Annotated in this window: 58 protein-coding genes and 1 pseudogene (2 of these 59 only partly in view); 38 read left to right on the forward strand and 21 right to left on the reverse strand. The window is 65.1% G+C overall.

The features are described from left to right. The 5 genes from GGD62_RS17530 to GGD62_RS17550 all read right to left on the reverse strand — a co-directional run. On the reverse strand, positions 1-1,059 hold the 5' portion of the coding sequence (locus GGD62_RS17530; RefSeq protein WP_018316235.1) for a TRAP transporter substrate-binding protein. It extends 30 nt beyond the left edge of the window; only the first 1,059 of its 1,089 coding nucleotides appear in the window; it begins with the start codon at positions 1,057-1,059; its stop codon lies off the left edge, out of view. A gap of 181 nt (positions 1,060-1,240) precedes the next feature. Further along, the gene (locus tag GGD62_RS17535; protein ID WP_183709173.1) at positions 1,241-2,554 is read right to left on the reverse strand and encodes an NAD(P)H-dependent oxidoreductase; all 1,314 of its coding nucleotides are present in this window, start codon (positions 2,552-2,554) and stop codon (positions 1,241-1,243) included. Positions 2,555-2,717: 163 nt separating this feature from the next. Continuing rightward, entirely contained in the window at positions 2,718-3,518 is an 801-nt protein-coding gene (locus tag GGD62_RS17540; protein ID WP_018316233.1) for a phytanoyl-CoA dioxygenase family protein, read from the reverse strand. Between the two features lie 128 nt (positions 3,519-3,646). Next, on the reverse strand, positions 3,647-4,324 hold the full coding sequence (locus GGD62_RS17545) for a GntR family transcriptional regulator (protein WP_183709175.1): 678 nt from the start codon (positions 4,322-4,324) through the stop codon (positions 3,647-3,649). Positions 4,325-4,501: 177 nt separating this feature from the next. Beyond that, positions 4,502-5,371, reverse strand: coding sequence for a sigma-70 family RNA polymerase sigma factor (locus GGD62_RS17550; protein WP_092255632.1), 870 nt, complete (start codon positions 5,369-5,371; stop codon positions 4,502-4,504). 99 nt (positions 5,372-5,470) lie between these two features. Here GGD62_RS17550 and GGD62_RS17555 point away from each other — a divergent pair, with 99 nt between their 5' ends. Then, entirely contained in the window at positions 5,471-5,926 is a 456-nt protein-coding gene (locus tag GGD62_RS17555; RefSeq protein ID WP_183709177.1) for a carboxymuconolactone decarboxylase family protein, read from the forward strand. A 51-nt stretch (positions 5,927-5,977) separates the two neighbouring features. Here the strand turns inward: GGD62_RS17555 and GGD62_RS17560 are convergent, their stop codons facing one another. After that, entirely contained in the window at positions 5,978-6,790 is an 813-nt protein-coding gene (locus tag GGD62_RS17560) for an alpha/beta fold hydrolase (RefSeq protein ID WP_183709179.1), read from the reverse strand. A gap of 2 nt (positions 6,791-6,792) precedes the next feature. Then, positions 6,793-7,611: an alpha/beta fold hydrolase gene (locus GGD62_RS17565; protein WP_183709181.1), complete on the reverse strand. Its 819-nt coding sequence runs from the start codon at positions 7,609-7,611 to the stop codon at positions 6,793-6,795. A gap of 137 nt (positions 7,612-7,748) precedes the next feature. On the opposite strand from GGD62_RS17565, the gene GGD62_RS17570 reads away from it, so the two are divergent. Beyond that, positions 7,749-8,291 carry a methylated-DNA--[protein]-cysteine S-methyltransferase gene (locus GGD62_RS17570; RefSeq protein WP_179731842.1) on the forward strand — a complete coding sequence of 181 codons (543 nt, stop codon included), beginning with the start codon at positions 7,749-7,751 and terminating at the stop codon, positions 8,289-8,291. Positions 8,292-8,409: 118 nt separating this feature from the next. On the opposite strand, the gene GGD62_RS17575 is transcribed toward GGD62_RS17570, so the two are convergent. Beyond that, the gene (locus GGD62_RS17575; RefSeq protein ID WP_183709183.1) at positions 8,410-9,954 is read right to left on the reverse strand and encodes an acyl-CoA synthetase; all 1,545 of its coding nucleotides are present in this window, start codon (positions 9,952-9,954) and stop codon (positions 8,410-8,412) included. A 117-nt stretch (positions 9,955-10,071) separates the two neighbouring features. Next, positions 10,072-11,244, reverse strand: coding sequence for an acetyl-CoA C-acetyltransferase (locus GGD62_RS17580; protein ID WP_183709185.1), 1,173 nt, complete (start codon positions 11,242-11,244; stop codon positions 10,072-10,074). A 150-nt stretch (positions 11,245-11,394) separates the two neighbouring features. Here GGD62_RS17580 and GGD62_RS17585 point away from each other — a divergent pair, with 150 nt between their 5' ends. The 8 genes from GGD62_RS17585 (at position 11,395) to GGD62_RS17620 (ending at position 20,539) form a co-directional block, all read left to right on the forward strand. Further along, the gene (locus GGD62_RS17585; protein WP_177237074.1) at positions 11,395-12,054 is read left to right on the forward strand and encodes a TetR family transcriptional regulator; all 660 of its coding nucleotides are present in this window, start codon (positions 11,395-11,397) and stop codon (positions 12,052-12,054) included. 55 nt (positions 12,055-12,109) lie between these two features. Beyond that, positions 12,110-12,868, forward strand: a complete 759-nt coding sequence (locus tag GGD62_RS17590; protein ID WP_018316223.1) for an SDR family NAD(P)-dependent oxidoreductase — start codon at positions 12,110-12,112, stop codon at positions 12,866-12,868. A gap of 196 nt (positions 12,869-13,064) precedes the next feature. After that, complete coding sequence (locus tag GGD62_RS17595) at positions 13,065-13,871, forward strand: enoyl-CoA hydratase/isomerase family protein (protein ID WP_018316222.1); 807 nt, start codon at positions 13,065-13,067, stop codon at positions 13,869-13,871. A 43-nt stretch (positions 13,872-13,914) separates the two neighbouring features. After that, a complete protein-coding gene (locus GGD62_RS17600) occupies positions 13,915-15,786 on the forward strand; it encodes an AMP-binding protein (protein ID WP_183236654.1) in 1,872 nt (623 codons plus the stop codon). A gap of 27 nt (positions 15,787-15,813) precedes the next feature. After that, the gene (locus tag GGD62_RS17605) at positions 15,814-16,941 is read left to right on the forward strand and encodes an acyl-CoA dehydrogenase family protein (RefSeq protein ID WP_183709187.1); all 1,128 of its coding nucleotides are present in this window, start codon (positions 15,814-15,816) and stop codon (positions 16,939-16,941) included. A 141-nt stretch (positions 16,942-17,082) separates the two neighbouring features. Continuing rightward, on the forward strand, positions 17,083-18,327 hold the full coding sequence (locus GGD62_RS17610) for an acyl-CoA dehydrogenase (RefSeq protein ID WP_183709189.1): 1,245 nt from the start codon (positions 17,083-17,085) through the stop codon (positions 18,325-18,327). Between the two features lie 119 nt (positions 18,328-18,446). Next, positions 18,447-19,691, forward strand: a complete 1,245-nt coding sequence (locus GGD62_RS17615) for an acyl-CoA dehydrogenase (protein ID WP_092255604.1) — start codon at positions 18,447-18,449, stop codon at positions 19,689-19,691. Positions 19,692-19,828: 137 nt separating this feature from the next. Beyond that, positions 19,829-20,539 carry a nitroreductase gene (locus GGD62_RS17620; protein WP_183709191.1) on the forward strand — a complete coding sequence of 237 codons (711 nt, stop codon included), beginning with the start codon at positions 19,829-19,831 and terminating at the stop codon, positions 20,537-20,539. An 87-nt stretch (positions 20,540-20,626) separates the two neighbouring features. On the opposite strand, the gene GGD62_RS17625 is transcribed toward GGD62_RS17620, so the two are convergent. Next, positions 20,627-21,175 carry a sigma-70 family RNA polymerase sigma factor gene (locus GGD62_RS17625; RefSeq protein ID WP_018316216.1) on the reverse strand — a complete coding sequence of 183 codons (549 nt, stop codon included), beginning with the start codon at positions 21,173-21,175 and terminating at the stop codon, positions 20,627-20,629. Beyond that, positions 21,175-21,405 carry a NepR family anti-sigma factor gene (locus GGD62_RS17630; protein WP_026201628.1) on the reverse strand — a complete coding sequence of 77 codons (231 nt, stop codon included), beginning with the start codon at positions 21,403-21,405 and terminating at the stop codon, positions 21,175-21,177. The genes GGD62_RS17625 and GGD62_RS17630 overlap by 1 nt, the downstream gene beginning before the upstream one ends. A gap of 220 nt (positions 21,406-21,625) precedes the next feature. Between GGD62_RS17630 and GGD62_RS17635 the strand changes: the two genes are divergently transcribed. The 11 genes from GGD62_RS17635 (at position 21,626) to GGD62_RS40805 (ending at position 31,391) form a co-directional block, all read left to right on the forward strand. Then, a complete protein-coding gene (locus tag GGD62_RS17635; protein ID WP_026201627.1) occupies positions 21,626-22,432 on the forward strand; it encodes a response regulator in 807 nt (268 codons plus the stop codon). 138 nt (positions 22,433-22,570) lie between these two features. After that, positions 22,571-23,164 (forward strand): nuclear transport factor 2 family protein, encoded by a 594-nt coding sequence (locus tag GGD62_RS17640; protein ID WP_183236649.1) that lies wholly within the window; start codon positions 22,571-22,573, stop codon positions 23,162-23,164. A 250-nt stretch (positions 23,165-23,414) separates the two neighbouring features. Further along, a complete protein-coding gene (locus tag GGD62_RS17645) occupies positions 23,415-23,822 on the forward strand; it encodes a hypothetical protein (RefSeq protein ID WP_183709193.1) in 408 nt (135 codons plus the stop codon). A gap of 123 nt (positions 23,823-23,945) precedes the next feature. After that, complete coding sequence (htpG, locus tag GGD62_RS17650) at positions 23,946-25,823, forward strand: molecular chaperone HtpG (protein ID WP_183709195.1); 1,878 nt, start codon at positions 23,946-23,948, stop codon at positions 25,821-25,823. A 128-nt stretch (positions 25,824-25,951) separates the two neighbouring features. Continuing rightward, positions 25,952-26,230, forward strand: coding sequence for a DUF3551 domain-containing protein (locus GGD62_RS17655; protein WP_026201626.1), 279 nt, complete (start codon positions 25,952-25,954; stop codon positions 26,228-26,230). Positions 26,231-26,264: 34 nt separating this feature from the next. After that, a complete protein-coding gene (locus GGD62_RS17660) occupies positions 26,265-26,534 on the forward strand; it encodes a DUF3551 domain-containing protein (RefSeq protein ID WP_092255584.1) in 270 nt (89 codons plus the stop codon). Positions 26,535-26,769: 235 nt separating this feature from the next. Then, positions 26,770-28,584 (forward strand): long-chain-acyl-CoA synthetase, encoded by a 1,815-nt coding sequence (locus GGD62_RS17665; RefSeq protein ID WP_183709351.1) that lies wholly within the window; start codon positions 26,770-26,772, stop codon positions 28,582-28,584. Between the two features lie 141 nt (positions 28,585-28,725). Then, positions 28,726-28,971: an acyl carrier protein gene (locus GGD62_RS17670; RefSeq protein WP_008543699.1), complete on the forward strand. Its 246-nt coding sequence runs from the start codon at positions 28,726-28,728 to the stop codon at positions 28,969-28,971. Beyond that, positions 28,958-30,340, forward strand: a complete 1,383-nt coding sequence (locus GGD62_RS17675; protein WP_183709197.1) for a class I adenylate-forming enzyme family protein — start codon at positions 28,958-28,960, stop codon at positions 30,338-30,340. Before GGD62_RS17670 ends, GGD62_RS17675 begins: the two co-directional genes overlap by 14 nt. Next, entirely contained in the window at positions 30,333-31,055 is a 723-nt protein-coding gene (locus GGD62_RS17680) for an SDR family NAD(P)-dependent oxidoreductase (RefSeq protein WP_018316206.1), read from the forward strand. The genes GGD62_RS17675 and GGD62_RS17680 overlap by 8 nt, the downstream gene beginning before the upstream one ends. A gap of 126 nt (positions 31,056-31,181) precedes the next feature. Beyond that, on the forward strand, positions 31,182-31,391 hold the full coding sequence (locus tag GGD62_RS40805) for a hypothetical protein (RefSeq protein ID WP_092255578.1): 210 nt from the start codon (positions 31,182-31,184) through the stop codon (positions 31,389-31,391). Positions 31,392-31,395: 4 nt separating this feature from the next. Here the strand turns inward: GGD62_RS40805 and GGD62_RS17690 are convergent, their stop codons facing one another. Continuing rightward, positions 31,396-31,794, reverse strand: coding sequence for a hypothetical protein (locus tag GGD62_RS17690; RefSeq protein ID WP_183709354.1), 399 nt, complete (start codon positions 31,792-31,794; stop codon positions 31,396-31,398). 224 nt (positions 31,795-32,018) lie between these two features. Here GGD62_RS17690 and GGD62_RS17695 point away from each other — a divergent pair, with 224 nt between their 5' ends. Next, positions 32,019-33,164, forward strand: a complete 1,146-nt coding sequence (locus GGD62_RS17695; protein ID WP_183709199.1) for a DUF3095 domain-containing protein — start codon at positions 32,019-32,021, stop codon at positions 33,162-33,164. Between the two features lie 4 nt (positions 33,165-33,168). Here GGD62_RS17695 and GGD62_RS17700 read toward each other — a convergent pair whose 3' ends face one another. The 3 genes from GGD62_RS17700 to GGD62_RS17710 form a co-directional block, all read right to left on the reverse strand. Continuing rightward, a complete protein-coding gene (locus tag GGD62_RS17700; protein ID WP_092255570.1) occupies positions 33,169-33,603 on the reverse strand; it encodes a DUF2147 domain-containing protein in 435 nt (144 codons plus the stop codon). 107 nt (positions 33,604-33,710) lie between these two features. Continuing rightward, complete coding sequence (locus GGD62_RS17705) at positions 33,711-35,096, reverse strand: MATE family efflux transporter (protein ID WP_183709201.1); 1,386 nt, start codon at positions 35,094-35,096, stop codon at positions 33,711-33,713. A gap of 83 nt (positions 35,097-35,179) precedes the next feature. Next, positions 35,180-35,707 (reverse strand): GNAT family N-acetyltransferase, encoded by a 528-nt coding sequence (locus tag GGD62_RS17710; RefSeq protein ID WP_018316200.1) that lies wholly within the window; start codon positions 35,705-35,707, stop codon positions 35,180-35,182. A 243-nt stretch (positions 35,708-35,950) separates the two neighbouring features. Between GGD62_RS17710 and GGD62_RS17715 the strand changes: the two genes are divergently transcribed. The 11 genes from GGD62_RS17715 to GGD62_RS17760 all read left to right on the forward strand — a co-directional run bounded on the left by GGD62_RS17715 (position 35,951) and on the right by GGD62_RS17760 (position 44,096). Continuing rightward, positions 35,951-36,547, forward strand: a complete 597-nt coding sequence (locus tag GGD62_RS17715; protein ID WP_018316199.1) for a superoxide dismutase — start codon at positions 35,951-35,953, stop codon at positions 36,545-36,547. Positions 36,548-36,817: 270 nt separating this feature from the next. Then, complete coding sequence (locus tag GGD62_RS17720) at positions 36,818-37,429, forward strand: permease (RefSeq protein WP_026201624.1); 612 nt, start codon at positions 36,818-36,820, stop codon at positions 37,427-37,429. Beyond that, entirely contained in the window at positions 37,426-37,926 is a 501-nt protein-coding gene (locus tag GGD62_RS17725) for a hypothetical protein (protein ID WP_018316197.1), read from the forward strand. The genes GGD62_RS17720 and GGD62_RS17725 overlap by 4 nt, the downstream gene beginning before the upstream one ends. 43 nt (positions 37,927-37,969) lie before the next feature. Beyond that, positions 37,970-38,206, forward strand: coding sequence for a hypothetical protein (locus GGD62_RS40810; protein WP_183236642.1), 237 nt, complete (start codon positions 37,970-37,972; stop codon positions 38,204-38,206). Positions 38,207-38,208: 2 nt separating this feature from the next. After that, a complete protein-coding gene (locus tag GGD62_RS17730) occupies positions 38,209-38,964 on the forward strand; it encodes a metal ABC transporter ATP-binding protein (protein WP_183709203.1) in 756 nt (251 codons plus the stop codon). A 6-nt stretch (positions 38,965-38,970) separates the two neighbouring features. After that, entirely contained in the window at positions 38,971-39,840 is an 870-nt protein-coding gene (locus GGD62_RS17735) for a metal ABC transporter permease (protein WP_183709205.1), read from the forward strand. 6 nt (positions 39,841-39,846) lie between these two features. Further along, on the forward strand, positions 39,847-40,710 hold the full coding sequence (locus GGD62_RS17740; protein WP_183709207.1) for a metal ABC transporter substrate-binding protein: 864 nt from the start codon (positions 39,847-39,849) through the stop codon (positions 40,708-40,710). Between the two features lie 54 nt (positions 40,711-40,764). Further along, entirely contained in the window at positions 40,765-41,811 is a 1,047-nt protein-coding gene (locus GGD62_RS17745) for a GTP-binding protein (RefSeq protein ID WP_018316192.1), read from the forward strand. Further along, complete coding sequence (locus GGD62_RS17750; protein WP_183709208.1) at positions 41,811-42,830, forward strand: WD40 repeat domain-containing protein; 1,020 nt, start codon at positions 41,811-41,813, stop codon at positions 42,828-42,830. The genes GGD62_RS17745 and GGD62_RS17750 overlap by 1 nt, the downstream gene beginning before the upstream one ends. 121 nt (positions 42,831-42,951) lie before the next feature. Further along, positions 42,952-43,668, forward strand: coding sequence for an MgtC/SapB family protein (locus GGD62_RS17755; RefSeq protein WP_183709210.1), 717 nt, complete (start codon positions 42,952-42,954; stop codon positions 43,666-43,668). Between the two features lie 98 nt (positions 43,669-43,766). Then, positions 43,767-44,096: a hypothetical protein gene (locus tag GGD62_RS17760; RefSeq protein ID WP_026201622.1), complete on the forward strand. Its 330-nt coding sequence runs from the start codon at positions 43,767-43,769 to the stop codon at positions 44,094-44,096. Between the two features lie 150 nt (positions 44,097-44,246). Here the strand turns inward: GGD62_RS17760 and GGD62_RS17765 are convergent, their stop codons facing one another. From GGD62_RS17765 to GGD62_RS17785, 5 genes are all read right to left on the reverse strand, one after another. Continuing rightward, entirely contained in the window at positions 44,247-45,689 is a 1,443-nt protein-coding gene (locus GGD62_RS17765; protein WP_018316188.1) for a homospermidine synthase, read from the reverse strand. 68 nt (positions 45,690-45,757) lie between these two features. Beyond that, entirely contained in the window at positions 45,758-46,147 is a 390-nt protein-coding gene (locus tag GGD62_RS17770) for a RidA family protein (RefSeq protein WP_027562893.1), read from the reverse strand. Between the two features lie 147 nt (positions 46,148-46,294). After that, complete coding sequence (locus tag GGD62_RS17775; protein WP_018316186.1) at positions 46,295-46,882, reverse strand: GNAT family N-acetyltransferase; 588 nt, start codon at positions 46,880-46,882, stop codon at positions 46,295-46,297. 129 nt (positions 46,883-47,011) lie between these two features. After that, positions 47,012-48,154, reverse strand: coding sequence for a type III PLP-dependent enzyme (locus GGD62_RS17780; RefSeq protein WP_018316185.1), 1,143 nt, complete (start codon positions 48,152-48,154; stop codon positions 47,012-47,014). 688 nt (positions 48,155-48,842) lie between these two features. Then, complete coding sequence (locus GGD62_RS17785) at positions 48,843-49,097, reverse strand: hypothetical protein (protein ID WP_018316184.1); 255 nt, start codon at positions 49,095-49,097, stop codon at positions 48,843-48,845. Between the two features lie 137 nt (positions 49,098-49,234). On the opposite strand from GGD62_RS17785, the gene GGD62_RS17790 reads away from it, so the two are divergent. From GGD62_RS17790 to GGD62_RS17800, 3 genes are all read left to right on the forward strand, one after another. Next, a complete protein-coding gene (locus GGD62_RS17790; protein ID WP_018316183.1) occupies positions 49,235-51,316 on the forward strand; it encodes a M3 family metallopeptidase in 2,082 nt (693 codons plus the stop codon). After that, positions 51,316-51,954 (forward strand): DUF1007 family protein, encoded by a 639-nt coding sequence (locus GGD62_RS17795; RefSeq protein WP_183709212.1) that lies wholly within the window; start codon positions 51,316-51,318, stop codon positions 51,952-51,954. The genes GGD62_RS17790 and GGD62_RS17795 overlap by 1 nt, the downstream gene beginning before the upstream one ends. Positions 51,955-52,016: 62 nt before the next feature. Continuing rightward, the gene (locus tag GGD62_RS17800) at positions 52,017-53,027 is read left to right on the forward strand and encodes a nickel/cobalt transporter (protein WP_409333951.1); all 1,011 of its coding nucleotides are present in this window, start codon (positions 52,017-52,019) and stop codon (positions 53,025-53,027) included. Positions 53,028-53,132: 105 nt separating this feature from the next. Here the strand turns inward: GGD62_RS17800 and GGD62_RS17805 are convergent, their stop codons facing one another. Beyond that, positions 53,133-53,531 carry an MAPEG family protein gene (locus tag GGD62_RS17805; protein ID WP_018316180.1) on the reverse strand — a complete coding sequence of 133 codons (399 nt, stop codon included), beginning with the start codon at positions 53,529-53,531 and terminating at the stop codon, positions 53,133-53,135. Between the two features lie 83 nt (positions 53,532-53,614). On the opposite strand from GGD62_RS17805, the gene hemH reads away from it, so the two are divergent. Together hemH and GGD62_RS17815 are read left to right on the forward strand one after the other, a co-directional pair. After that, a complete protein-coding gene (hemH, locus tag GGD62_RS17810; protein WP_183236635.1) occupies positions 53,615-54,652 on the forward strand; it encodes a ferrochelatase in 1,038 nt (345 codons plus the stop codon). A 148-nt stretch (positions 54,653-54,800) separates the two neighbouring features. Beyond that, positions 54,801-54,978 (forward strand): annotated as a pseudogene (locus tag GGD62_RS17815) (ABC transporter substrate-binding protein) (it continues 655 nt past the right edge of the window).

Consider the following 54,978-nt stretch of genomic DNA (forward strand, 5'->3'; position numbering starts at 1 on the left):
GCTGTCGAAGCTGAGTTCTGCCACCTGCATCCAGGCAAGCGAATCGGCTCGATAAGCGGTGAGACTCGAGTACATCTTGCCGAAATGGGGATTGGTCTTGGCGAGATCAGCATAGATCTCGTTGGCCGCACCGTAACAGGCTTCGAGCACCTCCTGCGGGAACGGCTTGAGGATCGCGCCGGCGGCGAGCAGCCGCTTGAGCGCAGGCGGATTTACCGAATCGTACTTGCCGGTCACCCAGGTGAAGGTGTCGAGCGAGGCCGTCGAGATCGCCGCCTGATAATGTTTCGGCAACGCGTTCCACTTCTCGAGGTTCATGAGGTTATGGCCCTGGCCGGTGCCTTCCCACCAGCCCGGATAGTAATAATACTTCGCCACCTTCACGAAGCCGAGCTTCTCGTCGTCATACGGCCCGACCCACTCCGCCGCGTCGATCGTGCCCTTCTCCAGGGCGGGATAGATATCGCCGGCCGCGATCTGCTGCGGCACACCGCCGAGCTTCGCGATGATGGTGCCGGCGAAACCGCCGACGCGGAATTTCAAGCCCTTGAGATCATCGACGGTCTTGATCTCCTTGCGGAACCAGCCGCCCATCTGGGCGCCGGTCGAACCCGTGGGGACACCGATGGCATTGTGCTCCTTCAGGAGATCGTTGAGCATCTCCTGACCGCCGTTCCAGATCAGCCAGGAGATGTGCTGGCGCGTGTTGAGACCGAACGGCAGCGACGTGCCGAAGGTAAATGCAGGGTTCTTGCCCCAATAATAATAGAGCGCGGTGTTGCCCATCTCGACGGTACCGTTGGACACGGCGTCGAGCACTTGCAGGCCCGGCACGATTTCGCCGGCGGCAAAGGGCTGGATCTGGAAACGATTGTCGGTGATCTCGGCAACGCGCTTGCAGAAATATTCGCAGCCGCCATAGAGCGTATCGAGTGATTTCGGCCAGCTCGCAGCTAACCGCCATTTCACCTCGGGCATCGACTGCGCAACGGCCGGCGCGGCAACGGCACTCGCGGCCAGGCCCAGCCCGCCCGCCGTCAGGAATTTACGACGTTCCATGTAGTCCCTCCCTGTCCTGTCGAGTCCTCGACGAGGGATCGCGATCTTGTCGTCGCTTTGTCTTCGCCGGTGGCCGACGTTTTATTGCGTCCGAAATTCTATGTTCCCGGATCGAGGTGCAGGATGACCAAAGGGGGATCGCAAATCAAGCGCACTTTGGTTGAGCTTGCGGTGGCGCCGCTCAATGCTGCGCTGCGAACGCGGCCTCCATCGCCTTGCGCGTCTTCACCGTCTCGTTGCCGGCGTCGAACTCGACGTCGCTCCAGCGCACCACCGCGCCGTGCGCGACGTCGTGCTTCAGCTTCAGGCGGTGGGCGAGGCCAATCGGCAGCGCGCCGGCCTTGAGGCTCGCGGCCGCCGGTACCAGCTTGCCCCACACCGTATAGCCGCCTTCGCCGTCGAGCATCTCGCCCGCGCGCAGATTGCGCTTGGCCACTGCCGCAACGTCGCCGCGGAAGCCGCTGGCCTGGCCGGTCGGCTCGCCCCGCAGCGCCGCCGACAGCACCGAGATGTTCAGCTCGAGCCCGATCAGATGATACGGCTTGTACATCGCAGCATAGCGTCCGCTGCCGTCGGTCTTGAGGCCGTATTGCCGGAAGCAGTCAGCGGCATAGTCGTTCGGCGCCTCCAGCACGACATAGACGCCCCAGCGCAGGTCGCGAAAAACCGGCCTTCCGTCGCGTTCGAGCGAGGAGACGACCTCGACCACGCCCGGCCGCTCCAGCACGCCGCCATGCGAGCGCGGCCGCATGATGTGCGGCAGATCGTCGACGCCGCAGGGCGGAAACAGCAGGCCGTCCGTGGGCACGTCGAGGGCGCAGGCGTTGGCGATCGCGGCCATCTCGATCGCCGATTTGGTGCCGTCGAGGAAGGAGTTGAACATCTGCGGATTCATGCCGGCCGACTGCGCTTCGCCTGCGGTCAGGCCGTAATGCTGCCAGACGCCGTCAGGCGTCACGTCGTGATAGGCCGGCAGATATTTTGTGCCTTTACCGGCGGCGACGACGCGGAAGCCGGTGGCGCGGGCCCAGTCGACCATCTCGGCGGTCAGCGCCGGCTGGTCGCCATAGGCGAGCGAATAGACCACGCCCGCTTTGCGCGCTTCCTCGGCGAGCGGCGGACCTGCCAGCACGTCGGCCTCGACATTCACCATCACGATATGCTTGCCCGCCGCGATCGCGGCGCGCGCATGCCTGATCCCGACGGCGGGATTTCCGGTCGCCTCCACAACCACGTCCATGGCGCCGCCGGCGATGGCGCGCGCGCCGTCATCGGTGAAGACGGTTGCGGCGATCCGCTCGGCGCTCCAGCCGACGGTGCCGCAGGCCTCGCGCGCGCGGTCGCGGTCGATGTCGACGATGATGGGCACCTCCAGCCCCGGCGTATGCGGCACCTGCGCCAGAAACATCGAGCCGAACTTGCCCGCGCCGATCAATGCGACCCGGACCGGCTTGCCGGCGGACGCGCGGGCCTGGAGGAGGCGGAAGAGGTTCATGGGGGATTGTCCTGGTAATGGTCGTGTCCCGGACGCGGTGCAGCACGTAGTGCTGCTGCGCAGAGCCGGGATCCAGAAAGGAAACTATCAGCGCGGCATGGGCCCCGGCTCAGCAGCGCATCGCTGAAGGAGCGCTGCGCTGCGTCCGGGGCGCGAGACCTACTTACTCCGCCGCCTGCCGCGGCGCACGGGCAAGCCGCAGCAGCGCGTCGTCGTCCACCGTCTTGATCGGGGCGAAGTCGCGATGTGCGATGTAGTCCGGCCGCGTCGGGCTGCGGATGTAGTTCGAGACCGCGTTCAGCGTCAGGTACACGATCTTGCGCGGGAAGGGCGTGATGTTGCCGGCCGAGCCGTGCACGAGATTGCCGTGGAACATCAGCATGCCGCCTGGCTTGCCGGTCGGCGCCACGATGCCGCCCTGCGCGACGAGGCGCGTCACCGTCGCCTCGTCCAGCGTCCACAGCGGATAGGAGGTGGTGGCGAGGTCGTGCGAGGCTTCGAGATCGCCGGCGTTCTGGCTGCGCGGCACCAACATCAGGGGCCCGTTGATCGGCATCACCTCGTCGAGGAAGATCGCGATGTTCATGGCGCGCGGCTCCGGCATGCCGTCGTCACGCTTCCAGGTGCCGTAATCCTGGTGCCATTGCCAGACATCGCCGGTGAAGGCCGATTTCGCGTTGATCTTGAACTGGTGCATGTAGACGGGCTCGCCGAACAGCTGCTCGACCGGGTCGATCATGCGTGGATGCGCGCCGAGGAGGCCGAACGCCTCGTTGTAAAGATGCGCGGCAAACGCCGTGCGGGGCGCGCCGCTCTTCTCGCGCCAGACTTCAGGACGGTTGGCGTCGTAGATGCCGACCGCCTCGCGCGCCAGCAGATCGACCTCCTCCTGATTGAACAGCTCGGGCAGGAACAGCCAGCCCTCGCGGTGGAAGAACTCCAATTGCTCCTGAGACAGTTTCATGGGTCGTTTCCTCCTGTTTTGTCTATTTTGTCGTTTCGTCGTCCCGGGGCGGTCCGCAGGACCGAGCTCCGGTGCGCACTTGCGCACCGTAGTCGCGCGTCGCGCGTCCGGAATGACAGCGCAAATCGCTACGCCGCCGCTTCCTCCGTCGCCCTCAATCTCTCCTCGGTCATCCGTCCCGCCGTCTGCGCATGCGCCAGCGCGGCGGCTTCGGCGGCCTTCGCGTCGCCCGCGAGAATGTGTCCGGCGATATCGGCGTGCTCGGCCCAGGCGCTGCCGCGATAGTCGAGCTCCGACAGCACTGTCGCCATCGAACGCCGCATATGCGGCCATTGCGGCGCGATCGTCTCCTCGATCACGGGATTGCCGGCGAGCTGATAGATCGCGCGGTGAAAATCCACGTCGAGCACGATCAGTTCAGTGAGTGTCGTGTTGCGGTCGATGCCGCGCCCCGCGGCGAACGCAGCCTCCAGCCGTGCGCGTCCTGCCGCGTCGCTGGCGGCGCGCTTCGCCGCAAGCCGCGCGGCCAGCGCGTCGAGCGCGCCGCGCACCTCGTAGAGCTGGCGGATGCGCGCGGGATCGAGCTGGGTGACCTCGAAGCCGCGCTTGCCGCTCTCGGCGACGAGGCCCTGGCGGTGCAGCAGGTGCAGCGCATGCGAGACAGGCTGGCGCGACACGCCAAGCTTGTCGGCGAGCTCGTTCTGCCGGATGCGCTGGCCGGGCTCAAGCGTGCGGTCGGAGATCGCCTCCAGGATGCGGGCATAGACCTGGTCGATCAGGTTCGGGAGCGGGTCGAGAGGAATCACGCCGGCAACTCCTGCGAGGGAATACGGAATTCCGTATTCGAAGGTATCGCGGGAGGGGGATGGCGTCAAGACGGGCTGCGCGCCCGCGCCCAAGGCGCCGCCCGGCTTCACTAAGTCATTGATATCGCTATATCCGTCTACTGTGCATGGGGTTGCTTTCGCGGAAAAACCTTCGCCTCAACCCTCCAGCACTTCCACCTCCAGCGCGGCGATCCCCTCCGCATCGGCCAGCGCCTCGATTCCGGCAATGCGTTCGCCTTTGAACGTCACGCGCAGCGCGATGCGCAGCTGGCCACCGAGGATGACGGCAACGCCGATCTCGCCGTCGACCAGTGCCGTCCGCGCGGCCTGGGCGCGGCCCTTGTAAAGCTGTGCGACCGCATCCGCGCCCCGGATCTCCGGTAGCGTGCCGAGCCGCACCGCGGCCTGATCGGCGCGGAAGACGACGTCGGGATCGAGCACCGCGAGCAGCCCTTCGAAATTGCCTTCGCGCGACGCCTTGAGAAAGGCATCGACGATTCCGCGCTGGCGCGACAGGTCGGTCTCGGGCACCGGCGCCCCCTGCACGCGCCGCCGCGCCCGGCTCGCGAGCTGCCGCGATGCGTCGACCGAGCGGCCGACGATCGGCGCGATCTCCTCGAAGGGCACTGCGAACATGTCGTGCAGCACGAAGGCGAGCCGCTCCGCCGGCTGCAAGGTCTCGAGCACGACGAGCAGCGCCGCGCCGACGGAATCGGCCATCTCCGCCTCGCGCTCCCGCGTCTCGTCGAGCGGCTCGGGCACATGCGGGCCCATCGGCTCTTCCTTGCGCGACTTCCGTGCGCGCAGCATGTCGAGGCAGATGCGCGCGACCACGGTCGTCAACCAGCCGCGCAAATTCGCAACATCGGACATGTCGTAGCGGCTGACCCGCAGCCAGGCCTCCTGCACGGCATCGTCGACCTCGGCGCCAGAGCCCAGCATGCGGTAGGCGACCGCGCGCAAATGGTCCCGGCTGGCTTCGAACTGGTGGCTGAGAAAATCGTCTTCGAAGTTTTTTTCGGTCATCGGTCACATTCCCTCGTCGCGATCCGTCATGCCCATGACGAAGCCAATCCGGCCGATGTGACCGGAACCTTCGACATTCGAGCGATGGAGACGAAAAAGATGCACGCCCGCATGAATCACCCTGTCATGGTCCTCCCCGAGGCCATGAATGTCCTGCAATCCCTCGGCAATCTGACCAAGCAGGGGCTGCCGGAAAAGCTCCTGGAACTGGTGCACCTCCGCGCCAGCCAGATCAACGGTTGCAGTGTCTGCGTCGACATGCACCCCAAGGTCGCCCGCAAGCTCGGTGAGACCGACGAGCGCCTGTTTGCCGTGTCCGCCTGGCGCGATGCGCCCTATTTCACCGACGCCGAGCGCGCCGCGCTGGCGCTGACCGAGGCCGTCACGCGCCTCGCCGACCGCGAGGATCCGGTGCCCGACGCGATCTGGAACGAGGCCGCCAAGCACTTTGACGAACGCGAGCTCGCAACGTTGATCCTGTCGATCGCGACCATCAATGTCTGGAACCGGCTGAATGCAACGATCAAGATGCCGGTCGGCGTGTGGAAGGTGTGAGGTCTCTTTCCCTCGCCTCTCCCCGCTTGCGGGGAGAGGCGACGAGAGCACCTACTCCGCCAAGAACCGGTTCACCACCTCGCCGAACTCCAGTGGCGCTTGCTCGAACATCCAGTGGCCGGCGTTCGGAATGACTGCCGTTTGCGCGCCCGCGATGTGCGCGGCCAGCACGCGCCACATCACCGACAGGCTTCCCGTCGTCGCGCCGCCGCCGATCAGCAGCGTCGGCGTGCGGATCGCCTGCGCATCGCTGAGCGTGTAGGGCCGGCGCTGCTCGTTGATCTGGCCAAGGAAGGTGAGCGCGTTGTCGCGCAGCTGCTGCTTTGCCGCTGCCGGCACGCGCCGCCACGAGCCGTCACCCTCGATGCCCTCGTAGAAATTCTGCAGCGCGCCTTCGATATCGCCGGCGCGGATCATCTCGACCGAGCGCGCGGTGCGCGCCGCCAGCGGCGGATGCGCGGGCGTGCCTTTCGGCACCGGCAGGGATGCATCGAGATCGCCGCCCGGCTCGGCCAGCACCAGCTTCCGCACCAGATCAGGCCGCGCCTGCGCCACGCGGAAGGCGATGTGGCCGCCGCGCGAATGCCCCATCAGGTCGATCGGTGCGGGCGTCACCTGCTCGATGAAAGCGATCGTGTCGGCAACGTGCTGCGCCATCTTGTAGTCGTCGCCGACGGCATCCCAATGTTCGGGGAAGAAATGCCGCAGGCTAACCGAGATCACGCGATGGGATTTCGAGAGCGGGCCGAGCACCGAATACCAGGTCCGGAAATCCCCTAATGTGCCGTGCACGCAGACCAGCGGATGGCCCTCTCCGACTTCGAGATAGGCCATGTCGTAACCGTTGACGCGGAATGTCTGCATGATCAGCTCGCCAGGAAGTCGAGAACCACTTCGGAGTATTTCTGCGGCGCCTGCTCGAACATCGGATGCGTCGCATTCGGGATGATCGCGGTCTTGGAATAGGGCACGTGCGCAGCGAGCGCATGCAGTACTTTCGGCAGCAGGCCTTTGGTTCGCGCCCCCAGGACGAATAGCGTCGGTATCTTGATCGCCTCCGCATCCGCCTTCGAGAACGGCGGACGGTTGTCGCGGACCTGGCCGATCAGCGTAAAGGCATTATCGCGCAAATTCTGCTTCACCAGGGCCGGCAGCCGCGGCCAGGTGCCGGCGCCTTCCAGCGTGTCGACGAACACGGCAAGGCCGCCGTCGACGTCGCCGGCCGCGATCTTCTCGGCCGAGGCCGTGAACCGCGCCAGGAGCGGCGAGGGCCCGCCGACATAGTCGGGATCGAGGCTCGCATCGAGCTCGCCGCCGGGTTCGGCGAGGATCAGCCGCCGCAGCAGATCCGGCCGCCGTTGCGCCACGCGGAAGCAGATGTGCCCGCCGCGGGAATGGCCCATCAGGTCGACGGGCCCGAGGTCGAGCTCTTCGATGAAGGCGATGACATCGTCGACATGCTGGGCGATCGAGTAGGTGTCGCCGATGCCGTCCCATCGCGCCGGGAAGAAGTGCCGCAGGCTGACCGCGATCACCCGGTGCCGTTGCGACAGCGGGCCGAGCACACAGCCCCAGACCCGGAAATCGTTGAGCGAGCCGTGCACGCAGACCAGCGGGGGCCGGCCGCTGTCCTCGCCCACGTCGAGATAGGGCATGTCGTAACCGTTGACGTGGAGGCTTTGCATTCCGGGCTCGCGAAGGGATGGGAACTCCTGTGCAAGATTCCCGGAAACCGGGTGGATCGCAACTATTTCCAAGCCTAGATTTGGTCCGAGATCACATTGGGGGCATGCGACGGCAACGCAAGCTCAGGAACCAAGCCATGACCGACCAGCACTTTGCCTTGTTCGATACCAGGATCGGCCTCTGCGCCATCGCCTGGGGCCCGCGCGGCATCAACGGCACGCAATTGCCGATGGGCGGCGAGCAGAAGATCCGCACCCGTATCAGCCAGCGCCACGGTGATGCCGTTGAGACCGAGCCGACCGCCGAGGTGCAGCAGGCGATCGACCGCATGACAAAACTGCTCGCAGGCGAGCCGGATGACCTCACCGATATCGAGCTCGATCTCGACGGCGTGCCCGAGTTCAACCGCGGCGTCTACGCGATCGCCCGCGCCATCCCGCCCGGCAAGACCCTCACCTATGGCGACATCGCCAAGCAGCTCGGCGGCGTCCAGCTCTCGCGCGACGTCGGCCAGGCGCTCGGCCACAATCCGTGCCCGATCGTGGTGCCCTGCCATCGCGTGCTGGCTGCCGGCAACAAGCCCGGCGGCTTCTCGGCGAATGGCGGCGTGGTGACGAAGCTGAAGATGCTCGAGATCGAAGGCGCGCTGGTGAACCATACGCCGAGTTTGTTCGATTGAGGCGGCTTGCACCCGTGCCGTAGGGTGGGCAAAGCGGAGCGTGCCCACCGTCTCGTCGCAACATAGAGACGTCGTGGGCACGGCGCTTCGCGCCTTTGCCCACCCTACGAGACCTCCGCTAGATCTTCGCCGCCGTCTTCGGCCAATATTTGTCGCGCAAATGCCGCTTCACCAGCTTGCCCGTGGGCGTGCGCGGCAGCTCGGCTTCGAAATCGATCGAGCGCGGGCACTTGATGGCAGAGAGGCGGCCCTTGCAGTAGGCGATCAAATCGGCCTCGAGCGCCTTGCCGGCACGCTTCATGTCGTGCGGCTGCACCACTGCCTTCACCTCTTCGCCCATCTCCTCGTTCGGGACGCCGAACACCGCAACGTCGGCGACATCGGGGTGGGTGATCAGCACGTCCTCGGTCTCCTGCGGGTAGATGTTCACGCCGCCGGAGATGATCATGTAGGACTTGCGGTCGGTGAGATAGAGGAAGCCATCCTTGTCGAGATAGCCGACGTCGCCGAGCGTCGACCAGCCCTTGGCGTTGTAGGCTTTCTTCGTCTTCTCGCGGTCGTTGTGATAGGTGAACGCCGGAGCGTCGGCGAAATAGACCGTGCCGATCTCGCCCGTCGGCTGCTCTTCGTCGTTCTCGTCGAGAATCTTGATCTTGCCGACCACGGCGCGACCGACGCTGCCGCGATGCGCCAGCCATTCCTTGGAGCTGCAGACGGTGACGCCGTTGCCTTCCGAGCCGGCGTAATATTCGATCAGGATCGGCCCCCACCATTCGATCATCTTCGCTTTCACGTCGACCGGGCAGGGGGCGGCGGCGTGGATTGCGCCCTTGAGCGTGGAGACGTTGTACTTCGCGCGGATCTCGTCCGGCAGCTTCAGCATGCGCACGAACATGGTCGGCACCAGCTGCGACTGCGTCACCTTGTATTTCTCGACCAGCGTCAGGAATTCCTCGGCGTCGAAATGCTCCATGATGATGGAGGTGCCGCCGAGCACGATCGCCATCATGTTGAAGCGCAAGGGAGCAGCGTGATAGAGCGGCGCCGGTGACAAATAGGTGCTTTCGGTGTTCATGCCGCACATGTCGGCGCAGAGCACGCGCAGAAGCGGGTTCGGCTCGTTGATGGTCTTGCCTTCAAACGCCTTCTTGACGCCCTTGGGCCGGCCGGTGGTGCCGGACGAATACAGCATGTCATAGCCGGCGATCTCGTCGGCAATCGGTGTGATCGGCTGACTTGCTGCTTCCTCGTCGTAGGAGCGGAAGCCGGGCAGCGGCTCGTCCATCATGTAGAAGATCGGCTCGCCGGCGGCGCCCTTGATCAGGCCCTTGATCTGGTCGGCGCATTTCGGCGTCGTGATCACGACCTTGGCGCCGCAATCGGCGATGATGTAGTCGATCTCGTCCTGCTTCAAATATCGGCTGATCGCTGTGTAGTAGAGCCCGCTCCGCTGCGCGGCCCAGCACAGCTCCATGAAGGCGAGGCGGTTCTCCATCAGCAGCGCGACGTGGTCGCCGGCCTTGAGGCCGAGCGAGCGGAACAAATGCGCGCCCTGGTTCGAAAGCTCGTCGAGCTCGCGATAGGTGATCGCCTTGCCGGTGCCGGCCATCTGGTAGGCGATCTTGTCGGGCGTGGTGCGGGCATGGATGGAGGGGTGAGTCATGGCGTTTCCTCAAAACGCGAATGGCGAGTAGCGCGTGGCGAATAGGGGAGAAGGGCAACCGCTCTTCGCCTACTCACCATTCGCTACTCGCCACTCACTACTCGCTTTTGTTTTTTCTTACAGTCGCTCGACAATCGTCACGTTCGCCATGCCGCCGCCTTCGCACATGGTCTGCAGGCCATAGCGCTTGCCGCGCTGGTGCAGGGCGTGAACCAGCGTCGTCATCAGCTTGGTGCCGGAGCCGCCGAGCGGATGGCCGAGCGCGATGGCGCCGCCATTGACGTTGAGGCGGGCCGGATCTGCACCGGTGGTCTTGAGCCAGCCGGTCGGCACCGAGGCGAAGGCCTCGTTGACCTCGAACAGGTCGATGTCGCCGATCTTCATGCCGGCCTTCTCCAGCGCACGCTTGGTGGCGTGCAGCGGTGCATCCAGCATGATCACGGGATCGCCGCCGGTCATGGTCATGTGATGGATGCGCGCCAGCGGTGTGACGCCGAGCTGCTTGAGGCCGCGCTCGTTGACCACCATGACGCCCGAGGCGCCGTCGCAAATCTGGCTGGCGCTGGCCGCGGTCAGCTTGCCGTTCTCGGCGATCAGCTTGACGCCCTTGATGCCCTCGAGCGTGGCATCGAAGCGGATGCCCTCGTCGATGTGGTGGGTGTCCTTGGAGCCGTCGGCGCGGGTGATCTCGAGCGGTACGATCTCCTTCTTGAAGTGGCCGGCTTGGGTCGCCGCGATCGCGCGCTGATGGCTGTTATAGGCATATTCGTCCAGATCATCCTTCGACAGGCCGTACTTCTCCGCCATCATCTCCGCGCCGGTGAACTGGCTGAACACAATGTTGGGATATCTCGCCTCGATGCCCGGGCTCTTGTAATGGCCGAAGCCGTTCTTGGCGGCGAGCTGCGAGGACAGGCCCATCGGCACCCGCGTCATCGATTCCACGCCGGCGGCGATCACGACGTCCATGGTGCCGGACATCACGGCTTGCGCGGCGAAGTGCAGCGCCTGCTGCGAGGAGCCACACTGGCGATCGATCGAGGTGCCCGGCACGCTCTCCGGCAGCTTCGAGGCCATGATCGCGTTGCGCGCGACATTGTTGGACTGCTCGCCGACCTGCATCACGCAGCCCATGATCACGTCCTCGACCAGCGCCGGATCGACCTTGGTGCGGTCGACCAACTCGTCCAGCACTTTTGCGGCGAGATCGGCCGGATGCCAGCCGGCGAGACGGCCCCCCTTGCGCCCGCCCGCGGTACGCGCAGCGGCGACGATGTAAGCCTCGGCCATGTCGGTCTCTCCCTGAATTCTTGATTGGGTCGGTTGTCGGGGCGGATTTAAGGGACGCAAGATCATTTAGTCAATCGATCAATTAATTCTTGTGATGAGGCGCTGCTTGGGCTTATCTGCGCGCCTATCGAGGTGCATTCAGGGATCTCCGTGGCTACCAGCGTACCGAACAGGCTCCCCAGCGGAAAAAATTCCACGGCAGAGAAATTGCTCGTGGCCGCGAGCGAGTTGATGATCGAACGCTCCTCGATCGAGATTTCGCTCAGCGACATCGCGCAGAAGTCGGGCGCCAACGCCGCGTTGGTCAAATATCACTTCGGCAACAAGGACGGGCTGCTGCTGGCTCTGCTCGCGCGAGATGCCGCGACCGAGATGTCCAATCTCGAATATCTGCTGGCGCAGCCGATCACGGCGACGGCGAAGCTCAAGCTGCATATCGGCGGCATCATCCGCGCCTATCACCGGTTCCCCTATATGAACCGGCTGATCCACTATCTCCTGCATGAGAGCGTCGCCGGCTCCGCGGACGAAGTTTCAAAATTCTTCGTCGCCCCGCTGCTGGACTTTCACCGCCGCCTGCTCGCCGAGGGCGTCAGCCGCGGCGAGTTCCGCCAGACCGATCCGGTGCTGTTCTACACCAGCCTGATCGGCGCCTGCGATCATCTGTTCTTCGGCCGGCACGCGATGTCTCGCGCGACCGGCGTCGGCCCGGTCACCGACGACGTCTGCCGGCAATATATCAAGCACATGGAAACGCTGATCTGCGGCGGCATCCTCACGCAAGCCGGGGAAGCTGCCGCGGCCGGATGATCCGGCCGCAACTCTCAAGTCTAGAGAAGAAACGTCCAAGGAAAGGTAGCCTGTCATGGAATTGAAAGACGTAGCCGTTCTCATCACCGGCGGTGGTTCGGGCCTCGGCGAGGCGACCGCCCGCGCCATGGCGGCCAAGGGCGCCAGGATCGGCGTGATCGACCAAAACAAAGAGAATGCCGAGAAGGTCGCGGCCGAGGTGAAGGGCGTGGCGCTCCATGCCGACGTCACCAGCGAAGAGCAGATCAAGGCCGCGATCGCCAAGGCGGAAGCCGCGCATGGCGTTGCGCGGGTGCTGATGAACTGCGCCGGCATCGGCGGCTCGCAGCGCATCGTCGGCCGCGACGGCGTCTATCCGCTGGAAAAGTTCGCGCGCATCATCAACGTCAATCTGATCGGCACCTTCAACTGCCTGCGGCTGTTCGCCGAGCGCCTCGTCACGATCGAACCCGTCGGTGAAGAGCGTGGCGTCATCATCAACACGGCGTCGGTCGCGGCCTATGAAGGCCAGATCGGCCAGATCGCCTATTCGGCCTCGAAGGGCGGCGTCGTCGGCCTGACCCTGCCGGCCGCGCGCGACCTCGCCAGCCAGAAGATCCGCGTCAACACCATCGCGCCCGGCCTGTTCTTCACGCCGCTGCTGATGGGGCTGAACGAGGAAGCCCGCAAGAGCCTGGGCGCGCAGGTGCCGCATCCCTCGCGCCTCGGCGATGCCAAGGAATACGGCTCGCTCGCGGTGCACATCGTCGAGAACGCAATGCTGAACGGCGAGACCATCCGCCTCGACGGCGCCATCCGCATGGCGCCGAGGTAAGCGGCGCTCTTCTTCCTTCTCCCCCTGTGGGAGAAGGTGGCGCGAAGCGCCGGATGAGGGGTTTCTCTCCCCGATCTCGTCTGCGGAGACAGACCCCTCACCCAAGTGAACTCTAGGCTGACAGCGATCTTGCCCTCTCCCACAAGGGGAGAGGGCGCAATAACCGCCACCCAAAGAGCGGATGCACGAGGCCCCCATGTCCCAACCGCTGCTGATCGAGCATGACGACGGCGTCGACCGGGTGACGCTCAATCGGCCGGAACAGCTCAACGCGCTCGATCCGGCGCTGATCGACGCGCTCAACGACTACTTCCAGGGCCTTCAACGCAACCGTGACACGCGTGTCGTGGTGCTGAAGGGCGCCGGCCGGAATTTCTGCGCAGGCCTCGATCTCAAGGCGGCGATGGCCCGCCGTGCCGGGCAACAGGAGCCGCCTGGCGTCACGGAGTCGCTGGACTCGCAGCGCCGCATCGCTGACATCGTGATGCTGATGCGACGTTGTCCGCAGCCGATCCTGACGCTGGTGCAGGGTGCGGCCGCCGGCGGCGGATTTGCGCTGGCGCTGGCTTCCGACATCCGCATCGCGACGAGATCGGCGCGAATGAATTGCGCCTTCATCAAGCTCGGCCTCGGTGGCTGTGACATCGGCACCAGCTATTTCCTGCCGCGGCTGGTCGGCGTGTCCGTGGCGTCGGAACTGATCCTCACGGGCCGGTTCATCGGCGCCGAGCGCGCGCTGGCGGTCGGCCTCGTCTCGGAAGTCGTGGACGAGGACAGGCTCGATGACGCGGCCGAGCCTTATGTCGAGGCGATGATGACGGCCTCGCCCGTGGGCCTGCGGCTATCCAAGGAATGTCTCAACATGAGCGTCGATGCGGGATCGCTGGAGGCGGCGATCGCGATGGAGGATCGCAACCAGGTCCTGTGCAGCCGCTCGGAGGAATTTTCGGAAGGCATCAGGGCCTTCCTTGAGAAGCGAAAGCCTGTCTATATCAAGCGCTGAATGAGAACGATCCGCAAAGGACGATAATTCCGGGAGACGCAAAATGAGTGGAAGCGCGGCGGCCGTGATGACGAAGCCCGCCTTTCGCAAGATCGAGTGGCTCGCGCGCGACATCGACGTCGAGCGTCGCAGCGAAGGCACGGTGGTGCTGAAGTCGCGCATTCCGCTGCAGCCTTACGAGAAGCACATCCCGGCCTCGCTGGCGAAATGGGCGAAGGAAGCGCCCGAGCGCATCTGGCTCGCTCAGCGCGGTGGTCCCAATCGCGAATGGCGCAAGGTGTCCTATGGCGAAGCCAAGCGCACTGTGGATGCGCTGACGCAAGGTCTGCTCAACCTCGGACTCGACGGCCGCCCCGTTGCGATCCTCTCCGGCAATTCGATCGAGCATGCGCTGATGACGCAGGCCGCGATGCAGGCGCGCGTCCCGGCAGCGCCGGTCTCGCCGGCTTACTCATTGATGAGCCACGATCACGTCAAGCTGAAATACCTGTTCGACCTGATCAAGCCGGCCGTGGTGATGGTGCAGGACGGCCCGACCTTCGAGAAGGCACTGAAGGCGATCGACCTCGCCGGCGTCACCGTGGTTCACGTCGCGCGGCCATGTGAGGGTATCAAGAGCGTCAGCTTTGCTGAGCTCGCGGCAACTCCGGTGACCGAGGACGTCGAGGAGTCGATCGCGAAGATCACGCCCGACACCGTCGGCAAGCTGCTGTTCACGTCAGGCTCGACCGGCATGCCCAAGGCGGTCATCAACACGCAGAAGATGATGTGCGCCAATGCGGCGATGATGATGCAGGTGCGGCCACGTTCGCCTGATGGCCCTGTTGCGACCATGCTGGACTGGATGCCCTGGAATCACACCATGGGCGGCAACGCGGCGTTCCACCCGATCCTGGTCGATGGCGGCACGCTCTATATCGATGACGGCCGGCCGATGCCGGGCCAGTTCGAGGAGACGCTGCGAAACCTGCGCGAGATATCGCCGACCTATTACGCCAACGTGCCGGCCGGCTATGCCGCGCTCGCGGCCGCCATGGAGAAGGACGACGCGCTCTGCCGCTCGTTCTTCAAGAACCTCTCGATCATGGCCTATGGCGGCGCGCGCCTGCCTGACGATCTCTACGACCGCATGCAGGCCCTCGCGGTGAAGACCACCGGCGAGCGCATCGTGTTCTACACCGGCTGGGGCTCGACCGAGACCGCGCCGACCTCGACCGGAACTTATTGGGACACCGAGCGCGTCGGCCTGATCGGCCTGCCGTTCCCCGGTGTCGAGTTGAAGATGGTGCCGTGCGGCTCGAAATACGAATTGCGGCTGCGCGGCGTCAACGTCGCGCCCGGTTATTTCGGCCAGCCGGAGCTGACGAAGCAGATGTTCGACGAGGAAGGCTTTTACTGCATCGGTGATGCCGGCGTTTTCGTCGACGATTCCGATCCGGTGAAGGGCATCATCTTTGCAGGTCGCGTGGTCGAAGACTTCAAGCTCACCACCGGCACCTTCGTGCATGTCGGTTCGCTCCGCACCGATACGATCGCAGCTGCGACGCCTGTCGTGCACGATGCGCTGGTCGCGGGGCAGGACCGCCCGTTCATCGGCCTGTTGGCCTGGCCCAATTTGCACGCCTGCCGGCAACTTGTCGGCAATCCCGAGCTGAACTTCGAGGATGCAGTGAAGCACCCGGAGGTCGTCGCCTGCTTCAGGCGCGGGCTGGAAACTCACAACAAGGAGTGCGAGGGCGCCAGCAGCCGCATCATCGCGCGGGCCATGCTGATGGTCGAGCCGCCCTCGATCGACGGCAACGAGCTCACCGACAAGGGCTACATCAATCAGCGTGCCGGCCTCGAACGCCGCGCCGCACTGGTGGAGCGGCTGTATGCCGACAAGCCGGATCAAGACGTCATCGTTCTCAAGTAATCGACATCATCAACACGGGTACGCGCCATGAACTTCGACTTCTCCGACGACCAGAAGCAGCTCCGCGATCAGGCGCGCAAATTCCTCGCGGAAAAATGCTCGCCCAAGGCGGTGCGTGTGGTGCTCGACGGCAAGGCGCCTTACGACAAGGAGCTCTGGAAGGGCCTCGCCGAAATGGGTTTCCTCGGCGTCGCGATCCCCGAGGAGTTCGGCGGCGCCGGCGCCGGTCATCTCGAGCTCTGCGTGATCGCCGAGGAGATGGGCCGCGCGAACGCGCCGGTGCCGTTCTCGTCGACCGTGTATCTCGCCGCCGAAGCGCTGTTGTTCGCCGGCAGCGACGCGCAAAAGAAGAAATGGCTGCCGGCCATTGCCTCGGGCGAGGCGATCGGCACGCTGGCGCTGTTCGAGGGCAAGGGCAATCCCGCGCCGAAGAACGTCAAGCTGACGGCTGCGAACGGCGTGCTCAACGGCGTCAAGAAACCGGTCGCCGATGGTGCGATTGCCGACTTCGCCGTGGTTGCTGCGCGCACAGGTTCGAGCGGACGCGACGGTGATATCTCGCTGTTCCTGGTTGATCTCAAAGCCGGCGGCGTCGAGGTGAAAAGCCTCACCAATCTCGATCCGACCCGCGGGCAGGCCGAGATCACCTTCAAAGACTGCAAGGCCGAGCCACTGGGAGCTGCCGGCGAAGGCTGGAGCATCCTCGCCCAGGTGCTCGACCGCGCCGCGGTATTGTGCGCGTTCGAGCAGGTCGGCGGTTCCGACCGCGCGCTGGAGATGGGCCGCGACTACGCGCTCGACCGCATCGCCTTCGGCCGCCAGATCGGCTCGTTCCAGGCGGTGAAGCACATGCTCGCCGACATGTATGTCTCGGCCACGCTGGCGCGCTCGAACAGCTATTACGGCGCCTGGGCGCTCTCGACCAACGCGGCTGAATTGCCGGAAGCCGCTGCTGCCGCGCGCATCAGCGCGACGCAGGCGTTCCAGCACTGCGCCAAGAACAACATCCAGGTTCACGGCGGCATGGGCTTCACCTGGGAGTTCGACTGCCACATGTACTACCGCCGCGCCAACGCGATGGCGCTGGGGCTGGGGAGCCTGTCCTATTGGGAAGACCAGTTGATCGACCGCATGCGGAAGAAGAACGCGGCGTAATTAGGTTCGTAGGGTGGGTTAGTCCTGCGGATGCGCGAAGCGCGATCCGCTGGGCGTAACCCACCACTTCCGTCGACGAGGAAACCAAAGAGGTGGGTTACGCCTTCAGCTAACCCACCCTACGAAGGTAAGAAGACGACCATGAACTTCGACGACACCCCGCAGGAAGCCGAATTTCGCGCCACCGCCCGCGCCTGGATCGGTGCGAATGCGCCCACGCAATACGAGGAAGAGCTGCGCAAATCCTCGCTCGGCCGCACCGTGCTCAAGAACGCCAACATTCTTGAGGTCGCAAAAGCCTGGCAGAAGAAGAAGGCCGACGCCGGCTGGGCCTGCCTGCACTGGCCGAAAGAGTATGGCGGGCGCGGCGCCTCGCCGATCGAGCGCGTGATCTGGCAGCAGGAAGAAGGGCCGTACGGCCAGTTGTCCCGCATGTTCATCATCGGCCACGGCATGTGCGGGCCGACCATGATGGCGTTCGCGCGCGAGGAGCATAAGCGCACCTATCTGCCGCCGCTCGCTTCCGGCGAGAAGGTCTGGTGTCAGCTGTTCTCCGAGCCCGCCGGCGGCTCCGACGTCGCGGGCCTGCGCACGCGCGCCGAGAAGGACGGCGACGACTGGGTCATCAACGGGCAGAAGATCTGGACCTCGGGCGCGCATTATTCCGACTACGGCATCCTGCTGACGCGCACCGATCCCACCGTGCCCAAGCACAAGGGCCTCACCATGTTCTTCCTGGACATGAAGAGCGCCGGCGTCGAGGTGCGGCCGATCAAGCAGGCCAGCGGCGCCTCCGACTTCAACGAGGTCTATTTCACCAATGTCCGCATTCCCGATCATCAGCGCCTCGGCGAGGTCGGTGACGGCTGGAACGTCTCGCTGACCACGCTGATGAATGAGCGCAGCGCGATCGGCGCGGCCGTCTCGACAGGCTTTCCTGAGTTGTTCGAGTACTGCTCCAGCCTGATGCTCGACGATGGTCCGGCGATCGAGGATCGCGCGGTGCGCTCGAAATTGGCGAACTGGGCGGTGAAGGCGAGCGGGCTGAAATACACCAGCATGCGCGCGATCTCGGCGCTGTCGAAAGGCGAGCGGCCGGGGCCGGAGAATTCGATCGGCAAGCTGGTGGCGGGCTCGATGATCCAGGACGTTGCGACCTACGCGTTGGATTTGCAGGGTGCGAGCGGCGTCGTCAGCGGCGAGGATGGCGAGCTGGCCGGCCGTTTCCAGGCGATGCTGCTGCGCGCGCCCGGCACCCGTGTCGAAGGCGGCACCGACGAGATCATGCGCAACATCATCGCCGAGCGGGTGCTGGGCCTGCCCGGTGATATCCGTGTCGACAAGGACGTGCCGTTCAACAAGATCCCGACGAAGGGAAGAGGCTAGAATCGTAGGGTGGGCAAAGGCGCGGCACGCGCCGTGCCCACGAAGTCTATCGAGAGAAGGTGGTGGGCACGCTTCGCTTTGCCCACCCTACGCACTGATCAAGGATCGAGAGGGCCGTTATGAATTTCGACGACACCCCGCAGGAAGCCGCATTCCGCCAGACCGCGCGCCAATGGGTCGAGGCCAATGCGCCGAAGGAGCTGCACGCCGAGCTTTCAAAATCCTCGCTCGGCCGCATTCGGCTTGCCAAGCAAGATATCGTCGAGGTCGGCAAAGCCTGGCAGAAGAAGAAATTCGAGGGCAATTGGGCCTGCCTGCACTGGCCGAAGGAATATGGCGGCCGTGGCGCGACGCCGATCGAGAAGGTGATCTGGCAGCAGGAGGAGGGTGTCTACGGCAAGCTGACGCAGCCGTTCCAGATCGGCGAAGGCATGTGCGGCCCGACCGTGATGGCGTTCGGCAGCGAGGACGCCAAGCGCCGCTATCTGCCGAAGCTGGCTTCGGGCGAGGAGATCTGGTGCCAGCTGTTCTCCGAGCCGTCTGCCGGCTCGGACGTCGCCGGCTTGCGCACCCGCGCGGAGAAGAAGGGCGACAATTGGGTCGTCAACGGCCAGAAGATCTGGACCTCTGGCGCGCATTACTCCGACTACGGTCTCCTGATCGCGCGGACCGATCCGAACGTGCCCAAGCACAAGGGCCTCACCATGTTCTTCCTGGACATGAAGAGCCCCGGCGTCGAGGTTCGTCCGATCAGGCAGGCCAATGGCATGCAGGAGTTCAACGAGGTCTATTTCACCGACGTTGTCATCCCCGACAGCCAGCGGTTAGGGGCCGTCGGCGAGGGCTGGAGCGTCTCGCTGACCACGCTGATGAACGAGCGCATGTCGATCGGCTCGCGCCTTGCGACCGGCGTGCCTGAAATGTTCGAGTTCTGCTCCAACCTGATGCTGGAAGATGGCCTCGCGATCGACGATCCGGCGGTGCGCTCGAAGCTGGCGAGCTGGGCGGCGAAGTCGAGCGGGCTGAAATACACCAGCTATCGCACGATCTCGGCGCTGTCGAAGGGCGAGCGGCCGGGTCCGGAGAACTCGATCGGCAAGCTGGTCTCGGGCATGATGCTGCAGGACATCGCGACCTACGCCATGGACCTCCAGGGCGCGGCCGGTGTGCTCACCGGCAACGACGAGGAGACCGTGCAGGGCCAGTTCCAGCAGATGCTGCTGTCCTCGCCCTCGATGCGCATCGCCGGCGGCACCGACGAGATCCTGCGCAACATCATCGCCGAGCGCGTGCTGGGCCTGCCCGGCGACATCCGCGTCGACAAGGACGTGCCGTATAACAAGATCCCGACCAAGGGGCGATGATCTCACCTCTCGCTGTATCTCGTAGGGTGGGCAAAGCGAAGCGTGCCCACCATATGCAGATGCTCCGGAGCAAGCCTGTCGGTGGGCACGGCGCGATGCGCCTTTGCCCACCCTACGAGAAGAGCGCGAGCTGAACCATGGACGCTACAGTCAGACAGAACGATCGCATCGGCGTGCTCGAAGAGCTCCTCAACGAGCGCTACTCCGTCCGCGCCTTCCTTCCCAAAGAGGTCGACCGCGGGACCATCGAGCATGTGCTGACCACCGCGCAGCGCACCGCGTCCTGGTGCAACAGCCAACCCTGGCAGGTGATCATCGCCAGTGGGGAGGCCAAGGAGCGCTTCCGGAAGCTGATCTACACGGAGGCCTCAGGCGGGCTCGGCGACGATTACGATTTCACCCCGCCGCGCGAATATGTCGGTGTTTATCTCGAACGCCGCCGCGAAAGCGGCTTTCAGCTCTACAACACGCTCGGCATCGCCCGCGGCGACAGAGGCGCCTACGCCAGGCAGGCGCTGGAGAACTACAATTTCTTCGGCGCGCCGCATGTCGCCATCATTCACACCAACGAGCCGCTCGGCATTTACGGTGCGATCGATTGTGGCGCCTATGTCTCCAATTTCATGCTGGCTGCGCAGGCGCTCGGGCTCGGCACGATTCCGCAGGCGGCGCTCGCGCGGCATTCCGGGCTGATCCGCCGCCACTTCAATTTGCCCGATGATCGCCGCGTCGTCTGCGGCATTTCGTTCGGCTATGCCGACGACGCTCACAAGGTCAACAGCTACCGCACCTCGCGCGCCAGCGTGGCCGAGACCGTGACCTTCGCGGAGAGTGATCAAGCGGCGTAGCTTCCGCTATCGCTGTCGGACGCGCGCGAAGACGGCCGTGGAAACGGCCGCCTTCATCTTCATCTGAAGCGCGATTGACGCCGGCCGTCAGCCACCGCTGCCGCCGATCACGGCCCGCACGGTCTCGTCCGGCCCGAAGTCCTCGGCGCCATCGACATAGAGCAGCGCGGCGAGCTTAGAGCGCGCGCGGTTGACGCGGCTCTTGATCGTGCCGACTGCGCAGCCGCAGATCGAGGCCGCGTCTTCGTAGGAGAAGCCGGAGGCGCCGACCAGAATCAGCGCTTCGCGCTGGTCCTGCGGAAGCTTGTCGAGCGCCGTGCGAAACTCCTCGAACTCGAGATGCGCGTTCTGCGACGGCTGTGTCTTCAGCGTCTTGGCGTAGTTGCCTTCGGCATCCTCGACCTCGCGCCGCCGCTTGCGATAGTCGGAGCGGAAAAGGTTGCGCAGGATCGTGAACAGCCATGCCGGCAGATTGGAGCCAGGCTGGAACGAGTCGATATTGGCGAGCGCGCGGAGCAGCGTCTCCTGGACCAAATCATCGGCGCGGTCCGCATTGCCGCTGAGCGAAATGGCGAACGCGCGCAGACTGGGCACGGCCGCCAGGATGTCGTTACGCAGGGAGTCCGTGAGAGGCATTAATCCCTCCCATTGTTGTCGTTGGATCCGCCTTCATGTCCCACGTGGGGTGTCGCTCCCGGCGCATCAAGCTTCTTGATCAGTTCTGCGAACCGATCTGGAACCCCTTGTCGCACCACATCATCATACATGGCGCGCAACTGGTGCCCGATCCGGGATTGAATCTCCGGAGTGAGGCCTCCCTTGCCGGGGGTCGTGCTTCTGCTGGCTTGAGACTTGAGATCTTTCATGACCTGTTCCACGTTTCCCCGAGTTAAGTGACTGTAAAATCGAGAGGTTTTCTCAACCGGGAGCCGTTCCCTGGATAGGCTCAATTCCAGGTTCGATAAAAAGTTCCCGCTCAGACGGAACTTTTCTTGGCCTGAGGCGTAATCAGCCCAGCAGGGGAACCCGGGCCCCCCTCGGATTGCCTGGACGTCAAGGTTGGCCCCGAAGATGAATGGAGTGGGGATGTCCCGTTCACAGCTTGTTGCTGAACACTTGCCGTTGTTGCGCCGGTACGCACGCGCCCTGACGGGCAGCCAGGCCTCCGGTGACGCCTATGTCGCAGCCATGTTGGAAGCCATGCTGGGGGATCCGTCGGTGCTCGACGAGAGCCATGGACCGCGGGCCGGCCTGTTCAGGCTGTTCACCCAGATCTGGAATTCGGTCTCCGTCAACGATGATTCCGAGGTGACGACCTTGCCGATGCCGCCCGAGCGGCGGCTGTCGAACATCACGCCGCTGCCGCGCCAGGCCTTCCTGCTGCTCTCGCTGGAGGGATTCTCGGAAGAGGAAGTCGGCTACATCCTCGGCACCGACGTCGCCGAGACGCGGCGGCTTGCGGATGCCGCCGGACGCGAGATGGCCGCCGAGATCGCCACCGACGTGCTGATCATCGAGGACGAGACCTTCATCGCCATGGACCTCGAGAGCCTGGTGAAGAATCTCGGCCACAACGTCGTCGGCGTCGCGCGCACCCATGCCGATGCGGTGGCGCTGGCCAAGAACAAGCGGCCCGGCCTGATCCTCGCCGACATCCAGCTCGCCGACGGCTCGTCGGGCCTCGACGCCGTCAACGAATTGCTCCGCACGTTCGAGGTGCCGGTGGTGTTCATCACCGCGTACCCGGAGCGCTTCCTCACCGGCGAGCGGCCCGAGCCTGCGTTCCTGATCTCAAAACCGTTCCAGCCCGCGATGGTGTCGGCGGTGGCGAGCCAGGCGCTGTTCTTCCAACGCAACTCGCGCAACCGCACGCCGAAGGCGCCGGCGGCTTAATAGAGCTGGCCATTTGGCCAAACGATTTGATCCGGCGTGCTGCAAGGCACGCCGGATTTTTCGTTCGCCTGCCGTGCTTGACGTGCGTCGGCTTCGCCGCTCATACCTCCTGCATTGATCCCAGCCGGAGATGTGCCCATGGACCAGCAACTCCTCGATCGCCTCGCCATTCGCGACCTCGTCGAGAACTGGGCGGTCTGGCGCGATGCCGGTGACTGGGAGCGCTTTGCCACGGTCTGGCATGACGAGGGCTGGATGTCCGCCACCTGGTTTCAGGGGCCGGCGCGGGATTTCATGCGCGTCAGCCAGGAGGGGTTCGCCAGGGGTGTGCGCATCCTGCATTTCCTCGGCGGCACCAGCATCGATCTCGCGGGCGCGCGCGCCATCGCGCAGACCAAGATGACGATCTCGCAGCGCGCCCCGGTGCACGACGTCGTTTGCGACGTCGTCTGCACCGGCCGCTTCTACGATTTCCTCGAGAAGCGGCAGGGGAAGTGGGGCATCGTCCGCCGCCAGCCGATCTACGAGAAGGATCGGATCGACCCGGTCGATCCCGCAGCAGAGCTCCGCCTCGACCAAAAGGCGCTCGCCGCATTGCCCGAAGGCTATCGCCACCTCGCCTACATGCAGGAGCTGATCGGCTACAAGGTCAAGCGCGACATGCCGGGCCTGATCGGACCCGAGGTCGAGAAGCTCTATGGCGAAGGGCGCGACTGGCTGGCGGGGAAGTGAACCCCAGACAAAAGTAAGGCGCGACTGGCATCACCACAGTCGCGCCCTACGTCACCGGCTTATGGGGCAGGGGGGAATAGCCGGCTGTTGAGACGACTCCAGTCTGCGAAAGTCGTTCCACCCCTCGCGAAATATTTTACGCACGCTGTCGTATTTGTCGCACACGGTTAAGTGATCGTAACCGCTAAGAACCCCTGATCCTTCACCGGCGTTGTTCCCGCGATCGCCATGGGGCGAGGGATCGACAGCCATGTCACAGATTCATAAGGTATTTTTGAGCGTCGTTGCCGCTGCTGCGACGCTCGGTGCCGTGCAACTGGCCTCGGGTCATGATCTGGCAGACCGCTGGCAGGCGGTCGCCGATAAGGCCGACAAGCCCGGCCACAATGTCAATCGGACCGGCAAGGCCGACCGGCTCGCCGAGATCAAACAGGCAGCTGTTCCGACCCGCACCGTCTCGATGCGGCTGAATGACCTCGCCGACACCTCGGTGCTGCTGCGGGTCCCCGCGGTGATCGAGACCGGTAATGCCAAGCCGCCGGTGCTGCTCCAGAACCAGAAGAAGGTGCGCAACAGGCCGGCGATCGCCTGCGAGCCGATGGTCAGCTCCCTGACCGAGGTCGCAAAGCTGCTCCAGCCCGGCCGCTGCGTGACCTGATCCGCCCGGGCGCCGGATAGATCGCTCTCCCGCCTGGAGGACGATTCTTCACGTCCACTTGATCCCCTGTACGCTCGCGTTATATCCCGGGTTTCTTCCCTTTCGTTTTGACCGGGTAAACGCATGACGACGTCAGACACGGCTGTGCATACGCAGCCCTTCCAGGCCGAGGTTTCCGAGCTTTTGCACCTGATGGTGCACTCCGTCTATTCCGAGACCGACATCTTTCTGCGCGAGCTCATCTCCAACGCGTCGGACGCCTGCGACAAGCTGCGCTATGAGGCAATCGCAACCCCTTCGCTGCTCGGCGAGGGCGACGCGCTCAAGATCCGCATCATCCCGAACAAGGCGGCCGGGACGCTCACGATCGCCGACAACGGCATCGGCATGGAGCGGCAGGAGCTGATCGACCATCTCGGCACCATCGCCCGCTCCGGCACCAAGGCATTCGTGTCGAAGCTGAAGGAGGCCAAGGACGGCCTCGGCCTGATCGGCCAGTTCGGCGTCGGCTTCTATTCCGCCTTCATGGTCGCCGACAGGATCGTCGTGGTCAGCCGCCGTGCCGGCGAGAGCGACGTCTGGACCTGGACGTCCTCCGGCGGCTCCGGCTTCGAAATCGCCCGTGCCGGCGACGAGGAGGCGGCGCGCCTGGCGCGCGGCACCGAGATCGTCCTGCACCTGAAGGACGACGCCAAGAAATATCTCGAGAGCTTCGAGATCGAGCGCATCGTCGGTGCCTATTCCGACAACATCCTGTTCCCGATCGAGCTGGTGCCGGAAGAGGGTGAGCCCCGTCAGATCAATTCGGCCAGCGCGCTGTGGCAACGCTCGAAATCCGAGCTGACGCCGGACGACTACAAGAAGGCCTATCAGCAGATCGCCTCCGCCTTCGACGATCCCGCGATGACGCTGCATTACCGCGCCGAGGGCCGCTATTCCTACGCGGTGCTGCTGTTCGCGCCCTCGACCAAGCCGTTCGACCTGTTCGAGCCGAACCGCAAGGGCCGGGTGAAGCTTTACGTCCGCCGCGTCTTCATCACCGATGATGCCGATCTGTTGCCGGGATATCTGCGCTTCATCCGCGGCGTCGTCGACAGCGAGGATCTCCCGCTCAACATCTCGCGCGAGATGCTGCAGAACAATCCGCAGCTGGCGCAGATCCGCAAGGCCGTGGCGACCCGGGTCGTGTCGGAGCTCGAAAGCCTGGCCGAGAAGGATCCGGAGAACTTCGCCAGGATCTGGGACGCGTTCGGCGCGGTGCTCAAGGAAGGCATTTACGAGGATTTCGAGCGGCGCGAAAAGCTGCTGGCACTTTCGCGCTTCACCACGACATCGGGCGAGAAGCGGTCGCTGAAGCAGGTCATCGCCGATTTCAAGCCGAACCAGACCGAGATCTATTATCTCGTCGGCGACAGTATCGAGCGGCTGAAATCCAATCCGCGGCTGGAGGCTGCGACCGCGCGCGGCATCGAGGTGCTGCTGTTGTCCGATCCCGTCGATGCGTTCTGGACCTCGATGCCGTCGGAGTTCGACGGCAAGCCGCTGAAGTCGCTGAGCCAGGGCGATCTCAATCTCGACCTGATTCCGCGCGTCGACGACAAGGACGAGGCAAAGAAGGACGAGCCCGAGGCGGATGAAGCGGCCACCATCGCCGTGATCAAGGCCGCGCTCGGCGAGCGGGTCAGCGACGTCAAGGCCTCGACGCGCCTCACCAGCTCGGCCTCCTGCCTCGTCGCGGACAGCCAGGGCCCGAGCCGCGAGCTCGAGCGCATCCTGTCGCAGCAAAACCGCGGCATGAAGACCAAGCCGATCCTGGAGATCAATCTGCGCCATCCGATGGTGGGCGCGATCACCAAGGCGCAGGCCGGCTCGAAGGCGGTCGACGATCTCAGCCTGCTCCTGCTCGAGCAGGCGCAGATCCTGGACGGCGAATTGCCGGAGGATCCGGCTGCGTTTGCCGCAAGGCTGAACCGGCTCGTGCTGCAGGGGCTCGGCGCCTAGCGCCGCAGCCCGCAGCGCTCACCTTGCCGTCATCTGTCCCTAGGAACAGTCGCCTCCGGCCTGGTGTTATGCCATACGAGGCTGCCGGCATCAGATCCGCCGAGGCCGTCGATTCGAGGATTAAGTCCATGCGCCTGTCGATTTTGACCCTCACCGCGATTGCCGCGCTGTTCGTCGCGGCAGATGCCAGCGCCCAGACCTACGATCCGCGCTACCCGGTGTGCATGCACGTTTATACGCCCGGCGGCTTTACCGGTGGTGGCGGCGATTATTTCGACTGCTCCTTCACCTCGCTGCCGCAGTGCCGCGCGAGCGCGTCGGGCCGCGCGGCCAGCTGCGACGTCAACCCGTACTACGCCTTCGACCAGCCGCCGCAGCCGCGCCGGCGTCACAAGAAGGTGCAATAGCGAATCCGCGATGCCTCGTACCGGAATACAGTTCATGCGTTTCTCGTTCGGAATGATCGTGACCGCCGGCGCGGTGCTCGCAGCCGCGCCGTCGCATGCGCAGACTTTTGATCCGCGCTATCCCGTCTGCATGCACGTTTATTCAGGTGCAAACGGTGGGGGTGGGGAGTGGTACGACTGCTCATTCACCTCGTTGCCGCAGTGCCGCGCCACGGCTTATGGCCGATCCGCGATCTGCGATCTCAATCCGTATTATCCGGTTCACGCGCCGCCGCCGTACTTGCGCTACAGGCGTAGCGGCTAGCGTCGGCAGGTGCTGCGCGCTACTCCTTCCTGCTTCCTGCCCCCACAGCTCGACCACCTTGCGCCAGCGCGATCGGTCTCGGCCGTCACCATGCCGCCGAACTCACCGGCGTTGCCGTGCGGCGGTAAAGGATCACTAGAGTTAACCGCGCCCTAACAGAGTTTTACCTTGTCTCTTAACACCTGGGCAGGGCGCGGGGGCTAGATTGCCTGATGTCAGCAGGCGGCCCGAAAGAATCAACGGCATGACCCCCGGTGTCATCGAACGACAAAAAGTCGCGCGCGCGCCTTCGGCTTCAAAGATATGGCTGAAGGCCATCGAGCTCACGGCGCGGATCGAGACGCTGCCGGGGCGTCTGTTCGCCGACGTCATCGACGATTGGGCGCAGCGCCAGCCCGACCGCGTCGCGCTGATCACCGACGACGTAAGCCTTGACTATGAAGGCCTGTCGAAGCGCATCAACCGCTACGCGCGCTGGGCGCGCTCGGCCGGCGTGGCCAAGGGTGATACGGTCGCCTTGATCATGCCGAACGGCATCGATTATGTCGCGGCCTGGCTCGGCATCAGCCGGATCGGCGGTGTGGCGGCGCTGCTCAACACCAGGCTGGTGGGACAGTCGCTCGCGCATTGCCTCGATGTCGCAAAGCCCTCGCATATCATCGTTGCGCAGGAGCTGACGCAGATGCTGGAGAGCGCAACGCCGCACCTGAAGACGCAGGCCAAGGTCTGGACGCATGGCGATGCCCGCAGCGAGCGCGCCATCGACGTCGCCCTCGCGGCGCTGGACGACGCTCCCTTGTCGCCGGAGGAGCACGGCGAGGTCACCATCGATGACCGTGCGCTGCTGATCTACACCTCGGGCACCACCGGCCTGCCGAAGGCTGCTAGCATCAGCCACCGCCGCATTCTCAATTGGGGCTTTTGGTTCGCCGGCCTCACCGGCGCGAGCCCGCAAGACCGGCTCTACGATTGCCTGCCGCTGTTCCACTCGGTCGGCGGCATCGTCGCGCCCTGCAGCATGCTCGCTGCCGGCGGCTCGGTGGTGATCGCGGAAAAATTCTCGGCCTCGCATTTCTGGTCCGACATCGTGCGCCATGACTGCACGCTGTTCCAATATATCGGCGAGCTCTGCCGTTATCTGCTCAAGGCGGCGCCGTCGGAATATGAGAACCGGCATCGTCTCCGCCTCGTCTGCGGCAACGGCCTGCGCGGTGACATCTGGGAAGACTTTCAGGCGCGTTTCGCCATTCCGCGCATCCTCGAATTCTATGCGGCGACGGAAGGCAATTTCTCGCTGTTCAACGTCGAGGGGCAGCCCGGCGCGATCGGTCGCATCCCACCGCTGCTGGCGCATCGCTTCCCTGCCAATCTCGTCAAGCTCGACCCCGACAGCGGCGTGCCGCTGCGCAACGAAGAGGGCTTTTGCCTCGCCTGCGCCCGTGGTGAGGCCGGCGAAGCCATCGGCCGCATCGGCACCGCCGATGAAGGCGGCGGGCGCTTCGAGGGCTACACCGACACCGGCGAGACCGAGAAGAAGATTCTTCGCGATGTCTTTACCAGGGGCGACGCCTGGTTCCGCACCGGCGACCTGATGCGGATCGACGACAAGGGCTTCTTCCATTTCGTCGATCGGATCGGGGATACTTTCCGCTGGAAGGGCGAGAATGTCGCGACCTCGGAGGTGAATGACGCGATGCGCGATTTCACCGGCGTGGTCGATGCCACAACTTACGGCGTCAGCATCCCCGGCGCGGACGGCCGCGCCGGCATGAGCGCGATCGTCGTCAACGAGGGCTTCGACACCGCGGCATTGCGCGCACATCTCACGCAGCGTTTGCCGGCTTATGCGCGCCCGGTCTTCATTCGCATCTCCAGCGAGATCGATGCGACCGAGACGTTCAAGCAGAAGAAGGGCGATCTGTCGCGGGAAGGCTTCGATCCCGCCGCGATCTCCGATCCGCTGTTCATGGCAGACCCGAAGTCCGGGGCCTATGTGGCGCTCGATACCGAGGCCCATGCGCGAATCGTGGACGGCTCGATCAGGCTGTAAATCCCGCCAAAATCCGCAGATAGGTCCAATTTTATCTGAATTGTCCAAGAAGCCATTTACTTCTGTCGGGTAAACAGGCGGCCATGGGGAGGCGGCCAGCAAGAGCCGCCGCAACACCAACGATAACAAAGCGAGCCAGCCATGTCGGTAAGGTCTAAGGTCATTGACGCGATCCAGCAGATCGCCAAAGAGCAGCACGTCACGCTTCCCGCGCTCTCGGACGATCTGTCGCTGCACGAGACGGGTTTCGACTCGCTCGCCTTCGCCATCCTGGTCGCTCGCCTCGAGGACGAGACCGGCGTCGACCCCTTCACCATCTCCGAGGACGCAGCGTTTCCCGCCACGGTGGGCGATTTCGTGCGGGCCTACGAAAATGTCCCCGCGTGAGATCTTTGCGCTTCGCGACCATCTCGGCGCGGAGCTGACCGGCCGTACTCTGTCGGACGCGCAAACCTGCGTGTCGCTGACCGATATCCTGTCGCAGACGGTCCTGGGCGGCCGCCTGCGCGAATTGTCCGGCCGCTCCGTGCTGCTCAAATTGTCCGACCAGCTCCGGTCGGGTCTTGCCATGATCGAGCTCGACGGCATCGCCCGTCGCATGCTGCTGTGCCCGCCCGATCTCAATCCGGCGCATCTCGAGGCATTGATCGCCGATGCCGAGATCGACGCCGTCGTGACCGACGAATCCGATCGCTGGGCCGGGACTGGCGTCCCGCTCATCGTCACCGCGCAATTGCCGCTCGAAGCCACCGCGCCGGCCAAGACCGAACGCGCGACGGAATGGCTGATGCTCACCTCGGGCACTTCAGGCGTGCCGAAGATCGCCGGCCACACGCTGGAGGCGCTGACCGGTGCGATCGTTGCCGAAGGCCCCGCGCGCGGCCCGGCGCCGGTCTGGGCGACCTTCTACGACATCCGCCGCTATGGCGGCCTGCAAATCTTCCTCCGCGCCGTCCTTTCCGGCGGCTCGATGGTGCTGTCCGATCCCCATGAGGCGCTCGGTGATCACGTCGCGCGGCTGAAGGCGCGCGGCGTCTCGCACATCTCCGGCACGCCCTCGCACTGGCGCAAGCTCCTGATGAGCGGTTCGGCCGCGCAGTTCGCCCCGGCTTACGTCCGCCTCTCCGGTGAAATCGCCGACCAGGCGGTGCTCGACGGGCTGAAGGCGGCATTCCCCAATTCCTCCGTCGGTCATGCCTATGCCTCGACCGAAGCCGGCGTCGGCTTTGCCGTCAACGACGGCCTGGAAGGCTTTCCGGCCAACTATCTCGGCAATCGCAATGGCGTCGAGATGAAAGTGGTCGACGGCTCGCTGCGTATCCGTTCGACGCGCACCGCGCATGCCTATGTCGGCCGCAATGCTGCCGCGCTCACCGATGACGACGGATTTGTCGACAGCGGCGACATCGTCGAGCTGCGCGGCGAGCGCTACTATTTCGTCGGCCGCCGCGGCGGCATCATCAATATCGGCGGACTGAAGGTCCACCCCGAAGAAATCGAGGCGGTCGTCAACCGCCATCCCGACGTGCGGATGTCGCGGGCCAAATCGCGGAAGAGCCCGATTACCGGCGGCATCGTGGTCGCCGATGTGATCCTCACCGAGGGCACCGATCCCGCCCGGGCGAAGGAGATCCGCGACCAGATCCTGGAGCGGTGCCGCGCGCAGCTAGCGTCCCACAAGGTGCCGGCGGTGATCCGCTTCGTCGAGGCGCTCGACGTCACCCCGGCCGGAAAACTGGCGCGCACCGATGCATAATGTCCTCGTCACCGGCGGCAGCCGCGGCATCGGCCTTGCGATCGGCAAGCGCCTCTCCGGCGCCGGCTACAACGTGGTCGCGGCCGCCCGGCGCGAGAGCGAAGAGCTCAAGGCCGCGATTGCGGGCTCCGAAGGGCGCCTGCATTTCCGCGCCTGCGACCTTGCCGTGATCGACGCCATTCCGGCTTTTGCAAAGCTCGTGCGCGACGAGTTCGGCCCGACCTACGGCCTCGTCAACAATGCCGGCCTCGGCACCGAAGGCCTGCTCGCCACCATGCATAATTCCGAGATCGAGGCGCTGGTGCAGCTCAACGTGCTGTCGCCGATCATCCTCACCAAATATGTGGCACGGCAGATGATGGCCGATGGCGCCGGCCGCATCGTCAACATCTCCTCGATCATCGCGACCACCGGCTATAACGGCCTGTCCGTCTATGGCGCGACCAAGGCGGCTGCAACCGGCTTCACCCGCTCGCTGGCGCGCGAGGTCGGCAAGCTCGGCATCACCGTGAACGCGATCGCGCCGGGTTTCATCGACACCGAGCTCACGCACAATCTGTCCGACGAGGCGCGCAAGCGCATCGCCGGCCGCAGCGCGCTGCGCCGCCTGCCGGAGACGGACGACGTCGCGCGCATGGTGGAGTATCTTTTGGGCGAAGGCGGCCGCAACGTCACCGGGACGGTATTTACTGTCGACGCGGGGAATACGGCCTAGGCGGAACTCCGCCGTCATGATTGCGTTGATCCGGCACAATGACATCCAGCCGGATTTGGTCGTAAGATGCCCCGCAATCGATTGGGTTACGTCAATCGATCTGCCCTAATCGACAAGGAGCAGTCCATGACCATGCCCAGCATGACCGCTTCAAATCAGGGCCGGACCGAGCAATCCCGCGCGAAGCAGGACGATGCCCGTTGCCCGCCGATGACGCACCAGAATTCCGGCGGTCATGGCCACGAAATGTACCCGCAGCAATTCGTGCGCCTGGTCGGCTGCCATGATGCGTCTCTCGATAGCTTGCGCAAGCGTCAGGACGAGAAGCTGCATTAGCAGCTCACGTCCGGTGCTTCGGCGGGTCTTTCGGTAGGTCAATCCGCTCGTGTGAAAACTCCGGCGGCCCTTCGGTGAGGCGGCGGATGCGGCGGTCGCGTTCGTCCACGGGCAATGCCGGATCGAGCAGCGTCTCGATCTCGTGGACCGCGATCTCTTCGATCCTGGTGGCGTCCGATGCGATTGGGTGCACCGGGGCGTGGACCGGGGGCGCGATCTTCAGGCCCAGCTCGATCAGCTTGCAGATCGCATCCGAGCGGGTCAGTTGATGGGCTTCAGCCCAGGCATCGACGGCTGCTGTCAGTCTTTCGGGCATCTTCACCGCGCTGATCGGGTCGATGCCCGTGCGCCGGCGGACCGGAGAGGCGGAGTCCTTGCTGCCGAAGTCGGACACCTCGATCATCCCATGCAACCCTTGGAGCTGAGGACAATAGCCGTTCTTCCCGGCCGGCCGCTTGATGCCGATCAATGACACGCTGCGGCATTGCAACGCGGCCTCATCTTGTTGCTGCCCTATCTTGTTGTCTGGAACCGTTTCGGCCAATGATTGAAAGGGGCCGCCGGCCGGCGAACCCGGATCGATCCTGCCACGTATTTGTTTCGCATTCCAACCATCCGGCATCCCCGATGACCTCAGGCGAATCCTTCTATGGTGGCATTCCCGTCTTCCGCGGCTTCACCAGCCTGATGGACCCTGCGCTCTATGCGCCGCTGCCGGACGATTGGAGCATCGGCGTCGCCGATATCGTCGATTCCACCAAGGCGATCGCGGCGCAGCGCTACAAGGCGGTGAACATGGCCGGCGCCGCCGCGATCGCGGCGGTGACGAACGCATTGGAGGGGCGCGAATTCCCCTTCGTGTTCGGCGGCGACGGCGCGAGCTTTGCGGTTGCGCCAGGCGACCTCGAACCTGCCCGAGAGGCGCTGGCGGCAACCGCGACCTGGGTGCGGGAAGATCTCGATCTGACGATGCGGGTCGCGCTGGTGCCGGTCAGCGCCATCCGCGCGCAGGGCCTCGACGTGCGCGTCGCGCGCTTCGGTCCGTCGGCCAACCTGTCCTATGCGATGTTCTCGGGCGGCGGGCTCGCCTTCGCCGATGCCGCGATGAAGCGCGGGGAGTTTGCCGTCCCGGCAGCGCCGGCGGGCACGCAGCCCGATCTCTCGGGCCTGTCCTGCCGCTTCGAGGTGATACCAGCCTCACGTGGGCTGATCCTGTCGGTTCTGGTGATGCCGGCGCGCGGCGCCGACCCGCATGCCTTCCGCAAGGTGATCGAGGACGTCATCCATCTCGTCGAGCGCAGCCCGGACGGCGCCCGCCCGGTGCCGCCGCAGGGACCGCCGCTGAAATGGCCGCCGCAGGGGCTGGAATACGAAGCCCGCACCAGACGCGGTGGTCCGCTGCTCGCGCGCCGCGCCACCGTGCTGGCCTATACGCTGTTCATCTATCTGATCATGCGCTTCGACCTCAACGTCGGCGGCTTCGTGCCCAACGTCTACAGGCGTCAGGTGGTCGAGAACTCGGACTTCAGGAAATTTGACGACGGCCTGCGCATGATCCTCGACTGCACGCCGCAGCTCGAGCGCGCGCTGAGCGACCGACTGGCGGCGGCTGCGCGCGAGGGTATCGTGCGCTACGGTCTCTATCAGCAGGACGCGGCCATGATGACCTGCTTCACGCCGTCGGCGCTGCGCAGTGATCACGTCCATTTCATCGATGGCGCGCGGGGCGGCTACGCCTCGGCGGCGACGGCGCTGAAGGCGATGGTGGCGTGAAGCGTCAGCGTCCCGCCCGCGTCCAGGTCTCGCCGCCGCAGAGCGCGCCGACGCAGCCTTCGACCCGCAGCGAATCCGCTCCCGTCACGGAGATGCTGCTGGCATAGGTACTGCCGTCGTCGGCATTGTAGATCTGGCCGGACCATTTGTTCGGACCTGACGGCTGCATGCCGCTGAACAATGGCAGGCCGATCATCGGGCGCCTGGCGAGCTCGCGATTGGGGTTCTTGCTGTCGGTGGCGGGCTGGCCGGTCGCGGTGTCATAGGGCTCGCGCAGCCAGGCGACGACGCCGCAGATGCCGCCGCCGCACTTGCTGATCTTGACGCGCGCATCACCCGCCTGGGTCAGCCATGTCCCATCGGCGCTCTGCGCATGCGCGGCCGGCGCGCCGAGCAGCGCAGCGAGAAGGACGATGAGAGCAGCGAATCTGGAAGTCATGGAAGAGGCCCCGAAAATGGAGCGCCTCCATAGCAGCCCGGCGGGATAGTGCAACGCTGGCTGGAATCACATTCCTGCGTTCATTTGCCTGCGTTGATGTCCTGCGATCATTTGTCCCAGCGCGCGAAGGCGACCGAGGCCGCAGTCGACAGGCCGAACACCGCCATGGCGCCGCCGACCAGCGCGAACAAGGTCCAGGCCGGCGCCTGCGTCATCATGAGGACGACGCCGCCGATCGCGACGATCAGAAGCCGCGCGGTGGAAGCGAGCACGGGGCCGCCGACGCGCGCCGCGCCTTGCGAGGAGAAGTAGAGCGACACGCCGATGCCGAAGAACACGAAGGTCGGGCCGGCCCAGTGGAAATAGCTGTGCGCGGCGGCGGTGACGCCGGGATCGCGCGTGAAGAGCGCGACCCATAGCGACGGAGCGAGCGCGATGGCGAGGCCGATCAGGCCGACCGTCAATCCGGAAGCTGCAGCGGCGGTCCAGGCCACACGCCGCGCGCGCTTCACCTGTCCGGCGCCCATCGCCATGCCGACCATCGGCACCGAGGCGATGCCGAAGGCGAAGGTGATCGGGATCAGCAAGAATTCCAGCCGCGAGCCGATGCCGTAGCCGGCCAGCATCTCGGTGCCGAACGTGGCCAGGATCTTCGTGAAGATCAAAATGGTGAGCACGGTCTGGAGCGGCGACAGGCAGGCCACCGCACCAACCTTGAGGATGTCCAGGAACATCGCGCGCTCGAAATGAAACGCGCGAATATTCAGCGGCAGCCGGCTGCGGCCGGACGCGAGATACCAGAGGAAAAAGATCGCGGCGCAAGTGAACGCGATCAACTGGCCGCTGGCGACCCCCGGCATGCCGAAGGGCTTCACGCCGAACAGGCCGAGCCCCAACGTGCCGCCGAGCGCGATCTGGAGCACGCTGGCGCCGATCAGCGTCATCGAGGGCAGGCGCATGTCGCCGGTGCCGCGGATCACCGAGGCGAGCGTGTTGACGAGCCAGATCGCGACCGCGCCGGAGAACAGCACCTGCGAATAGCCGCTGGCCTCCTCGAGCACGCGATCGCGCCCGCCGAGCAGGGTGAAGAAGGAGCGGCCGAAGACGAGCATCATCACCGTGAAGAACAGCCCGCCGCAGAGGCCGATGATGGCGGCATGCAGCGCCAGCGTCGCGGCGCGGTCACGATCCCCTGCGCCGAGCGCGCGGCTGATCGCGGACGAAACGCCGCCGCCCATCGCGCCCGCGCTCATCATCTGCGTCAGCATCGCGAACGGAAACACCAGCGCGATCGCGGCGAGCGGAATGGTGCCGAACCGGCCGATATAGGAGGTCTCGGCGATCGCAACCAAAGTGCTGCCGACCATCGCGATCATGTTGGGGATCGCGAGCCGCAGCAGCGTCGGCAGGATCGGCGCAGTCAGCAGGCTGGCGATCGGGGAGGCGACCGGCGCAAGCGGCGGGACGGCGTCTGCAGGGGCGTCGATCGTCATGTTCACCGGGCGGAATTTTAGATGATGATCGACATATTATAGGGCGGCCGAGCCCCTGCGGCAGCCCTCACTCCACGCAGGGGTCACCACGGCAGGCCGCATAGGTCGATGGTGCCCAGCGTCGGCGCGCGGACGATGTTGAAGACGTAGGGCGCCATCTCGGTGAAGCGGATCCGCCCCTCCGGCTGCTCGCAATAGACCTCGCCCTTGAAGGGCAGCCAGCTCCGGGTCTCGTAGAACGAAAAATTGTGTGGTTCGCAGAACAGCAGCGCGAAGCGAACGGCCTCGTTGGCGCGAATGGTGTGAACCGCCGCGTCGATCGCCACGGTCGCATAGCCGCGACCGCGCCGGTCCTCGCGGGTGCAGACCCCGCCGATGCCGCCGATATGGACCTTCTGTCCGTTCCAGGTGACGGTGCGGAAGTAGATGCCGACATGGCAGACGAGACCGTCCTCGGGCGTCTCGATCAGCACGCGCAGGTCGGCATTGGCCCATTTGACGTGAGCCCAGGCCGGCTTCTCCGCTGCGTCTTGACCCCAGACCGCGCTGAGCAGCGGCTTGGCGATCGGCCACGAGGCGTCGCCGTTCAAAATGTCGATCTCGATGCTCATGGCTTTGTCTCTCGCAACGCGGCTGCGCGGTTCATTGGTTCTGTCATAACCGGTTCAAAGGCAACGATATTCTGCGGCCGGCGATCGGCCCGGGTTGAATGTCCCTCGGTGCTGCGAAGTTATGCAATCCGGCCAAGCCGTGGCATCACGTCTTTTCGCAAATTCTGAGGTATTTAACGGCGGTGGAACCTTCTATAAGAGTCCCCGTTAAGCCAGTTCCCCATCAGTCGCGGACAACATCCCATGACCTTTACGCTGCCCCCCCTCCCTTACGCCTATGACGCCCTCGGCCAGTTCATGTCGAAGGAGACGCTGGAATTCCACCACGACAAGCATCATCAGGCCTACGTCACCAACGGCAACAACGCGCTCAAGGGGACCGAATGGGAAGGCAAGTCCCTTGAAGAGATCGTCAAGGGCTCGTTCGGCAAGAACCCCGCGGTGTTCAACAATGCCGGCCAGCACTACAACCACATCCACTTCTGGAGCTGGATGAAGCCCAATGGCGGCGGCACCAAGCTGCCGGGCAAGATCGAGAAGAAGATCAACGAGGACCTCGGCGGCTTCGAGAAGTTCAAGACCGACTTCCAGGCGGCCGGCGTCGGCCAGTTCGGCTCCGGCTGGTGCTGGCTCCAGGTCAAGAACGGCAAGCTCGAGATCTCCAAGACCCCGAACGGCGAGAATCCGCTGGTGCATGGCGCCACCCCGATCCTCGGCTGCGACGTCTGGGAGCACTCCTATTACATCGACTACCGCAACCGCCGCCCCGATTATCTCAAGGCGTTCGTCGAGAACCTCGTGAACTGGGAATACGTCGAGTCCCTGCTCGAGAAGGCGTAAGGCCTCGTTGTCATTCCGGGGCGCCCGCAGGGCGAACCCGGAATCCAGAAGTTGTGGCGCGAGATTCTCAGGTGCGCAGTTGCGCACCAGGGCTCGCACTTCGTGCGCCCCGGAATGACAGAAAACAAAAGGCGGTCGCTCGCGCGGCCGCCTTTTTGCTGTGCGGAATTGCCCTGCGTGGCGCGCGCACCGGTCTGTCATCGTACTGTTTGCATCGAATGGACGCCGCCCTTAATCAAGAACGGCATCACCCTCGAGCGACCGAGCCCGTTGTCAGAACCTTCCCCGAAGAACCCGGCGCCTGCCGAGGACGCGGAGTCCGAACCGCGGCCGGGGCGGGTCCGCAAGCCGATCGGCTGGTCGACGATCATCATCGCCGCGCTGGTCGCGGTGAGTGCGACCTTGGTCTGGCGGCGTGACGGCACCGACGGTGTTCTCGACATTCTGACCCACGATCTCTCGCTATTCTCAGGCATCCTGCCGCGCGTGCTCGCCGGCTGCCTGCTCGGGGCCTTCATCTCGGAGATCCTGCCGCACGAAAAGGTCTCGCGCTCGCTTGGACCAAAATCCGGCCTGATGGGACTGCTGATCGGCACCGCCTTCGGCGCGATCCTGCCGGGCGGTCCCTTCACCGCCTATCCCGTGGCGAGTGCGCTGCTCGCAGTCGGCGCCGATTTCGGCGCCACCATCGCCATGGTCGTGAGCTGGACCCTGATCGGCTATGGCCGGGCGGTGGCCTGGGAAATCCCGATCATGGGCACCGACTTCACGCTGTGGCGGATTCTGATTTCGCTGCCGCTGCCGGTACTCGCCGGTGCGCTCGGCCGCTTCGTCTATGTCCGGCTCTATCCGAAGCGCGAAAGCGACGAGGACGCGGCATGAGCGCCGCGCTTTTCATCGACATTCTGTTGTGGGGCTCGGTGTTCGGCGTCGGGCTGATCGCCTTTCGCCGCGGCCCTCCGGTGTTCAAGGCCTCGCTGCGCGAAGGTTCGATGGATTTCATCAACATCGTGCCGCGCATCGCGCTGGGCGTGATCGGCTCCGGCTACATCGCCGCGATCATCCCGCAGGAGGTGATCACCGGCTGGCTCGGGCCGGACAGCGGCTGGCTCGGGGTTGCGACCGCCGTGGTCGCCGGCGCCGCCACGCCGGGCGGGCCCGTGATCGGCTTCTCCATCGGCACGGTGGCGCTGAAGTCGGGCGGCGGGGTGCCGCAGGTGGTGGCTTATGTCGTTGCCTGGGCCCTGTTCGCCTTTCAGCGGGTGATCTTGTGGGAAATCCCGTTCATGCCGGCCCGTTTCGTCTGGTTCCGCTGTGCCGTGTCGGTGCCGTTTCCTTTCGTGGCAGCTGCCATCGCGATGGTGATCGGCAAGCCGTGAGCCCGGCGTGGACAGGGGTTATGTTATAATATAACGTTCCAAAATGGTTCCCGCCGCCTCCCACGCCCACCATCACGACCATGCCCCTGGCCATTCTCATGACCACGCGCATTCGCATGGGCACGACCACACCCACGCCCATGTCCACGACGCGGCCTCGCCGCATCCGGCCCAGGCGGCGCCCTGGTCGATCCTGCGCATGACCATGGCGGCGCGCCTTGGGGCCGCGCTCGCCGTCTGTGCCGTGCTCTGGGGCGTGGTCTTCCTGGCGATGAGGTGACGATGGCGGCGCTCCACTTTCACAATGTGACGCTCGGCTATGACCGGCATCCGGCCGTGCACCATCTCAACGGTGAGGTTGCGCGGGGCGCGCTGGTCGCCGTGATCGGCCCGAATGGCGCCGGCAAGTCGACCCTGCTGCGCGGCATCGTCGGCATCCTCCGGCCGCTCGACGGCAGAATCCATCTCGGCGGGCTCGACTCTCGCGATATCGCCTATCTGCCGCAGAGCGCGGAGATTGACCGCAGCTTCCCGATCTCGGTGTTCGACTTCGTCGGCACCGGGCTGTGGCGCGGGACCGGCTTGTTCGGCGGTATCGGCAAGGCGGCGCGCGGGAAGATCTTGCGCGCGATCGCCTCCGTCGGCCTCAATGGCTTCGAGAACCGCCCGATCGGTACGCTCTCGGGTGGCCAGATGCAGCGCGTGCTGTTCGCGCGCGTGTTGCTCCAGGACGCAAGCCTGATCGTGCTGGACGAGCCCTTCAACGCCATTGACAGCAAGACCACCGCCGACCTGCTCGCGCTGGTCAAGCACTGGCACGGCGAGGGCCGCACCGTGCTCGCCGCGCTGCACGACATGGAGATGGTGCGCAACCATTTCACCGAGACGCTGGTGCTGGCGCGCGGCCCCGTGGCGTGGGGACCGACGGTGGAGGTGCTGACGCCGGAAAACCTGCTGGTGGCGATGCGGATGTGCGAGGCGTTCGACGACAGCGCCGCGGCCTGCGCCGCCGACGATACCCGCTCGCGAGCGGCGTGATCACCGATGCTCTACGACGCGCTGATCGGTCCCTTCACCGAATTCGAGTTCATGCGGCGGGCGCTGGCCGCCGTGATCGCATTGTCGCTGGCCGGTGCGCCGATCGGCGTCTTCCTGATGCTGCGGCGGATGAGCCTCGTCGGCGATGCCATGGCGCATGCGATCCTGCCCGGCGCGGCGGTCGGCTTCCTGCTCTCCGGGCTCAATCTGTTCGCGATGACGGCCGGCGGGCTGATCGCAGGCTTTGCCGTCGCGATCCTCGCCGGCGTCGTCGCGCGCTCGACCGGGCTGAAGGAGGACGCTTCGCTCGCGACCTTCTATCTGGCCTCGCTGGCGCTCGGCGTCACCATCGTCTCGATCAAGGGCACCAATATCGACCTGCTCCACGTGCTTTTCGGCAACATCCTCGCGATGGACGACCAGACCCTGCTGGTGGTGGCCTTCAACGCCACCGTGACGCTGCTGGTGCTCGCCGTGATCTACCGCCCGCTGGTGATCGAGAGCGTCGATCCCTTGTTCTTGCGGACAGTCAGCCGCGCCGGTGGTCCCGCGCATCTCGCCTTCCTGGCGCTGGTCGTGATCAACCTCGTCAATGGCTTTCAGGCCCTTGGTACGCTGCTTGCGGTCGGCCTGATGATCCTGCCGGCGGGTATCGCGCGGTTCTGGTCACGCGATCTCACCGTCATGATCTGCATCGCGGTCGTCGCTGCCGCGGCTTCCGGCTATGCCGGCCTCGTGCTGTCGTTCCAGACCCGCGTGCCGTCCGGCCCTGCGGTCATTCTCGTGGCGTCGGTGCTCTACATCGTCTCCGTGCTGTTCGGCCGCGTCGGCGGCATCGTCCGGCAGATGTTTCCCGGCCGGCACCTGGAAGCGTGACGGGCGATGCGCTTCCTTCTGTTCCTTGCCTTGCTGACCATCGCCTCGCCGCTGCAGGCCGCGGAACGGCTCAACGTCATTGCGAGCTTCTCGATCCTCGGCGACTTCGTCCGTAACGTCGGGGGAGATCGGGCCAACGTTACGACGCTGGTCGGCCCCGACAGCGACGTCCACGTCTACACGCCGGCGCCTGCCGACGCGAAACGGGTCGCGGAGGCGAAGCTCGTCATCGTCAATGGGCTCGGGCTCGAGGGCTGGCTGCCGCGTCTCGTGCAGTCCGCAGGTAGCAAGGCCGTGGTGGTCACCGCGAGCGCCGGCATCGTGCCGCTGAAGCTCGGTTCGGCCGCCGACCCCCATGCCTGGCAGTCGGTCCCCAACGCCAAGGTCTACGTGACCGATATCGCCAATGCGCTGGCGGCGGCCGTCCCGGATGATGCGGAGTTCTTCCGGGTCCAGGCAAAAGCCTATCTGGAAAAGCTCGAAACGCTCGACCGCGAGGTCCGCGAGGCCGTGGCGAAAATCCCGCCAGAGCGGCGCAAGGTGATCTCGACCCATGACGCCTTCGGCTATTTTTCCGCCGAATACGGTATCCAGTTCATCGCCCCCCTGGGGGTCTCCACCGAAACCGAGCCGAGCGCACGCGACATCGCGGCCATCATCGGCCAGATCAAGGCACAAAAAATACCGGCCGTGTTCCTGGAAAATATCAGCGACGACCGGCTGATCCGGCGGATCGCGGCCGAGACCGGCTCAAAAGTCGGCGGGACCCTGATTTCGGACGGTTTGACCGGCGAAAAGGGGCCTGCACCCACTTACATTGATATGGTCAGGCACAATATAAAGGCGCTGACCAGCGCGCTTGACCACTAGGGCAGGGGCCACCCCGCCTCGCGTCGCGCGAAAAGCCCGAAGTCCGGAGTTGTTATGTCTGAAGCGACCTCTCAGAAAATTCCCGTGACCGTCCTGACCGGCTATCTCGGTGCCGGCAAGACCACGCTCCTGAACCGCATCCTGTCGGAGAATCACGGTAAGAAATACGCCGTCATCGTCAACGAATTCGGCGAGATCGGCATCGACAACGACCTCATCATCGGCGCCGATGAGGAAGTGTTCGAGATGAACAATGGCTGCATCTGCTGCACCGTGCGCGGTGACCTCGTGCGCATCATGGACGGCCTGATGAAGCGCAAGGGCAAGTTCGACGCCATCATCGTCGAGACCACCGGCCTTGCCGATCCGGCGCCGGTCGCCCAGACCTTCTTCGTCGACGAGGACGTGCAGAAGAATGCGCGGCTCGATGCCGTGGTCACGGTGGCCGACGCCAAATGGCTGTCCGATCGGCTCAAGGATGCGCCCGAGGCCAAGAACCAGATCGCCTTCGCCGACGTCATCGTGCTGAACAAGACCGATCTCGTCAGCAAGGGCGAGCTTGCCGAGGTCGAGGCCCGCATCCGCGGCATCAATCCCTATGCGAAACTCCACCGCACCGAGCGCTGCTCGGTGGCCCTGGCCGACGTGCTCGACCGCGGCGCCTTCGATCTCGACCGCATCCTCGACATCGAGCCGGACTTCCTGGAGGCCGACGATCATGACCACGACCATGATCACCACCATCACGGCCACGATCATCACCACCATGATCACGGTCACGGCCTGAAGCACTATCACGACGAGGACATGCAGTCGCTGTCGCTCAAGACCGACAAGCCGCTCGATCCGAACGTGTTCATGCCCTGGCTGCAGAATTTGGTGCAGGTCGAGGGCGGCAAGATCCTGCGCTCCAAGGGCATCCTCGCCTTCCACGACGACGACGACCGCTACGTCTTCCAGGGCGTCCACATGATGCTGGAGGGTGACCACCAGCGGAAGTGGAAGGAGGGCGAGCCGCGCGAGAGCCGCCTCGTCTTCATCGGCCGCGAATTGCCGGAGGAGGCCATCCGCAAGGGTTTTGAGAGCTGCATCGTCTCGTGATGAAAGAGTTTTCGCCGGCCCCCGATTCCGCCTCGATCGTCTCCGTCACCGATCGCGTCAAGCCGGTTACGCTCGGCATGGGCGTGACCTCGGTGCATTTCCTCAGGGATCGCGCCGCCTTCGTCGGCGGCGAGGAGAATGTCGCGTTCGTCGATGACAAGGGTGAGATCAGCACGGTCACTGTTCACAGCGGCGGCATTCTCTCCACCGCTTGCGACGGCAAGCGCCTGGTGATGGGCGGCGACGACGGCAAGGTCGTCTCGCTCGACGCCAAGGGCGAGGTGACGCTGCTCGCCACCGATCCCAAGCGACGCTGGATCGATGCGGTGGCGCTGCATGCGGACGGCTCCTACGCCTGGTCGGCCGGCAAGACGGCTTTCGTCAAGAGCGGCAAGACCGAGGAGAAGTCGCTCGAGGTGCCCTCGACCGTCGGTGGGCTTGCGTTCGCGCCCAAGGGACTCCGGCTCGCAATCGCCCATTACAACGGCGCGACGCTGTGGTTTCCGAACATGGCGGGATCAGCCGAATTCCTGCCCTGGGCCGGCTCGCATCTCGGCGTCACCTTCAGCCCGGACAACAAATTCCTGGTCACCACCATGCACGAGGCGGCGCTGCATGGCTGGCGGCTTGCCGACAACAGGCATATGCGGATGACCGGCTATCCCGGCCGCGTCCGCTCGATGTCCTGGAGCGCGGGCGGCAAGGGGCTCGCGACCTCGGGCGCCGACACCGTCATCATTTGGCCGTTCGCCAGCAAGGATGGCCCGATGGGCAAGGAGCCCGCGATGCTCGCGCCGCTGCAGGCGCGGGTGTCGGTGGTCGCCTGCCATCCGAAGAACGACATCCTCGCCGCCGGCTACAGCGACGGCACCGTGCTGATGGTGCGGCTGGAGGATGGCGCCGAGATCCTGGTCCGCCGCAACGGCACGCCGCCCGTGGCCGCGCTCGCCTGGAACGCCAAGGGCACGCTGCTCGCTTTCGCCGATGAAAATGGGGACGGCGGAATGCTGGAACTTTAAACTGTCATCCTTTAGGCCGTAGGGTGGGCAAAGGCGCTCTTGCGCCGTGCCCACGATCTTTTTGCATTGACGGGAGCCGTGGGCACGCTTCGCTTTGCCCACCCTACGGCAGCTGACATTCATGCGATTTCTGACGACCTTCCAGCTTGCTGATTTCCTCGACACGCTAATCAGCCTGACCACGGCCTTCGTGCTGGGCACGCTGATCGGTGCCGAGCGGCAATATCGCCAGCGTACCGCGGGCCTGCGCACCAATGTGCTGGTCGCGGTCGGCGCGGCCGCCTTCGTCGATCTCGCCATGCAGCTGGACGGCGCCGACGGCGCGGTGCGGGTCATCGCCTACGTCGTCTCGGGCATCGGCTTCCTCGGCGCCGGTGTCATCATGAAGCAAGGTATGGACGTGCGCGGGCTCAACACCGCTGCGACGCTATGGGCTTCGGCCGCTGTCGGCTCCTGCGCCGGTGCCGACATGATAGCGCAGGCGGCGGCGCTCACCATCTTCGTCATCGCCGGCAACACCATGCTGCGCCCCCTGGTCAACGCCATCAACCGCATCCCGCTGAACGAGAAGGCGCTGGAGGCGACCTATTATTTCAAGCTCGCGGTCGCGGCCGACGCGCTGCCCGACATGCGCGACCGCCTCGTCGACAAGCTCGAGGGTGCGAAATATCCGGTGGCGGGTATCGAGGTCGTCGAGCTCGGCGAGGACATGCTGGAGATTGTCGCCAAGCTCGTCGCCAGCGCGGTCGACCCGAACGAGCTGAACGCGGCGGCGACCGATCTCCAGCATCTGCCCGGCGTCCGCCACGCGACGTGGGAAGTCAGCACGACGGAGTGAGCGCGGCGTTTTGGCGCGCAGGCTGCAGTTCCCCCTCGCCGGGACGGAACCCCGGTCGGGCAATTTCGTTGATCCCGCGGACAAAGGCGGTGATCGACATGACAGTCAATGACAAGCGCAGACTGAAACTCGACCTTCTGATCGCCTGTTCGCTGTTCGCAGCAGGTGTCGTTATATCGGGCATATCGATCGCGCAGATCCGCGCCGAGAGCCGGATGCAACTGGCGCAGGCGACACCGCCGCTTCAGGGCACGCCCTCTGACGAGCAGAGCAAGGTGCCCGCGGAAGCCAAGCCGGGCGGCGACCGGCCGACCACGCCGGCCCCCGAGCCGGCGCGGCCTGAGCCGCAGACACAAGGCGCGGCGACCAAGCCGGCACTGCCGCCGGCACCGGCCGAGAAGATCGCGCCGCCGATCGAGAAGAAGTAGCTGTCTGATAGACCAGCGGTGTCATCGTCCGCGAAGGCGGACGATCCAGTATTTCAGAGACCGTAGTGATTGAACCGAGACGCCGCGGCGTACTGGATGCCCCGCCTTCGCGGGGCATGACAGCTGTGGTGGGGCCGAAGCCCGCGCCCCTCACCGCACCAGAATGTTCTTGAACTGCCAGGGATCGCTGGTGTCGATGTCTTCCGGGAAGAGTCCCGGACGATCCGTCAGCGGCGTCCAGTCGGTATAGAACCCCTTCACTGGGCCGAGATAGGGCAGCTGGATTTCCAGCAGGCGATCGAAATCCATCTCGTCGGCTTCGACGATGCCTTCCTTCGGGTTCTCCAGCGCCCACACCATGCCGCCGAGCACGGCGGAAGTCACCTGCAGGCCGGTGGCGTTCTGGTAGGGCGCGAGCTTGCGGGTCTCCTCGATGGAGAGCTGCGAGCCGTACCAGTAGGCATTGTTGTCGTGGCCGAACAAGAGCACGCCGAGCTCGTCGATGCCGTCGACGATCTCGTTCTCGTCGAGGATGTGGTGCTTCTCCTGCATCTTGGCGGCGCGGCCGAACATCTCGTGCAGCGACAGCACGGCATCGTCGGCCGGATGATAGGCATAGTGGCAGGTCGGCCGGTAGATCGCCTTGCCCGATGCGTCGCGCACCGTGAAGTAATCGGCGATCGAGATCGACTCGTTGTGGGTGACGAGGAAGCCATATTGCGCGCCGCGGGTCGGGCACCAGGTGCGCACGCGCGTGTTGGCGCCGGGCTGCATCAGGTAGATGGCCGCGCCGCAGCCAGCTTCGTGGGTCCGCGCGTTCTCGGGCATCCATTTTTCATGGGTGCCCCAGCCGAGCTCTGACGGCTGCACGCCTTCCGACAGGAAGCCTTCGACCGACCAGGTGTTGACGAACACGTCGGGCTCTTTCGGCTTCTTCGAGCGCTGGGTGTCGCGTTCGGCAATGTGAATGCCCTTGATGCCGGCCTGCCGCATCAAATCCGCCCATTCGGCCTTGGTCTTCGGCTTGGGGGCATTGAGCTTGAGATCAGCGGCGACGTTGAGCAGCGCCTGCTTGACGAAAAAGGAGACCATACCGGGATTGGCGCCGCAGCAGGAGACCGCCGTGGTCGAGCCCGCGGGACGCGCGCGCTTGGCCGCCAGCGTGGCTTCGCGCAGGGCGTAGTTGGAGCGCGCTTCCGGGCCCTTGGAGGAGTCGAAATAGAAGCCCAGCCAGGGCTCGTTGACGGTGTCGATGTAGAGCGCGCCGAGCTCGTTGCAGAGCTCCATGATGTCGGTGGAGCCGGTGTCGACCGATAGATTGACGCAAAAGCCCTGGCCGCCGCCTTCGGTCAGCAGCGGGGTCAGCAACTCGCGGTAATTGTCCCGGGTCACGGCCTTCTGGATGAAGCGCACATTGTGCTTTTCGCAATGCGCCTTGCGGCCCTCGTCCTTGGGATCAATCACGGTGACGCGGGACTTGTCGTAGTCGAGATGCCGCTCGATCAGCGGCAACGTGCCTTTGCCGATGGAGCCGAAGCCGACCATGACGATGGGACCGGTGATCTTCGCGTAGATCTGCGAGGCGGGGCTCATGGGATGGTTTTCTCCGGAACGTGCTGGCAAACAAATGGTGAGGGGTGGATCAGGCGCTGCGGCGCTTGTCAGACGCTGCGGCGCTTGGCGGTGACTTCGATCTCGACCTTCATCTCGGGCTTGGCGAGGGCGCTGACGACCAGCAACGTCGCCGCCGGCCTGATGTCACCGAGGACCTCGCCGCAGACGGCGAAGTGGGCGTCGATGTAGCTGGCGTCGGTGACGTAGTAGGTCGCACGGACAATATCGGCCATCTCGAATCCGCCCTCTTTCAGGGCAGCTTCGATGGTCTTGAAGCAGTTGCGTGACTGGCTCGTGACATCAGCCGGCATCGTCATCGTGGTGTAGTCATAGCCCGTGGTTCCCGCGACGAAGGCGAAATCGCCGTCGATCACGGCGCGGCTGTAGCCGACGGTCTTCTCGAGGGGAGAGCCGGTGGAAATGAGGCGACGGGACATGTTTCGGACCTCGACTGAAAGGGGTGTTTCGCGGGGTTAAAGGGCGTTTCCCGGGCCTGCGCAACCCCGAAAGAGCGGGCGTCAGGACGGGCGCAGCCGGGCGTTGCCGCTTTACGCGGCTTCGGTCGTCGCCATCATGGCAATCCCTCAGGCCGCGTGCGCATGGAGGGCGCGAAGGACCCTCCGTTTGGACAGGGGCGCGCCGGTCGGGACAATCATCCCCTCGGCGCCATCGAGCGCACCCGCCTGGAATTCGATCGCGAGCAGCCGGTCGCGCTCGAACGGGCCGGGCAGCGCCAGCGCGCCGGTCTTCTCGCCCGAGAAGCCGAAGCGGGCATAATAGGGGGCATCGCCGAGCAGGATGACGGCTTCATGCCCGCGCGCCCGGGCGGCGGCCAGCGCTTGATGCATCAGCGCGGCGCCGATCCCGAGCTCGCGGCAGGCAGGGTCAACCGCCAGCGGTCCGAGGACCAGAGCAGGCCTGCCTCCGGCGCTGACGTGCCACAGCCGCACGGTTCCCACGAGCTTGCCCTCGCGCACCGCCGACAGGGCAAGGCCTGTGGCGGGCGCGCGTCCGTCGCGCAGGCGCTGGCAGGTGCGGCCGTGGCGGTTCTCGCCAAAGCAGGCATCGAGCAGCGCTTCACGGGCGGCGACGTCGGCAGCACGCTCCGCGCGGATCACGAACGGAGCGGCTTTCGAGGTGAGGGCGATCTGTGGCTTCCGAAAAGCAGTCATGGCGCGTCAGTCCCCGCTTGAACCGGCGTGCGCACAGCACGCCTGTCCAAGACGTCGTCAGATCGAACTGTCAGGGAGGAGCCGGCAATCCGGCTCCCGGGTTCGTCAGGCCTCAGAGAAAGAGGCGGATCAGATATGGTACGTCCGCAGCGGCGGGATGCCGTTGAACGCCACCGACGAGTAGGTCGACGTATAGGCCCCGGTGCCTTCGATCAGCACCTTGTCGCCGATCTCGAGCGTGACGGGGAGCGGATACGGGCTCTTCTCGTACAGCACGTCGGCGCTGTCGCAGGTCGGACCCGCGAGCACGCACGGCGTCATGTCCGCGCCGTCGTGACGGGTACGGATGGCGTAGCGGATCGACTCGTCCATCGTCTCGGCGAGACCGCCGAACTTGCCGATGTCCAGGTAGACCCAGCGCACCTCGTCCTCGTCGCTCTTCTTCGAGATGAGCACGACCTCGGATTCGATGATGCCGGCGTTGCCCACCATGCCGCGGCCCGGCTCGATGATGGTCTCCGGAATCTGGTTGCCGAAGTGCTTGCGCAGCGCGCGGAAGATCGAGCGGCCGTAGGTCACGACCGGCGGCACGTCCTTCAGGTACTTGGTCGGAAAGCCGCCGCCCATGTTGACCATGGACAGGTTGATGCCGCGCTCGGCGCAGTCGCGGAACACCTGCGAGGCCATCGCCAGCGCACGGTCCCACGCCTTCACCTTGCGTTGCTGCGAGCCGACATGGAACGAGATGCCGCACGGCTCCAAGCCCAGGCGCTTGGCAACGTCGAGCACCTCGACGGCCATTTCCGGGTCGCAGCCGAACTTGCGCGACAACGGCCACTCGGCGCCGGCGCAATCATAGAGGATGCGGCAGAACACCTTCGCGCCGGGTGCGGCACGGGCGACCTTCTCGACCTCGGCGGCGCAATCCACGGCGAAAAGCCGGATGCCGAGCGCGAAGGCGCGCGCGATGTCGCGCTCCTTCTTGATCGTGTTGCCGAAGGAGATGCGGTCGGGCGTCGCACCCGCGGCCAGCGCCATCTCGATCTCGGCGACCGTCGCGGTGTCGAAGCAGGAGCCCATGGATGCCAGCAGCGCGAGCACTTCCGGCGCCGGGTTCGCCTTGACGGCGTAGAACACGCGGCTGTCGGGCAGCGCCTTGGCGAAGGTCTGGTAATTGTCGCGCACGACCTCGAGGTCGACGACGAGGCACGGCTCGGTGTCGAGGCCATCCTTGCGGCGGTTGCGCAGGAATTCCTGGATACGTTCGGTCATAGCACTCTCCAAAGCGGCCCCAGCGACGGAGCTCGTTCAAAGTGGTTCTCGGACGAGGGTGCTACGCCGCTGCCGCACGATGGAGACGCGACAGGGCAAAGACCCCTAGACCGAATTGTGCTGCCGTGGATTGGTTGGGAATTTCCCGCCCGCACACCTGGCAATGAAGGACAAGCCTTTTCAGTAGCCCGCGCCGGCGTTGGAATGCCGGTAGAGACCAAAAAAGCCCGATCCGTCGTTGCTTTAAGTCGCGTCCCCCGTTGAGAGCGGGGTGCGCCGGTTCGCCTCCGGCTGCCAGTCACGGTTGCAAAGAGCGAAGTCACCTTCGACAAGGCATCTCTTTGAGAGAGATGCTGGACGCTCCGGGTTTGCTTCCTCGTCCGACCTTCAGGCCTTGCGACCTTCAGTCTTCCGACTTCCGCACTTCCGAAGAGCCCCTCGGCTTCTTCACCCCTTGGCGGCTGTCCGGCCTCTTGTCCGGATACCTACCGACTGACACACGACCACAGGCACGTGCGAAATTGGGCAAGAGCGCACATAAGCGTTTTGAATCAGCTTCGCAAGAATTTTTTTAGGCTGAGAACAGAATTGCCTAACATCTGCTTGCGCGGTGTTGCGCGAGCGACGCGGAAGATGAACACGCGTTAAGTTTTCTGTGGCAGCGCGCGCGTCTCTCGCGCGCGAAGCGTCAACGGCGCTTCGTGAAGGGCTCGACACGCTGGGCCGCGCGGATGAACGCGGTCATCACGAGCACACCGAGCGCGAACAGCACGGCCTGCAGGATGTGGGTGCCCTGGTCGCCAAGCCCGAACAGGATCGCGAGCGCCCAGCCGCCGGCGAAGGCCGCGCCGAACACCTCCGCGCCGATCAGGATGGCGGCGCTGATGACGGTGATGACGCTTGGCCAGGCGATCTGGCGGGACGAGGAGGAAGGCGCGTTCATGGGCTCAGGGATCCCTAGTCTTCAAGGGCCGCAATCTCCCCGAAAAGGCGGCCGGGAGCAAGGCCAAATGGCCCAAAAAAGCCCTATCGCGTGCTATAGCTGGCCGCAACAATTGAGCCACGAAATCGGGACTTGTGATGTCAGAACCCCGCCAAATTACGGACTCCGAGACCAACCCGCTGCTGAAGGCCTGGGTGACGCCGTTTGCGACCCCGCCGTTCGACGAGATCAAGCCCGAGCACTTCCTGCCGGCCTTCGAGCAGGCCTTCGCCGACCACTCCGCCGAGATCGCGGCGATCACCAACGATCCGGCGGCCGTCGACTTCGCCAACACCATCACGGCGCTGGAGCGCTCGGGCAAGCTGCTGAGCAAGGTCGCGGCCGTGTTCTACGACCTCGTCTCGGCGCATTCCAACCCGGCCATCCTGGAGATCGACAAGGAGGTCTCTCTGCGGATGGCACGGCACTGGAATCCGATCATGATGAACGCCGTGCTGTTCGGCCGCATCGCCCAGCTGCACGAGAACCGCGCCAATCTGGACCTGGCCCCGGAGCAGCTTCGCCTGCTGGAGCGCACCTACACCCGCTTCCACCGCGCCGGCGCCGGCCTCTCCGAGGAGGCCAAGATGCGGATGGCGGAGATCAACGAGCGGCTCGCCCAACTCGGCACCAGCTTCAGCCATCATCTGCTCGGCGACGAGCAGGACTGGGTCATGGAGCTGGGAGAGGCCGACCGCCAGGGCCTGCCGGAGAGCTTCGTCGCCAGCGCCAAGGCTGCGGCAGAAGAGCGCGGCATGGAAGGCAAGGCCATCGTCACGCTGTCGCGCTCCTCGGTCGAACAGTTCCTGAAGAGCTCCGCCCGGCGTGATCTGCGCGAGAAGGTCTACAAGGCTTTCACCGCGCGGGGCGACAACGGCAATGCCAACGACAACAATGGAACCATCGTCGAGGTCCTCAAGCTGCGCGAAGAGAGCGCCAAGCTGCTGGGCTATCCGACCTTCGCCGCTTACCGGCTGGAGGACTCCATGGCCAAGACGCCGGATGCGGTCCGGAGCCTTTTGGAGCGGGTCTGGAAGCCGGCCAGAGCGCGGGCGCTCGCCGACCGCGACGACATGCAGGCGCTGATCACGGAAGAGGGCGGCAATTTCAAGCTCGCTCCCTGGGACTGGCGCTTCTACGCCGAGAAGCTGCGCCTTCAGCGCGCCAATTTCGACGACGCCGCGATCAAGCCGTATCTGTCGCTCGACCAGATGATCGCCGCCGCCTTCGACTGCGCCACGCGCCTGTTCGGTATCACCTTCGAGGAGCGCAAGGACGTTCCGGTCTGGCATCCCGACGTCCGGGTCTGGGAGGTCAAGGGCCCCGACGGCAAGCACAAGGCGCTGTTCTATGGCGACTACTTCGCCCGGCCGTCGAAGCGCTCCGGCGCCTGGATGACCTCGCTGCGCGACCAGCAGAAGCTCGACGGCGATGTTGCGCCGCTGGTTCTCAATATCTGCAATTTCGCCAAGGGCGCCGGCGGCGAGCCTTCGCTGCTGTCGCCCGACGATGCCCGCACCCTATTCCACGAGTTTGGCCACGGCCTGCACGGCATGCTCTCCAACGTGACCTATCCGTCGCTGTCGGGCACCTCCGTGTTCACCGATTTCGTCGAGCTGCCGTCGCAGCTCTACGAGCACTGGCAGGAGCGGCCCGAGGTGCTGCAGAAGTTCGCCCGTCACTACCAGACCGGCGAGCCGCTGCCCGACGAGCTGTTGCAACGGTTCCTGGCCGCGCGAAAATTCAACCAGGGCTTTGCCACGGTCGAATTCGTCTCCTCGGCCCTGGTCGATCTCGAATTCCACACCCAGCCGGCCGAAGCGGCCAGCGACGTCCGCGCCTTCGAAAAGAAGGAGCTGGAGAAGATCGGCATGCCCGAGGAGATCGCGCTGCGTCACCGGCCCACCCAGTTCGGTCACATCTTCACCGGCGACCATTATGCCGCCGGCTATTACAGCTACATGTGGTCGGAGGTGATGGACGCCGACGCCTTCGGCGCCTTCGAGGAGGCCGGCGACATCTTCGATCCCGCCGTCGCCAAGCGTCTGCACGACGACATCTACGCCTCGGGCGGATCGGTCGATCCCGAGGCCGCCTATGAGGCGTTCCGCGGGCGGCCGCCGGAGCCCGACGCGCTGCTGCGGCGGCGCGGGCTGCTCGACGACGCCAAGGCGGCCTGATGGGCATGCGCGCCCTGTTCGGATCGCTGCTTGCCGCCGCGATGACGCTCGCGGCGGGTGCGGCGCGCGCACACCCGCATGTCTGGATCACCGCGACCAGCGAGCTGCTCTACGCGGCCGACGGCTCCATCACCGGCGTCCGCCACGCCTGGACGTTTGATGACATGTTCTCGTCCTATGCGGTGCAGGGGCTCGAGAGCAAGACCACGGGGGCCTATACGCGCGAGGAGCTCGGGCCGCTGGCGCAGACCAACGTCGAGTCGCTCAAGGAATACGCCTACTTCACCTTCGCGCGAGCGGACGGCAAGAAGGAGCGATTCCAGGAGCCGGTCGACTATTTCCTCGACTACAAGGATACGGTCCTGACCCTGCACTTCACGCTGCCGCTGAAGAACCCGGTCAAGTCCAAGCAGCTGGTGCTCGAAGTGTTCGACCGCTCTTTCTTCATCGACTTCCAGATGGCCAAGGAGAGCCCGGTGAAACTGGTGGGCGCGCCCGCCGGCTGCCAGATGAAGCTGGAGCGCCCGAGCGACGGCACCGCGAGCGCGCAGAAGCTCAACGAGCAGACCTTCATGAACGGCGAGAACTCGAATTTCGGCATGATGTTCGCCAACAAGATCACGGTGGATTGCCCTTGATCCGCCGTCTTCGCGCTCCGCTCGCCCGCGGGCTTCTTGTCTGCGCCGCCGTCTTCCTCGTCATGGGCGTGGCTGATGCGGCGCTTCACGATGTCTTCGCGCAAAACCCCTTTGGCGCGCCGCGCCCGGCGCAGGCGGCCCAGCCCGAGGCCAGCGGCCTCATCGGCTGGCTGCTGGCAAAGCAGTCGGAATTCTATCGCCAGATGTCGGCAACCATTCGCGCCGCCAAGTCCGACGGCTCGGCGGTGTGGACGCTGCTGTTCATCTCGTTTGCCTACGGCATCTTCCACGCCGCCGGCCCCGGCCACGGCAAGGCGGTGATCGCCTCCTATCTCGTCGCCAACCGCGAGACCGCGCGGCGCGGCATCGCGCTGTCGTTTGCATCGGCCCTGATGCAGTCGCTGGTCGCGATCCTCATCGTCGGCATCTCCGCCTGGGTGCTGAATGCCACCGCCAGGACCATGTGCAAGGCGGAAGGGGCGATCGAGATCGCGAGTTACGCCCTGATCGCGCTGTTCGGGCTGCGTCTCGTCTGGGTCAAGGGCCGCATTTTCATCCGGGCGCTGCAGGCGGCCCAACCGGTGCCGGCGATCGCCGGCGTGCCGCATCATCACGATCACGGTCATGATCACCATCACCACGGTCATGATCATGCCCACCACGGGCATGACCACGTCCATGACGAGCATTGCGGTCATTCCCATGGTCCCACGCCGAGCGAGCTCGCCGGCCCCGGTGGCTGGCGGCGCGGCTTCGCCGCGATCCTGACCGTCGGCATCCGCCCCTGCTCGGGCGCGATCCTGGTGCTGGTGTTCGCGCTCGCCCAGGGCCTGTTCTGGGCCGGCATCGCCGCCACCTTCCTGATGGGATTAGGCACTGCGATCACGGTCGCGGCCATCGCGGTCGTCGCCGTCTCCGCCAAGGACATCGCCGCCCGCCTCAGCGCAGGGCGCGACGGCGGCGGCGCGCTGTTCATGCGCGGCATCGAATTCGCGGCTGCTGGCGTCGTGCTGCTGTTTGGCGCGGGCCTGTTGTTCGGCTACATCGCAGCCGAGCGGACGACGTGTTTTTAGGCGAAGGTCTCGTAGCCCGGATGGAGCGCAGCGCAATCCGGGACAGTGCCGCCGTGGAAAGACCCCGGATTACGCTTTGCTCCATCCGGGCTACGGTCGCAAACCTCACACCGGCAGAAACCGCTTCAGCGCCGGCATGAAGAAGATCCCGAGATTGATCGCAAAGCCGATGCTCCAGAGGATCGAGCGCAGCGTCGGGCGGTTGCCGAGATAGGTCAGCACATAGGCAAGGCGCACGATGAGGAAGAGGGCCGCGAGCTCGTCGATCAGCCGCTGCGGCGAATCCCTGAATTCGGCGAGCAGCACCGCGAAGGCGAAGAACGGGAAGGTCTCGATGCCGTTCTGGTGCGCGCCGAGCGCGCGCTGCGAGAGTGCGTCCTCGTAGAAGGCGGGGTCGCGTGGCCGGGAATTGTCGAAGCGGCGAAACCTGATCCATTTGATCGAGCCGATCGTCGACAGATAGAGCAGCAGCGCTCCAAAGACGCACCATTCCGCGAGTGTCATCTTTGCCTCCCCTGCCTGGGTGCGACCCTAGCGAAACCGGCCTCATCTTGACAAGTTCGGACCAACGCGCGACCCAACGAGCCATGACCAGTGTCGTCCCCATCGAGGCCGCGAGACCGGCCGCCCAATCCGCCCTGCCGCGCGCTGGCGTGCTCCTGATCAATCTCGGAACGCCCGACACGGCCGATGCGCCGGGCGTGCGGGTGTACCTGAAGGAGTTCCTCTCGGACGCCCGCGTCATCGAGGACCAGGGCCTGGTCTGGAAGTTCGTGCTGAACGGGATCATCCTGCGCAGCCGCCCCCGCACCAAGGCGCTCGACTACCAGAAGATCTGGAACACCGAGAAGAACGAGTCGCCGCTGAAGACCATCACGCGGTCGCAGAGCGACAAGCTGGCGGCCGCCCTGTCGGACCGCGCCCACGTCGTGGTGGACTGGGCGATGCGCTACGGCAATCCCTCGATCAAGTCGGGCATCGACGTACTGATCGCGAAAGGCTGCGAGCGGATCCTGGCGGTCCCGCTCTATCCGCAATATTCCGCCTCGACCTCGGCGACGGTCTGCGACGAAGTGTTCCGCGTGCTCGCCCGTTTGCGTAACCAGCCGACGTTGCGGGTGACGCCGCCTTATTACGAGGACGCGGCCTATATCGAGGCGCTTGCCGTCTCGATCGAGACGCATCTGGCAACGCTGTCCTTCAAGCCGGAACTGATCGTGGCGTCGTTCCACGGCATGCCGAAATCCTATGTCGACAAGGGCGACCCCTATCAGCAGCACTGCATCGCCACCACGGCGGCACTGCGCCGCCGGCTCGGCATGGACGAGACCAAACTGCTGCTGACCTTCCAGTCGCGCTTCGGCAATGCCGAGTGGCTCCAGCCTTACACCGACAAGACCATGGAGCGGCTCGCGAAGGAAGGCGTGCGCCGCCTCGCGGTGGTGACGCCGGGCTTTTCCGCCGACTGCCTGGAGACGCTCGAGGAGATCGCGCAGGAGAACGCCGAGATCTTCAAGCACAATGGTGGCGAGCAGTTTTCTGCGATCCCCTGCCTCAACGACAGCGACCCGGGCATGGACGTGATCCGCACCCTGGTGCTGCGCGAGCTCCAGGGCTGGATCTGATGGGCGCCTCATGAACCGCCGTGAGTGTCTGGCGCTTCTTGGGACCGTCGTCGCGTTGCCGTCCTCGGTGCTGGCGCAGCAACCAGCACGTCGGCTCGGCGTTCTCTCGGTCACGGCTGCCGATGATGCGATCGGCCAGATCCGCAGCATGGTCCTGCTCGAGGCGCTCGCCGGACATGGCCTGAAAGAGCGCGACAACCTCAAGATCGACTGGCGCAGCGGTGGCGGGGACCGCGCGCGCATCGCGCGGCTCGCCGACGAGCTGATCGCGCTCAAGCCCGACGTCCTGCTGGCGGTCGGCACGCCTTCGGTCGAGGAGCTGCGCC

This window comes from Bradyrhizobium sp. ERR14, from assembly GCF_014198235.1.
Classification (GTDB): domain Bacteria; phylum Pseudomonadota; class Alphaproteobacteria; order Rhizobiales; family Xanthobacteraceae; genus Bradyrhizobium.

Coding starts and splice junctions, on each gene's coding strand:
- GGD62_RS17535 (WP_183709173.1), bottom strand. CDS start 2,554: ATGAACCTCTTCCGCCTCCTCCAGGCCCGCGCGTCCGCCGGCAAGCCG.
- GGD62_RS17540 (WP_018316233.1), bottom strand. CDS start 3,518: ATGAAACTGTCTCAGGAGCAATTGGAGTTCTTCCACCGCGAGGGCTGG.
- GGD62_RS17550 (WP_092255632.1), bottom strand. CDS start 5,371: ATGACCGAAAAAAACTTCGAAGACGATTTTCTCAGCCACCAGTTCGAA.
- GGD62_RS17555 (WP_183709177.1), top strand. CDS start 5,471: ATGCACGCCCGCATGAATCACCCTGTCATGGTCCTCCCCGAGGCCATG.
- GGD62_RS17560 (WP_183709179.1), bottom strand. CDS start 6,790: ATGCAGACATTCCGCGTCAACGGTTACGACATGGCCTATCTCGAAGTC.
- GGD62_RS17565 (WP_183709181.1), bottom strand. CDS start 7,611: ATGCAAAGCCTCCACGTCAACGGTTACGACATGCCCTATCTCGACGTG.
- GGD62_RS17570 (WP_179731842.1), top strand. CDS start 7,749: ATGACCGACCAGCACTTTGCCTTGTTCGATACCAGGATCGGCCTCTGC.
- GGD62_RS17575 (WP_183709183.1), bottom strand. CDS start 9,954: ATGACTCACCCCTCCATCCATGCCCGCACCACGCCCGACAAGATCGCC.
- GGD62_RS17580 (WP_183709185.1), bottom strand. CDS start 11,244: ATGGCCGAGGCTTACATCGTCGCCGCTGCGCGTACCGCGGGCGGGCGC.
- GGD62_RS17590 (WP_018316223.1), top strand. CDS start 12,110: ATGGAATTGAAAGACGTAGCCGTTCTCATCACCGGCGGTGGTTCGGGC.
- GGD62_RS17595 (WP_018316222.1), top strand. CDS start 13,065: ATGTCCCAACCGCTGCTGATCGAGCATGACGACGGCGTCGACCGGGTG.
- GGD62_RS17600 (WP_183236654.1), top strand. CDS start 13,915: ATGAGTGGAAGCGCGGCGGCCGTGATGACGAAGCCCGCCTTTCGCAAG.
- GGD62_RS17605 (WP_183709187.1), top strand. CDS start 15,814: ATGAACTTCGACTTCTCCGACGACCAGAAGCAGCTCCGCGATCAGGCG.
- GGD62_RS17610 (WP_183709189.1), top strand. CDS start 17,083: ATGAACTTCGACGACACCCCGCAGGAAGCCGAATTTCGCGCCACCGCC.
- GGD62_RS17615 (WP_092255604.1), top strand. CDS start 18,447: ATGAATTTCGACGACACCCCGCAGGAAGCCGCATTCCGCCAGACCGCG.
- GGD62_RS17620 (WP_183709191.1), top strand. CDS start 19,829: ATGGACGCTACAGTCAGACAGAACGATCGCATCGGCGTGCTCGAAGAG.
- GGD62_RS17625 (WP_018316216.1), bottom strand. CDS start 21,175: ATGCCTCTCACGGACTCCCTGCGTAACGACATCCTGGCGGCCGTGCCC.
- GGD62_RS17630 (WP_026201628.1), bottom strand. CDS start 21,405: ATGAAAGATCTCAAGTCTCAAGCCAGCAGAAGCACGACCCCCGGCAAG.
- GGD62_RS17635 (WP_026201627.1), top strand. CDS start 21,626: ATGTCCCGTTCACAGCTTGTTGCTGAACACTTGCCGTTGTTGCGCCGG.
- GGD62_RS17640 (WP_183236649.1), top strand. CDS start 22,571: ATGGACCAGCAACTCCTCGATCGCCTCGCCATTCGCGACCTCGTCGAG.
- GGD62_RS17645 (WP_183709193.1), top strand. CDS start 23,415: ATGTCACAGATTCATAAGGTATTTTTGAGCGTCGTTGCCGCTGCTGCG.
- htpG (WP_183709195.1), top strand. CDS start 23,946: ATGACGACGTCAGACACGGCTGTGCATACGCAGCCCTTCCAGGCCGAG.
- GGD62_RS17655 (WP_026201626.1), top strand. CDS start 25,952: ATGCGCCTGTCGATTTTGACCCTCACCGCGATTGCCGCGCTGTTCGTC.
- GGD62_RS17660 (WP_092255584.1), top strand. CDS start 26,265: ATGCGTTTCTCGTTCGGAATGATCGTGACCGCCGGCGCGGTGCTCGCA.
- GGD62_RS17670 (WP_008543699.1), top strand. CDS start 28,726: ATGTCGGTAAGGTCTAAGGTCATTGACGCGATCCAGCAGATCGCCAAA.
- GGD62_RS17675 (WP_183709197.1), top strand. CDS start 28,958: ATGTCCCCGCGTGAGATCTTTGCGCTTCGCGACCATCTCGGCGCGGAG.
- GGD62_RS17680 (WP_018316206.1), top strand. CDS start 30,333: ATGCATAATGTCCTCGTCACCGGCGGCAGCCGCGGCATCGGCCTTGCG.
- GGD62_RS40805 (WP_092255578.1), top strand. CDS start 31,182: ATGACCATGCCCAGCATGACCGCTTCAAATCAGGGCCGGACCGAGCAA.
- GGD62_RS17690 (WP_183709354.1), bottom strand. CDS start 31,794: ATGATCGAGGTGTCCGACTTCGGCAGCAAGGACTCCGCCTCTCCGGTC.
- GGD62_RS17695 (WP_183709199.1), top strand. CDS start 32,019: ATGACCTCAGGCGAATCCTTCTATGGTGGCATTCCCGTCTTCCGCGGC.
- GGD62_RS17700 (WP_092255570.1), bottom strand. CDS start 33,603: ATGACTTCCAGATTCGCTGCTCTCATCGTCCTTCTCGCTGCGCTGCTC.
- GGD62_RS17705 (WP_183709201.1), bottom strand. CDS start 35,096: ATGACGATCGACGCCCCTGCAGACGCCGTCCCGCCGCTTGCGCCGGTC.
- GGD62_RS17710 (WP_018316200.1), bottom strand. CDS start 35,707: ATGAGCATCGAGATCGACATTTTGAACGGCGACGCCTCGTGGCCGATC.
- GGD62_RS17715 (WP_018316199.1), top strand. CDS start 35,951: ATGACCTTTACGCTGCCCCCCCTCCCTTACGCCTATGACGCCCTCGGC.
- GGD62_RS17725 (WP_018316197.1), top strand. CDS start 37,426: ATGAGCGCCGCGCTTTTCATCGACATTCTGTTGTGGGGCTCGGTGTTC.
- GGD62_RS40810 (WP_183236642.1), top strand. CDS start 37,970: ATGGTTCCCGCCGCCTCCCACGCCCACCATCACGACCATGCCCCTGGC.
- GGD62_RS17730 (WP_183709203.1), top strand. CDS start 38,209: ATGGCGGCGCTCCACTTTCACAATGTGACGCTCGGCTATGACCGGCAT.
- GGD62_RS17735 (WP_183709205.1), top strand. CDS start 38,971: ATGCTCTACGACGCGCTGATCGGTCCCTTCACCGAATTCGAGTTCATG.
- GGD62_RS17740 (WP_183709207.1), top strand. CDS start 39,847: ATGCGCTTCCTTCTGTTCCTTGCCTTGCTGACCATCGCCTCGCCGCTG.
- GGD62_RS17745 (WP_018316192.1), top strand. CDS start 40,765: ATGTCTGAAGCGACCTCTCAGAAAATTCCCGTGACCGTCCTGACCGGC.
- GGD62_RS17750 (WP_183709208.1), top strand. CDS start 41,811: ATGAAAGAGTTTTCGCCGGCCCCCGATTCCGCCTCGATCGTCTCCGTC.
- GGD62_RS17755 (WP_183709210.1), top strand. CDS start 42,952: ATGCGATTTCTGACGACCTTCCAGCTTGCTGATTTCCTCGACACGCTA.
- GGD62_RS17760 (WP_026201622.1), top strand. CDS start 43,767: ATGACAGTCAATGACAAGCGCAGACTGAAACTCGACCTTCTGATCGCC.
- GGD62_RS17765 (WP_018316188.1), bottom strand. CDS start 45,689: ATGAGCCCCGCCTCGCAGATCTACGCGAAGATCACCGGTCCCATCGTC.
- GGD62_RS17770 (WP_027562893.1), bottom strand. CDS start 46,147: ATGTCCCGTCGCCTCATTTCCACCGGCTCTCCCCTCGAGAAGACCGTC.
- GGD62_RS17775 (WP_018316186.1), bottom strand. CDS start 46,882: ATGACTGCTTTTCGGAAGCCACAGATCGCCCTCACCTCGAAAGCCGCT.
- GGD62_RS17780 (WP_018316185.1), bottom strand. CDS start 48,154: ATGACCGAACGTATCCAGGAATTCCTGCGCAACCGCCGCAAGGATGGC.
- GGD62_RS17785 (WP_018316184.1), bottom strand. CDS start 49,097: ATGAACGCGCCTTCCTCCTCGTCCCGCCAGATCGCCTGGCCAAGCGTC.
- GGD62_RS17790 (WP_018316183.1), top strand. CDS start 49,235: ATGTCAGAACCCCGCCAAATTACGGACTCCGAGACCAACCCGCTGCTG.
- GGD62_RS17795 (WP_183709212.1), top strand. CDS start 51,316: ATGGGCATGCGCGCCCTGTTCGGATCGCTGCTTGCCGCCGCGATGACG.
- GGD62_RS17800 (WP_409333951.1), top strand. CDS start 52,017: ATGGGCGTGGCTGATGCGGCGCTTCACGATGTCTTCGCGCAAAACCCC.
- GGD62_RS17805 (WP_018316180.1), bottom strand. CDS start 53,531: ATGACACTCGCGGAATGGTGCGTCTTTGGAGCGCTGCTGCTCTATCTG.
- hemH (WP_183236635.1), top strand. CDS start 53,615: ATGACCAGTGTCGTCCCCATCGAGGCCGCGAGACCGGCCGCCCAATCC.